The organism is Blastococcus sp. SYSU D00813, from assembly GCF_054050735.1.
This window is the reverse complement of sequence record NZ_JBJGZX010000002.1, coordinates 112,836-168,528: the sequence shown is the minus strand read 5'-3', so window position 1 is coordinate 168,528 and position 55,693 is coordinate 112,836. Positions and strand designations below refer to the sequence as shown.

Here is a 55,693-nt window from a genome sequence, read left to right as displayed (position 1 = left end):
CCCCGGCCCGCCCGCCGTCGGGGGTCAGCCCGGCCAGGGCCCGGGCGGCGACGTCGGCGACCTCCTCGGGCGTGGTGGCCGCCGAGACCTCCGCGGTCACCTGCTGGAGCACGGCCAGCCGCCGGGCGGTCGCCCGTTCCCCGGCCAGCAGCAGGACGTTGTCCACCGCCAGCGCGGCCCGGGCGGCCACCTCCTCGACCAGCAGCCGGTCGTCCTCGCCGAGGGGCTGGGTCTCCGCCCGCCGCGCCAGCCCGAGCACGGCCAGCACCCGGCCGCCGACCGACAGCGGCACGGCCATGCCCGACCCGACGGCCAGCGTCGACGCCAGCTCCGGCCGGCCCTCCGGTGGCCACGGCAGCTGGCCGGTGAGGACGCTGCGCCCGCTGCGGACGACGTCCGGCCCGAAGCCGCTCTGCGGGCTGAGCGTCGCGACGGCGGCCTCCGCCGCGCGGTCCAGGCCGGCGATGCCGGCGAAGCGGAGCTGCCCGTCGCCGTCGACCACGCGGGCGGTGCAGATGTCGGCGACCCGGCGGTCGACCAGCAGCCGGCACAGCGCCGAGAGCTGGCCGTCGACCGTGCGCTCCCGGTCCAGCACCGCACCGGCCGCCGCGAGCAGCGCCTGCCGCTCGGTCTCCCGGTGCCGGGCGCTGATGTCGGTGCAGACCCCGACGTGCCCGGCGGAGCCGAGGCCGGCGCCGATCGGCACGGCGCGCTCCAGCAGCCAGGCGTAGGTGCCGTCGGCGCGGCGCAGCCGGAACTCCACCTCCCAGCCCCGATCGTCGCCGGTGGCCTCGGCGACGACGCGCGCCAGTCGCTCCCGGTCGTCGGGGTGGACGCCGTCACGCCAGCCCTCGTCCAGCTCGGCGCCGGCGTCCCGGCCGGTGAAGGCGGTCCACCCGGCGTTGACCAGCACCCGGCGGCCCTCGCGGTCGGAGACCCAGATGAGCGCCGGGGCCAGGTCGGCGATGGCGGTGAAGCGCTCCTCGGCCTCCCGGCGGGCGCGCCCCAGGTGCACGTGCGCGCCGACGCGGGCGAGCAGCTCCTGGGCGGCGAAGGGCTTGACGAGGTAGTCGTCGGCGCCGGCGGCCAGGCCCTCGACCGCGGCCTCCTCGCCGGCGCGGGCCGAGAGCAGCAGCACCGGGACCCGGGACGTGCGCGGGTCGGCCCGCAGCTCGGCCAGCAGCTGCATGCCGTCCAGCCGCGGCATCATCACGTCGCTCACGAGCAGGTCCGGCGGGGCGGCGCGGGCGGCCTCCAGCGCCTCCTGCCCGTCGGCGACCGCGGTCACGGTGTAGCGCGGCGTCAGCAGCCGCACCAGGTAGTCGCGCATGTCGGCGTTGTCGTCGGCGACCAGGACGCGCCCGGCCGGCGTCGCCGGACCGTCCGCTGCGCCGGGCTCGTCGCCCGGCCCGGCGGGGGCCTCCGCGGGGTCGGCCGCGGGCAGCCAGCGCAGCGCCTCGCTGAGGAACGGCGCGGCGGCCCGGCTGACCGCCGGGGCGTCGGGCGTGGCCGGGGCCAGCTGGTCGGCCGGCAGGTGCGCCGTGCCGTAGGGGACGGTGACGGTGAACGTCGTCCCGACGCCGACGGCGCTGTCGGCCGCGACCGTGCCGCCGTGCAGGCCGACGAGCTCGCGCACCATCGCGAGGCCGATGCCGCTGCCCTCGCCCGAGCGCGACCGGGCGCCGGCGACCCGCGTGAAGCGCTCGAACAGGCGGGGCAGCTCGGCGGCGGGGATGCCGGTGCCGGTGTCGGCGACCGTGAGGACGGCGCCCTCGGGTCCCGGCTCCAGCCGCACGGTGATGCCGCCCTCGAACGTGTACTTCAGGGCGTTGGACAGCAGGTTGAGGACGACCTTCTCCCACATGTCCCGGTCGACGTGGACCGGCTCGGGCAGCGGGGCGCACACGACGTCGTAGGAGAGGCCGGCCCGCGCCACGGCCGAGCGGAAGACGCTGGCCAGCTCGGCGGTGGTGGCGGCGAGGTCGACCGGCTCGAACCGGGCCTCGATGCGCCCGGCCTGCAGCCGGGAGAAGTCGAGCAGGGTGTTGACCAGCTTGCCCAGCCGCAGGGCGTTGCGCTCGATGACCTCGAGCTCCTCGCGCACCCGGGACTCCGGCAGCTCGGGCGCTCCCCGCAGCTCCGCCACCGGGCCCATGATCAGCGTGAGCGGGGTGCGGAACTCGTGGCTGACGTTGCTGAAGAAGTCGGTCTTCGCGCGGTCGAGCTCGGCCAGCGCCTCGGCACGCTCCCGCTCGGCCTCGTAGCTGTCGGCGTTCAGCAGGGCGCCGGAGACCTGCTGGGCGACCAGGTCCAGGAAGCCGCTGTAGGCCTCGTCGTGCGGGCGGTGCGGGTTGAGCCCGACCACGAGGAAGCCGGCCAGGTCCTCCGGCCCCTGCCCGGACGCGGTGAGCGGGAGGACGACGGCCCGGTCCGGGGCCTGCTCCCAGGCCCCGGAGGGCAGGTCGGGGAAGCGGGCGCGCAGGCCCTCGACGTGCACCGGCCGGCCGACCCGCAGCGGGGACTGCACGGCGCGGCGGGAGTCGCCGGGCGTGAGCACCGCCGGCAGGATCCCGCCGTCGGTGTCGATGCCGGCGGCCACCGCGAGGCGGGCCGTGTCGTCGTCGTCGTAGAGGTAGACCGCGCTGAACGGCAGGTCGGCCGGGTTGCGCACCAGCTGCTCGCCCACGGCGTCGAGGACCTCGCGGCGGGTGCGGGTGGACGCCAGGGCCGCCGAGAGGTCGCGCAGCGTGGCCATGCGCCGGTCGCCGATGACCCGCTCGGTGGTCTCGGTGACGACGCAGAGCATGCCGGCGGTCCGCCCGGCGTCGTCGTCCAGCGGGCTGTAGGAGAACGTGTGGTAGGTCTCCTCCGGGTACCCGCTGCGCTCCAGGAACAGCAGCAGGTCCTCGTCCCACGTGGCCACGCCGGTCTCGAGCACCGACCGGACACGCGGTCCGATGTCCCGCCAGATCTCGGCCCACACCTCGCGGGCCGGACGGCCCAGCGCCCAGGGGTGCTTGGCCTGCAGCGTGTCGTGCCGGTAGGCGTCGTTGTAGAGGAAGGCGAGGTCCGGGCCCCAGCCGGCCCACATGGCGAAGCGCGAGGTGAGCAGGATCCGGACGGTGTTGCGCAGCGCGGCCGGCCAGGTCTCCGGCGCACCGAGCGGGGTCTGCGACCAGTCCCGCTCCGCCATCGCCGCGCCGACGTCCCCACCGCCGGCGAAGAGGCTCGCGCCCAGGGCGTCGTCCGTCACCGGGGCATCACCCTCCGGATGGTAGGACGCACGGGTCCCCCTCGCCCGAGCGCCCCCGGGTCACCCGGCGGGCTCGGCCGCGGCCGGCCCGCCGGTGGCGCGCGCCGCGCACGAGGCGGTGCCCAGCCACGCGTGTGGTGCCCCCTGGTAGCACCAGCCCAGCCGCGGCCGGCGGCCGCTGACCCACAGCGCGGGCACCCGCTCGTCGCCGGCCCGCGAGCCGAGCAGGGAGAAGCAGCCGCGGGAGCGCAGCACCCCGGGGTCGGAGACGAGCACCGCCAGGCCCTCCGCGACGGTCAGCGGGGTGCGGCCGGCCCCGGCGAGCCGGGGCGCGACGTCCCGCGGCGGGACGGCGAGGGTGTCCGGGCCGGTGTCGACGTCGAGCAGCAGGTAGGGCACCGGGGGCACGCCGAGCTCGGGCAGCGGCGCGAACCGGGCGACGTCCTCGGCGCTCATCGTGCTGAACCCGCCGCCGCCGGCGGTCTGCACCGTGGCCAGCACGTCGAGCACCGGGACGTCGGGCACGACCACCACGAAGGGCACCCGGTCGGCGGCCGGCGGCGTCCCGGTGGGCAGCACGTCCCGCAGCGGCTCGCAGCAGGCCCGGAAGCACTCCTCCGCCAGGCCCAGCATCGCCGGCAGGCCGGTGGCGACCAGCGCGTGCACCTGGCGGTCGAACTCCAGCTCGGCGGCGGCGGCGGCCGGCAGTGCGGGGAGTGCGGGCAGCGCGGACACGGGCTCTCCTCGTCCTCGGTGACTGGGCGCCGGCCCTGCGCTCCCCCGGCCGGCGCGTCCCCCTGCGGCCGAGGAGTCTGCCGCACACCGGCCCCTCGCGTCACGGCCGGCTCAGGCCCGGCGGCCCCCGACGGCGGCGAGCTCGGCGACCGGGCGTCCCGTGGCGGCGGCGACCTCCGCCTCGTCCAGCGCCCCGCAGTCCAGCCCGCGCAGCACCACCCCGGCCAGGGCGCGGGCGGTGGCGGGCTCGTCGAGCACCCCGCCGTCCACCCGGTCCAGGTAGGCGGCGAGCCGGGCGGCGGCCGCCGGCAGCGCGGCCCGGAAGAAGGCGTAGGTGGCGGTGTACCGGGTGACCAGCTGGGCCGGGTGCAGGTCCCAGCCCTGGTAGAAGCCGCGCTCCAGGGCCCGCCGCACCAGCCGGGCGTGCAGCCGCCAGGCGGCGTGCACGTCGGCGGTGGCCCCGACCGGCAGCACGTTGGTCGAGCCGTCCACCGGGTGGGCGCCGGTGCCCGCGACCGCCACCTGCACCAGCTGCTTGGCGAAGTCGGCCGCGGGGTGGTCGGAGGCCTGGTGCTCGGCGGCGATGCCGAGCGAGGCGCTGTAGTCGTAGGTGCCGTAGTGCAGGCCGATCAAGCGGGGCCCGGCGACGTGCACCATGCGGGCCAGCGCCACGGTCCCGTCGGCGGCGACCACCGCCTGCGGGGTCTCGATCTGCAGCTCCAGGTCCAGCGTCGCGCCGTGCGCGGCCTGCAGCGCGTCGAGGACCGGCAGGAAGGCCCGCACCTGCTCGACGTCGGTGACCTTCGGGAGCGTGACGACGGCGCGGCCGGGCCCGAGCGCCCCGAGGAAGAGGTCGAGGGTGCGGACGCCGCGCCGCCGGGTCGGCGCCTCCAGGGACTTCGCGCGGATCCCGACCGAGGGCGGGGCGACGCCGGCCGCGCGGTCGGCCGCCACGGCCGCGGCCGCGCGCTGCACGTCGTCGTCCTCCCGGTCCGGCGGGCCCCGGTAGCCGTCCTCGGCGTCGACCCGCAGGTCCTCGACCGGCTCGGCCGCCAGCTTGGCCCGCACGCGGGGCAGCACCTGCTCGACCAGGCCCGCGTCCAGGCCGAGGTCGGGCAGCCCGTGCTCGTCGAGCGCCGCCAGGGCCGCCGCGCCCCACTCGCCCGCCAGCCCGGGGACGACGGCGTCGGCCGGGACGTAGCAGGTGTGCACCGGCTGGCGCTCCGGCCAGTCGCCGGGGTACCGGGCCAGCCGGAGCGCGTCGGTCGGGGTGAGCCGCCGGTCGAGCTCCGCGTAGACGGTCTCGTCCAGGCTCATGGCGCAGCTCCGATCTGCCCGGCCGCGGTGCGGGGGCCCGCCGCGAGCCTGCGAGTGGTGGGGGGCACCGGGGTCCTCCCTCAGTCGACCAGCTCGTAGGCCGGCAGCGTCAGGAAGTCGGGGAACTCGTCGGCGAGGGCCACCCGCTCGAACAGCTCCCGCGCCTCGGCCAGGTGGGGCAGCTCGCCCATGCCGGCCACCTCCTCGGCGACCACCCGGCGCACCAGCTCCGCGGTGACGGTCTCCCCGTCGTCGAGCTCGACGCCGTTGTGCACCCACTGCCACACCTGCGAGCGGCTGATCTCGGCGGTGGCGGCGTCCTCCATCAGGCCGTGGATGCCGACGGCGCCGTTGCCGCCCAGCCAGGCCGCCAGGTAGCGGATCGCGACCTCGACGTTCGACCGCAGCCCGGCCGTGGTGCGCCCGCCGGGGACGCCCGCCACGTCGAGCAGCTGCGCCGACGTCACCGACACCTCCGGCCGCTGCCGGTCCAGCTGGTTGGGCCGGTCGCCGAGGACGGCGTCGAAGGCCTCCCGGCACAGCGGCACGAGGTCGGGGTGGGCGACCCAGGAGCCGTCGAAGCCGTCGCCGGCCTCCCGCGTCTTGTCCTCCCGGACCTTGGCGAACGCCCGCTCGTTGACCTCGGCGTCGCGCCGGCTGGGGATCGCCGCGGCCATCCCGCCGATCGCCATCGCCCCGCGCCGGTGGCAGACGGCGACCAGCTGGTCGGTGTACGCCCGCATCATCGGCGCGGTCATGGTCACCGCGCCGCGGTCGGGGAGCACGAAGCGCGGACCGGCGTCGCGGAAGGTCTTGATCACGCTGAACAGGTAGTCCCAGCGGCCGGCGTTGAGACCGGTGGCGTGGCTGCCGAGCGCGTGCAGCATCTCCTCCATCTCGAAGGCCGCCGGGATGGTCTCGATCAGCATCGTGGCGCGGATCGAACCCGCCGGGAGGTCCAGCACCTGCTCGGCGTGGTCGAACACCAGCGCCCACAGCGCGGCCTCGAGACGGCCCTCCATCTTGGGCAGGTACAGATACGGGCCGCTGCCGCGGTCGAGCTGCTCGCGGGCGTTGTGGAACAGGTACAGCCCGGCGTCGACGAGCGCGCCCACGGCCGGCTCGCCGTCGACCAGCAGGTGGCGCTCGGGCAGGTGCCAGCCACGGGGGCGGGGCACGATCGTCGGCAGGTCGCCGTCCTCCCGCAGGCGGTACTCCCGGCCGTCGGGGCTGGTGGAGGCCAGCGTCCGGCGGACGGCGTCGCGCAGCACCACCTGCCCGCCGACGACGTTGCGCCAGTGCGGGGTGTTGGCGTCCTCGAGGTCGGCCAGCCACACGTCGGCGCCGCAGTTGAGGGCGTTGACGGCCATCTTCGGCTCGGTGGGGCCGGTGATCTCCACCCGGCGGTCGACCAGCCCCGGCGGCGGGGGCGGCACCCGCCAGTCGCCGTCCCGGACCTCCGCCGTCCCCGGGCGGAAGTCGATGGTGCCCGCCGCGGCGATCTCGGCCCGGCGGACGGCGCGGGCGGCCAGCAGCGCGTCGCGCTGGGTGCCGAAGCGGCTCTGCAGGTCGCCGACGAAGGCCAGCGCCTCGGGGGTGAGCACCTCCCCGGCCCGGTCGACGTCCGGTCCGACCACGCGCACGTCGGTCATCAGGGCCTCCTCAGTGCTGTGGGGCTGGCATCCTCTCACCGTGGCCAGCCTCGACGAGTTCAACTCCGGGCCCGCCGACCGTGCCGTGGAGTCGTTGCGGGCCTGTAACGCCGCCGCGCGCTTCGCCGCCGAGGTCGCCGCCGGCCGGCCCTACCCCGACGTGGAGACGCTCGTCCGGCGCGCCGGCGAGGTCGCCCGCGGGCTGTCGTGGGACGAGGTGTCGATGGCGCTGGCCGCCCACCCGCGGATCGGCGACCGGGTGCCAGGCTCGTCGGCCGAGGCCGAGTCCTCCCGCCGCGAGCAGGCGGCGATGGGCGGGGCGGACGACGAGGTCCGGGCGGCGATCGTGCAGGGCAACCGGGACTACGAGGAGCGCTTCGGGCACGTGTTCCTCATCCGGGCGGCCGGGCGGTCGCCGGAGGAGATGCTCGCGGAACTGCGGCGGCGGCTGTCGGCCGACGAGGACGCCGAGCGCGCCGAGGTGACCGAGCAGCTGGCGCAGATCACCGAGCTGCGGGTGCGGGGGCTGGTGGCATGAGCGTCTCGACGCACGTGCTCGACGCGGTGGCCGGGCGGCCGGCCGCCGGGGTCGCCGTCCGGTTGTTCGTCGGCGACGACCTGCTCACGCAGGGGGTCACCGACGCCGACGGCCGCTGCCGGCTGACCGAGGAGGCGACCGCCCTCGGCCCGCACCGGCTCGTCTTCGCCACCGGCGCGTGGTTCGCCGAGCGCGGCGCGCCCGCCTTCTGGCCGGAGGTGACGCTGACCTTCACCGTCGCCGACCCGGCCGCCCACCACCACGTGCCGCTGCTGCTGTCCCCCTACGCGTACTCGACCTACCGCGGCAGCTGACGGTCCCCCTGCAGGGGCCCGCCGCGAGCCCGCGAGCGGTGGGAGCAGGAGGGTCCTTCCTGTGCAACACGGGCGCAACAGCGCCGGGAGAGGGTGCAGCCATGGCGATCCGGCTCGGGGCGAACCAGTACGGCAAGGCGGAGGTCCGCGTCGTCGCGGTCGACCGCAGCTCACCGCGGCACGAGATCGTCGACCTCAACGTCACCACCACGCTGCGCGGGGACTTCACGGCCGCGCACACCGCCGGCGACAACGCCCACGTGCTCAGCACCGACGCGCAGAAGAACACCGTGTTCGCCTTCGCCCGCGAGGGGGTGGGCTCCCCCGAGGCCTTCGCGCTGCGGCTGGCCCGCCACCTCGCCGGCGCCTACCCGTGGATCAGCGGCGCGCGCGTGGCGGTGGAGTCGTACGGGTGGGAGCGCATCCCGGTGGGCGGGGCCCCGCACGACCACGCCTTCCGGCGCCCCGGCGGGGAGGTGCGGACGGCGGTCGTCACGGTGGACGGCGACGAGACGCACGTGCTCGCCGGGCTGGCCGACCTCGTCGTCCTCAAGACGACGGGCAGCGAGTTCCGGGGCTTCCCCCGCGACCGGTACACGACGCTGGCCGAGACGACCGACCGCGTCCTGGCCACCGCGGTCACCGCCCGCTGGCGGTACACCGGCACCGACCTGGCGTGGGACGACGTGTCCACCGGCGTGCGCACGACGCTGCTGGAGACCTTCGCCGCCACCTACTCCCTGGCGCTGCAGCAGACGCTCTACGCGATGGGCGAGGCGGTGCTCGAGCGCTTCCCGGAGGTGGCGGAGGTGCGGATGTCGATGCCCAACAAGCACCACTTCCTGCAGGACCTCTCGGCGTTCGGGCTGGACAACGTCCCCGGCGAGCGGCCGGTCGTCTACCACGCCGACGACCGCCCGTACGGCCTGATCGAGGGCTCGGTGGTGCGCGACGAGGCGCCGCCGGCCGACGTCGCCTGGCTCGGCACGCCCGGGTTCTGCTGAGCCCCGGTCAGGCCGGCTCGAGCGCGACGCCCGCGGCGACGACGGTGGCGTGCACCCGCAGGTCGGCGCCGCGCTCGTCGTCGGTGCCCTGGACCCGCGGGTCGAGGTCCACCCGGCCCGGTCCCGAGCTGTGCACCCACACCCGCCAGCCGGCGGGCACCCGCACCTCGGCGCCGGACATCCAGGCGCGGACGGTCAGGTCCACACCGCCGGGCACGCGGGGCACCCCGCCCAGGTCCAGCTCCGCGCCCGCCATGACCAGGTCCAGCCGCACCCGGGAGAGCTCCGGGGAGCGCGGGCGCAGCTCGGTCCCGCCCATGAGGCGGAACCGGCGGATGCCCGCGGTGGTGTCGTCCCCCTCGTCCCTGTGCCGTGCCAGCACCCGGCCGGTCAGCACGCCGCCGGCCTGCAGGACGACGGCGCCGGCCAGCCAGGGCAGCACCCGGCGGAGGAGGAGGGGTATGGCCATCCCCACACCCTGCCCGGCCGGACTCGCCCTGCCCAGAGCCACCGGCCCCTGGCACGATCGGCGCCCGTGACCGCCGAGCGGGAGACGCTGACCTACGAGCTGTTCGGGACCGCCAGCCGCGAGCTCGCCGAGCAGGTCGCCGCCGACGGCTTCGAGCCGGACCTGATCCTGGCGATCGCCCGCGGCGGGCTCTTCCTCGGCGGGGCGCTGGGGTACGCGCTGGACGTGAAGAACCTCTTCGTGATGAACGTGGAGTTCTACACCGGCGTCGACGAGCGGCTGGACCTGCCCGTCGTCCTCCCGCCGACCCTCGACCAGGTCGACATCACCGGGGCCAACGTGCTGGTCGCCGACGACGTCGCCGACACCGGCAAGACCCTCGAGCTGGTGCGCGACTTCTGCACCGGGTACGTGGCCGAGGTGCGGACGGCGGTGGTCTACGAGAAGCCCCGGTCGGTGGTGCGCTGCGACTACGTCTGGCGGCACACCGACCGGTGGATCGACTTCCCGTGGTCGTCCCAGCCGCCGGTGCGCTCGCGCTCCACCCGGCCCGCGCACTAGCCCGTTCCCGCAGGCGCCGCGCGGTGCTACACAGCCGCGGCGTGAGCACCCCGACGCCCTCCCCGCGCCCGCCCTCCGCCGCCACCGACCCGGAGGAGGCCTGGCGGCAGCGGATGCTGTACGTGGCCGAGCAGAACCAGCAGACGCTGCGGCGGGTGGCCGCCGACGTCCGCACCGTCCGGACGATCCTGGTCGTCTACGCCTTCCTCGCCGTGCTGTCGGCCTGCGCCGCCGTCCTCCTCACCCTCCTCGCGGCCTAGGGCCTCGGCCGGGGGCCGGCTAGTACCGGAAGTGGGCCACCGAGGCCTGCAGCGAGCCGGCCATCCGGGCGACCTCGTCGATCGCCGTGCGCGCGTCGGCCATGGCGCGGGTGGTGGCGCCGCTGGCGTCGGCGACCGCGGTGATGTTCTCGGCGATCCGGCCGGCCGAGACGGCGGCCTCGCCGACGTTGCGGTTCATCTCGGTGGTCGTCGCGGTCTGCTCCTCGACCGCCGCGGCGATGGTGCCCTGGGCGTCGTTGATGACCCCGATGACCGAGGCGATCTCGCGGATGGCCACCACGGCGCCCTCGGTGTCGCCCTGGATCGCGGCCACCCGGGCGGTGATGTCCTGCGTGGCCTTGGCCGTCTCCTGGGCCAGCTCCTTGACCTCGTTGGCGACGACGGCGAAGCCCTTGCCCGCCTCGCCGGCCCGCGCCGCCTCGATGGTGGCGTTGAGGGCCAGCAGGTTGGTCTGCTCGGCGATCCCGGTGATCACCTTGACCACGTCGGCGATCTCCACCGACGACCGGCCGAGCTCGGCGACCACCGCGGTGGTCCGGTCGGCGGCCTCCACGGCCTGGCCGGCGACCCGCGCCACCTCGGCGGCGTTCTGCGCGATCTCCCGGATCGAGGCGCCCATCTGCTCGGACCCGGCCGCCACGGTCTGCACGTTGACCGACACCTGCCCGGCCGCGCCGGCCACGACCTCCGACTGCGCGGAGGACTCCACGGCCAGCCGGCCGAGGTCCTGGGCCGAGGCCGACAGCTCCTCGGTGGCCGAGGCCAGCGTGGTGGAGCTGTCGCCGATGGCGGTCACCACCGCCCGCATGCTGGCCATGGAGGCCTCCAGCGCGGTCGCCATCCGGCCGACCTCGTCGCGGCTCGTGACGCCGGCGCTGCCGCGGAGGTCCCCCTCGGCCAGCCCGGCCACCAGCGCGCCCACCCGGCGCAGCGGGCCGACGACCGAGCGCGTGACCACCCAGCCCAGCAGCGCGAGGACGACGACGCCGGCCACCGCGACCACCACGGCGATCGTGACCGCCGTCGAGCGCTGGTCCGCCGAGCGGTCGGCGGCCGCGGTCGCGAAGGCGGTGACCTCGGCGCCGAGGGTGGGCAGCTCGTCCTCGAGCGTCCCGAACGCGTCCGCGAACTGCGGGTAGGCGGCCTGCGCGGCGGCCAGGTCGCGGCCGGCGAGGGCCACGATGTCGGCCGCCGACGCGAGGTAGCCCTCGACGGCGGGGGTGACCGCGTCGAGCGCGGCGATCACGGCGGGGCTCAGGTCGTCCTCGCGCACCTCGGCGAGGACCCCGCGGAACACGTCCTCGTGCTCGGCCAGGTCGGCGACGGCCTCGGCGTACAGGGCACCCTGCCCGGCGCTCACCAGCGCCTGGAGCACGTCGCCGCGGACGGCGTCGTGCATCATGTCGGCGAGCAGCATGTCCTCGCCCGCCTCGGCGCTGGCGAGCAGCTCGTCCGCGGTCTCGCCGGTGCCGGCCAGGGCCTGCAGGGTGACCGCCGCGAAGACGGCGAGGGCTCCGGCGCCCGCGGCGACCAGGGCGGCCAGCTTCACGCCGAGGGGACGGTCGGACCAGTAGCGCGCCATGGAAGGGCTCCGAGAGGCCTGTGGTCGGTGATCGCGGTCACGACCACCGTGGCGGGTCTATCGGCGGCAGCCCGAGCGGCCTCGTTCCGAAAGTCCGAGAATCCTGCAGGACCACCGGACTTTCTCGTTCCGGTAGCCGGCCCGGACGGAGCCACCTGCCCGGTCACCCACGCGTCGAGACCGTCACGGTGAACTGCCGGCCGGCCGCGGCGACGCGGGTCGGGCCGACCAGCCGGCGCAGCGCGGCGCGGTGCGGGAGGCGGTTGTTGTAGACGGTCCACAGCTCCCCGCCGGGCCGCAGCACGCGGGCCGCAGCGGCGAACAGCCGGTCGGCCGCTGCCGTCACGACCGCGGTCCCCAGGTGGAACGGCGGGTTGCAGACGACGAGGTCCACGCTCCCGGCCGGGACGTCCGCGGCGGCGTCGTCCCGGGTGACCCGGATCCGGCCGGCCGCCCCGTTGGCCTCCGCCGTCGCCCGCGCGGACGCCACCGCGGCCGCGGACTGGTCGGTGGCGAGCACCGTCAGCCCCGGCCGGGCCGCGGCCAGCGCCACCGCGAGCACGCCCGTGCCGCAGCCGAGGTCCAGCGCCGTGCGGGCGTCCGGGGCCGCCGGGGGCAGCGCGCGCAGGAGGGCGCGGGTGCCGTCGTCCACCCGCGTGCCGGCGAACGCGGCGCCGTGGGCGCACACGGTGAGGCCCGTGGCGTCGTCCCGCCGGCAGCGGGGGAACGACGGCGCGACGTCCCGCCGCGGCCGGCGCGCGACGAGCAGCCGGGACTTCTGCCGCGCCAGCGTGGCGGAGACGTCGGTGAACCCGGTGCGCAGGACGTCGTTCATCGCGTGGGTCATGTGCTTGACCCGGCCGCCGACGAGGAGGGTGACGTCGTCCGCGGCACGGGCGGCGGCCAGCTCGGTCAGCTCGCGCAGCGCGTCGAGGGCCTTCGGGGCCTTGGCGAGCACGACGCGTGCGCCGGCGAACAGGTCGCCGTCCAGGGGGAGCGACCGGTACGTGCCGGCCAGGCCGGTCCGCGCGGCGTTGGCGGCGAGCGCGAGCTCGCCGACCAGCAGGTCCTGGTGCACCCGGACCTCCCGGGCCCCGTGCAGGGCGACGGCGCCCAGGGTGAGGGCGCCGTGGGAGTCGTCGACGACCACGACCTCACCGGGCCGTGCCGCCGCGAGCAGCGGCGCGGCCTCGTCGAGGAGCAGCCGGTCGGTGGCGTCGACGGCGACGAGTTCCGGTGCCTCGACGTCCGGCTCCCGCCGCAGCCGCGCGAACAGGTCGGCGCCGTCGGGGGCGGGGCTCACCGCCGGGGCGTCGCGGCGACGAGGTCGGCGACCACGCGCCCCAGCTGCGGCCCGACGTCCTCCTGCAGGAAGTGACCGCCCCCGGCGAGGGTCACGTGCGGCCGCACCCGGGCGCCCGGGACCAGCCGCTGGAACACCGCGTCGCCGCCGCCGGTGATCGGGTCGGAGTCGGAGAACGCGGTGAGGAACGGCTGGTCCCAGCGGGCGAGCACCTCCCACGCCGCCCGGTTCGCCGCGGCGGCCGGGTCGTCGGGGCTCGTGGGCACCAGCGCCGGGAAGACCCGCGCGCCGGCGGTGTGGCGGTCGTCGGGGAAGGGCGCGTCGTAGGCGGCGACCACCTCGGCGGGGAGGGCGGTGACCGTGCCGTTCTGGACGATGCGCCCCACCTCGAACCGCTCCGCCGTGGCGGCGAACCGCTGCCAGGCGAGGAACGCCTCGCTCATCGGGGAGTCGCCGGTGGGGAGGCCGGTGTTGGACACCACGACCCGGGCGAACCGGTCGGGGTGCTCGCCGACCAGGCGCAGCCCGATCAGGCCGCCCCAGTCCTGGGCGACCAGCGTGACGTCGGTCAGCCCGAGCCCCTCGAACAGCGCCTGGCGGACCCACTCGACGTGGGCGGCGTAGGTGTACGCGGCCGGGTCGTCGGGCTTGTCCGACCGGCCGAACCCGATGAGGTCCGGCGCGACCACGCGCAGGCCGGCGTCCACGAGCACCGGGATGACGCGGCGCCAGAGGAAGGACCACGACGGCTCGCCGTGCAGCAGGACGACGACCTCGCCGTCGGGCGGTCCGGCCTCGACGAACGCCATCCGCAGCGCCTCGCCGCCGACCGTCGGCCCGCCGCCGAAGGTGACGTGACCGACCGGGTACGGGAAGTCGGGGACGGCGGCGAAGCGCTCCTCGGGCGTGCGCAGGACCTCCACGGCTAGACGCCGGGCAGGCCGACCGGGCAGGAGACGCCGGTCGAGTGCACCGGGCAGTAGCCGTTCGGGACCTTGTGCAGGTACTGCTGGTGGTAGTCCTCGGCGTAGAAGAACTCGCCGAGCGGGGCGATCTCGGTGGTGATCTCGCCATAGCCCGCGGCGCGCAGCCGCTCCTGGTAGGCGTCGCGGGTGGCGCGCGCGGCGGCCTCCTGCTCCGGCGACGCGTAGTAGATCGCCGAGCGGTACTGGGTGCCCACGTCGTTGCCCTGGCGCATGCCCTGGGTGGGGTCGTGGTCCTCCCAGAACGCCTTGAGCAGCTGCTCGTAGCTGGTCACGGCCGGGTCGAAGACGACCAGCACGACCTCGGTGTGCCCGGTGCGCGCCGAGCACACCTCCTCGTAGGTCGGGTTGGGCGTGTACCCGCCCGCGTAGCCGGCGGCGGTGGAGTAGACGCCGGGCAGCTGCCAGAACACCTTCTCGACGCCCCAGAAGCAGCCGGCGCCGAAGACGGCGGTCTGCATGCCCTCGGGGAACGGCGGCCGGATGCGGTTGCCGTTGACCGCGTGGAACTCGGGCACGAAGGGGAGGGGGTCGGGGCGGCCGGGCAGCGCGTCCTCGCGCGCCACGGGCTCGGTCTTGTACCGCGAGAACAACGACATACCCCCAGCGTAGGACCGTCGCGCCACCCCGGACGGCGCCGCGGGCGCGGCCGTTGCAGGATCGACGGCGACTCCCCCGCCCCGCTCCCCGGAGGTCCGCCGTGCCCGTGTCCGCCCGAGAGTGGCACCTCGCCGCCACCCCGCACGGCGAGCCGACCCCGGAGGACTTCCGGCTCGTCGAGGTCGAGCACCCCGACCCGGCGGAGGGCCAGGTCGTCGTCCGGATGGTCGCGATGTCGGTCGACCCCTACATGCGCGGGCGGATGCGGCCGGAGCCCTCGTACGCCGCGCCCTGGGAGGTCGGCGAGGTGATGAAGGGCGGCGCGGTCGGCCGGGTCGTCGAGTCGCGGGCCGACGGCGTCCCGGTCGGGGCGCTCGTGCTCACCGACGCCGGCTGGCGCGACGTCGCCGTCCTGCCCGCCCGGGAGGTGCGGGTGCTGCCGGTGCTGGAGGGCGTCTCGCCGACCCACCACCTCGGCGTCCTCGGCATGCCGGGGCTGACGGCCTACGCCGGGCTGTTCCGGGTGGCCGCGTTCGAGGCCGGGGACGACGTCTTCGTCTCCGGCGCGGCGGGCGCGGTGGGCAGCCTCGTGGGGCAGTTCGCGCGGCTGCGCGGCGCGGGCTCGGTCGTGGGCAGCGCCGGCAGCCCGGAGAAGGTGGCCTGGCTCACCGGCGAGCTGGGCTTCACCGCCGCGTTCGACTACCACGACGGGCCGGTGTCCCGGCAGCTGCGGACGGCGGCACCCGACGGGATCAGCGTCTACTTCGACAACGTCGGCGGGGACCACCTGGAGGCCGCGATCGGCTCGCTGCGGGTGCACGGCCGGGCGGCGCTGTGCGGCTCGATCTCCGGCTACAACGCCACCGAGCCGCCGCCGGGACCGCGGAACATGAGCCTGATGGTGAGCAAGCGGCTGACCCTGCGGGGCTTCCTGGTCAGCGACCACGGCGACCTGCGGGCGGAGGCCACCGAGGCGATCGCGGGCTGGCTGCGGTCGGGCGAGCTGGTCGCCCGGGAGACGGTGCACGAGGGGCTGGACCGGGCGGTCGACGCCTTCCTCGACCTCCTGCGCGGGGGCAACACCGGGAAGATGGTCGTCCGGCTCGCCCCCGACCCGGACTGACGTGACCGCCGCCGTCCCCGCGCTGGAGCACGTCGGGGCGCCGGTGCCGGCCCGCGCCGTCGCCCTGTTCTGCCACGGCGGCACCGTGGAGAGCGTGCAGCCGCCGCGGGAGCGGGCGCTGTCGCTGCTGCGGATGCGGACGATCGAGGAGTTCGTCCGCCGCAGCGTGGGCCCGCGGGGGCTGGACACCTACCTGCTGCGCTACCGGGTGGCGGGGTGGAACGGGGTCGCCGCGGACGCGTTCGCCGACGTCCGGTGGGCGCTGGCGCGGATCCGGGACGAGCACGGGGACGACGTCCCGGTCGTGCTCGTCGGCCACTCGATGGGCGGCCGGGCGGTGCTGCGGGCCGGCGGCGAGCCCGGCGTCGCGGCGGTCTGCGCGCTGGCCCCGTGGACGCCGCCGGGCGAGCCGGTGGCCCACCTGCGGGGGCGGACCGCCGTCCTGCTGCACGGCCGCGGCGACCGGTGGGTGCCGGCCCGCCTCTCGGCCGACTTCGCGGTGCGGGCGCAGCGGGCCGGGGCGCGGATCGCCCGGTTCACCGTGGCCGGCGGGCACTCGATGGTGCGCCGGTCGGGGCTGTGGCACGCGTTGGTGCGCGACGTCGTCCTCGCCGGGGCGGGGTTCGCTGACTGGCGCCCGGACCTGGCCGCCGCCCTGCACGACCCCGCCGACCTCGCCGTCCCCCTGGACGCCCGCCGCCCCCGCTAGGTGGAGTCGCTCGAGTGCGGTTCCCGCACTCGAGCGACTCCGCTCAGGGCTGGGCGGGCCGCTCGTCGTCGGTCGCGGAGACACCCTGCAGGGGCGCGATCTCCATGACGTCGACCTCGCGCTGCTGCTCGCCGAGCGCCTCGGCCGGCGTCCGCTTCGGCCGGTAGACGACGGTGGAGACGAACAGGAAGCGGGCCAGGAAGGCCACGGCCAGGGTGATCCCCTGCGCGAGCACCGACGGGAACGCCAGGACCTCGACCAGGAACGCCAGCGCGGGGAGCCGCGCCAGGGTGTCGACGTTGTTGTAGAGCACCGAGTGCAGCAGCCGGGTCCACCAGCGGTGGCGGTTGTCCTTGAGGTCGTTGAAGACGAACCGCTCCTGCAGCACGAAGTTGTGCAGGATCGCGACCTCGGTGGCGACGACCGCCGCGGGCATGTAGTGCAGGCTGGTCTCGCGCAGCAGCAGCCACATGAGCAGCAGGTTCACGATGGTGCCCAGCGCGCCGACGGCCGCGAAGCGCGACATCCGGCCCATCCGCAGCGCGGCCATCTGCCAGAGGAACTGCGCGCCGTTGCGCCACGACGCCTTGCTCTCGCCGTCGTTGCGCTCGCCGAAGGCGAAGGGCACCTCGGCGACGGACAGGTCGTGCCGGGCCAGGATCTCGAGCAGGATCTTGAAGCCCCGCGGGCGGAGCCGGTCGAGCTGGACGGCCTCGCGCCGCACGCAGAAGAAGCCGGTCATCGGGTCGGTGCAGACCCGCCCGACGCGGCGCGGGAAGCAGGACCGGGCCAGCAGCGTCGAGCTGCTGGAGACGGCGCGGCGCCACGAGGACGACAGCCCCGAGGAGTCCCCGGCGCCGACGTAGCGGCTGGCCACGACCATGTCGACGGCCTCGCCGGCGGCGGTGTCGCGCAGCAGCGGCACGAGCTCCGGCGGGTGCTGCAGGTCGCCGTCCATGACGACGACGTACTCGCCGCGCGCCGCGGCGATGCCGGCGGCCACCGCGCCGGCCAGGCCGCCGTCGCGGGCGCCGGGCTCGCGGTGCAGCAGCCGCACCGGCAGCGTGCTGCTGCCCGCGACACGGCGGACGACGTCGGCGGTGTCGTCGTTGGAGTCGTCGACGAAGAGGATCTCGGCGTCGCGGCCCCGGAGCGCCTCGTCCAGCCGGCGGACCAGCTCCGCGACGTTGCCGCGCTCGTTGAACGTCGGCACCACGACGGTCGTGTCCACGCTCGGCGTCTCCAGGGATCGGTCTGCTGCACCGGCGGCGGACCGGCGACTTCCCTCCGAGGGTGTCATGCCCCGTGGACGGGGCGGGCACCCGTCGTCGCGGCCGCGTGTCCCCTGCGTCCCAGCGGCGCCACCCGGCCCCGCCGTCACCCCGGCCGGCCCGGGCGCTCGAGCAGCCAGGAGACGGCGAGCCCGGCGACCAGGCCCCAGAACGCCGAGCCGACGTTCAGCACGGTCACGTCCGCGACGGTGACCACGAAGGTGACCAGGGCGCCGAAGGGCCGCGCGCCGCCGAAGGCCGTGACGAACGACGTCTGCAGCACCCGCAGCATGGCCAGCCCGCCGAGAGCGGCCACGAACGCGGCCGGGGTGCCCAGCATGAGGCCGGTGAACAAGGGGGCGAACAGCCCGAAGGCGATCGCCAGCAGGCCGCAGAGCACGCCGGCCGTGTACTGCCGGGACCGCTCGCCGGAGGCGGCCAGCAGCGCGTTGGTCGGGCCGGTCAGGCAGGTCGAGACGGTGCCCACGGCCGCCGTCAGCACCGACCACGACCCGCAGGCGACGGTGACCGCGGTGACCGGCGGGTCGTGCCGCGCGGCCCGCAGCACGGCGACGCCCTGCCCGTTCTGGACGACGAGCACGGTGATCGCCAGCGGGACGACGAGCTCCAGCAACGCCTGGGGCGACCACGCGGGCGCGGTGAGGACCGGCGCGGCGAGCACGCCGTCCGCCGGCCCGGGGTCGAACCGGCCGGACAGCGCCACGGCGACCGCCCCGACGACCAGCGCGCCGAGGACCGGCGGCACCCGGGCGCCCAGCGCCGGCAGCGCGCTGAGCGCCAGGAAGACCACGACCATGGGCCCGGCGATCCCGGCGTCGTCCTGCAGCGCGCGGACCAGGTCGACGCCGAAGCGCAGGAACACCCCGGCGACCATCGCCATGACGATCGGCATCGGGACGACGTCCATCACCCGGCGGACCAGCCCGGACAGGCCGAGCGCGGCGATCAGCAGCCCGGTGGCCACGAAGGCACCGATCACCTCCGGCCAGGAGAGGTGGCCCAGCGCCGGGCCGACCAGCACCGTGCCCGGGATGGTCCAGAAGAAGGCGAGCGGCTGCCGGTACAGCCAGCAGGCGAGCACGGTGAGGAGGCCGTTGAGGAAGAAGGCGCCGAAGACCCAGCTGGCGATCTGCGCCTGCGTGAGACCGCCCTGCTCCCCCACGGCGAGGATGACCGCCACGGGCCCGGTCGCGGCGAACACGAACCCCACGAGGGCGTTGCCGGCGTAGAGCGGACCGGTGTCGCGCAGCACCCGCCCGGGCCCGGGCAGCGGGCGCACCGGCCGCTCGACCAGCCCGCTCCGGACGCCGTCCTCGGTCATCGCACTCCCCCGCCCTCCGGCACCCGCGCATCCTCGCCCGGGGACGGCTCCGGGTCGACGCGGAGCGCACGCGCCATCCGGCCCGATTGAGGTCCGGATCACAGAACGGCGAAAGATTCTCAGTGCCAAGATGTTACTGCGAACACACCAGCACTACCCGTACGAGGAGGACCATGACCACGACCGACGCCGTCGGCACCCGCCCGCGGGACGCCGTCGACGAGATCATCGGCCAGTGGGGACGGGTCCGCCCGGGCCTCGACGTCTCGGCGATGCAGGTGTTCGGCCGCCTGCACCGCAGCTTCCTGCTGTACCGCTCCGCGATCGGCGAGCGCTTCGCCGAGGCGGGGGCGACCGAGCCCGGGTTCGACGTCCTCGCCGCGCTGCGCCGGTCCGGCCCCGAGCAGCGGCTGTCGGCCGGGGAGCTGGCCCGGCAGACGCTGGTGACCACCGGCGGGCTGACCCTGCGGGTGAAGCGGCTGGAGAAGGACGGCCTGGTGCGCCGCGAGCGCGACCCGGAGGACCACCGCATGGTCTACGTCTCGCTCACCGACGCCGGCCGGGAGCTGGTGGACCGCACCGCCGACCTGCACTTCCACAACATGGCCCGGATGCTCGAGGGGCTGAGCACCGAGGAGCGCGACGAGCTCGCGCGGCTGCTCGGCCGGCTGTTCGACTGCCTGCAGGAGGCCACCCCGGGCCTGGACCTCACCGAGGCGGCGGCCGCCGCCGAGCGCTGACCCCCGCCGGGCGCCGACCCGGCCCGGGACGCGACGAGATCTGCACGCTCGTCACCAGCAGGCGCTGATGGCGACGGGCGTGCAGATCTCGTCGAGGGGCGGCGGCGGTCAGGAGGAGGACGCGGCGCCCTTGATGCCCTGCGCCTCGACCTCGACCTTGAGGCCCGGGTCGACGAGCGCGGCGACGCCGATCAGCGTCGAGCAGGGGAAGTCGCCGGAGAAGACCTCCGACCGGGCCCGGCCGACGGCGACCTTGTCGTCGACGTCGGTGAGGTAGACGCGCAGCACCAGGATGTCGTCGACCGACGCGCCGCAGGCCTCGGTCAGCTCGCGCACCCGGCGGAAGGTCTCCTTCGCCTGCAGGTAGGCGTCGTCCCCGCCGACCGGCCCGTCCGGCCCGGAGGCGTGCATGCCGGAGAGGAAGAAGTGGTCGCCGTGCACCCGGGCGTTGCTGAACATCCCCGGCCGCGGCGGCTCCGGCACGCTCTCCGCGCCGACCCTCATGCCCGTCCCGTCCTCTCGTTGGCCTCGCGGACGAGGCGCTCGCGCGTCTGCAGGAAGTCGTAGGTGGGGTAGAAGTCGGTCCGGAAGACGCCCCACGCGCGGCGCTCCAGCTCGACGTTCACCGCCTGCAGCAGCCGGGGCGGCAGCCGCAGCGTGACGATCTGCCCCACGCCCATCGCGACCACCCAGGACACGACCTCGCAGCCCTCGGGCGGGAACCCGTTCCACCAGTCGACCGCGTCGAGCTTGTCCCGCTGCTGCACCAGGTCCTGCGACTGGTCGTGCCGCAGGAAGACCGTCAGCAGCATGGTCTCCTCGCCGGGGGCCCCGTCGGTCGACGGGGCCCCCGGCGTGGCCCCCTGCAGGGGCCCGCCGCGAGCCTGCGAGTGGTGGGGGGCAGGGGGTCCTTGATCAGGCATTCGCGGCGGCGACCAGCTGCGCGGCCTGCGCCTGGGCGTCGGCCCGGTACATCCGGCGGATCCGGGAGACGCCGAGGTCGTGCTGGTAGAGGTGCTCGTCGACGTCGGCGTCGGACGCCAGCGCCTCGAGCACGATCCGGTCCTGCTCGAGCACCTGCCAGTGCTTGGCCTCCAGGCGGGTGCGGTAGAGGAACCGCCACACCTCGCGCTCCCAGCCCTCCACCTTGCGGGTGCGCCAGTGGAAGATCGCCGAGTTGTGCTCGTCGATCGGGGTGGCCATGCCGACGATGCCGAACGTCCCGCCGGGCCCGGCGTTCTGGGCGTAGGGGATCTCCAGGTCGACGTAGTCCATCGAGCCGCGGCAGAACTCCACCCAGTCGAAGTTCACGCCGCGCTGGTCGGTCTTCTCGAAGAAGAAGCCGCGGTCGGTCTCCCGGATGCGGAAGCGGGCCGAGGTGTCCCCGCCGAACATGGAGTGCGAGTCGCGGTGCAGGAAGGCGCCGTGCATCGGGTCGAGCACGTTGTCCATGTAGAACCGCCACGGCCCGGCCCACTCGGCGAAGTTGGGGAACCAGGAGACGGCCGGGTCCTTGAGCCGGTCGGGCAGCACGAACTCGGTGGGCACCGAGTCCTCGGTCAGCGGCACGAACGCGAAGATCGTGTCGGCGGCCTCGACGACCGGCAGCGAGACCGTGGCCTTCTTGCCCTCCAGCGCGCAGCCGGGCATGCCGGGCACGCTGACCACGGTGCCGGTGCCGTCGACCTGGACGCCGTGGTAGCGGCAGGCCACCCGGTCGCCGAGGTGCTGGCCCACCGACAGCGGTGCGCTGCGGTGCGGGCAGCGGTCCTCGAGCATCGAGACGACGCCGGACGCGTTGCGGAAGAGCAGCCAGTCGACGCCCAGCCGGGTGACCTTCTTCATCTCGCCGGCGCCGACGAACCGCGACGGCAGGATCGGGTACCAGCGGTCGCGCAGGCCGGTGGCGGCGATCTCCTCCGCCGACAGGGTGCGGCGGGTGCCGACCACCTTGGGCGTCTTCACCGGCCGCGGGCGGGCCGGGGCGGCGGGCTTGGTGCTGATGTCGGTCATCTCAGTCTCCCAGTCGGCGCATCTCGGCGCGGAGCGAGTCGGCGGTCCAGGGGCCCCCGTCGGGGGCGTTGAGGCCCAGGCCGTTGAGGCCGTCGACCAGGCCGGGCAGGTCGTGCACGCCGCGCCCGAAGACCTCCATGATCGCGCCGGAGAGCTTCAGCTCGTACGGGCTGATGGGGTGCGGGTGCGTCTGGTGCTCTTCCAGGTACTGCTCAGGCATGCGCTTCCTCCCTGGCCTGGGGCACGAGGGACGACAGCCCCTCGGCGATGGACATGAACGCGGTGACCCACTCGGCGAAGGAGCGGGGGTTGCTGCGGTGCACCGGGGCGGCGGTGCCGTCGACGATCACCATCACGCCGTTGGTCACGCCGCCGGCCACCGTCTGCGCCTGCGAGGTGTCGGTGTCCGGCCGCGGCGCGGCGACCACCACGAGGGTCGGTGTCTGCACCTGGCGGAGCAGCTCCCAGTAGGCCGGGTCGGCCTCGTCGACCTCGGGGTCGGCGGCCAGCACGCTGACCACCAGCTCGGGGCGGCGGGCGGCCAGCAGCAGCGCCCGGGGCACCGCCGTCCCGGCGGCGAGCACGTGCACCGGCCCGCCGGCGGCGTCGCGGGCGATCGCCTCGCCGGCCTGGGCGAGCCACGCCGCGTCGTCGGGGTCCCCCTCGGGCCCCCACTCGACCGCGCCGAGCGCGTGCACCTGGTCGAGGAACCAGTCGGCGGGCTCACCGCCCGAGCGCAGGCACAGGACGCCGGCGGCCAGTTCGTCGGTCATGTCAGTGGCTCCCTTCCGGGGAGGGGACGTGCACCGGCGGGGTGAAGGCGCCGGGCACCGGGTCGAGGGCCGTCACGTCGACCTCCACGACGACCGGCCCGCGGACGGCGACGGCCTCCCGCAGCACGGCCTCGAAGCGGCCCGGGCCCTGCACCAGCCAGTACGGCATCGCCATGGAGGCGGCGAGCTTGCCGAAGTCGGGGGTGAACAGGTCGACGCCGGTGACGTCGAACCCGTTCGCCTGCTGCATGTTGCGCAGGACGCCGTACCCGCCGTCGTTGAACACCAGGACGACGACCCACGCGCCGGTGCCGGCCAGCGAGGCCAGCTCCCCGAGGTGGACGGCGAGGCCGCCGTCGCCGGCCATGACGACCGTGGGCGCCTCCGGCCGGCCGAGCGCCGCGCCGATGCCCATCGCCAGACCCTGGCCGATGCCGCCGCCGAGCGGGAAGACGTTGGACCGCCGGTCGTAGAACTCCAGCAGTCGGTTGCCCCACTGGCTGGAGGGGATGGTGACGTCGCGGGCGACGACCGACTCGCGCGGCAGCACCGTGCGCAGCCCGGCGCAGATCTCCCCGTAGCCGCCGATGTAGGCCGACAGGTCCGCGCGCACCTGCTCGCGCACCGCCGTCACCCGGTCGGTCCAGCCGGGCTCGGTCGCGACCGCCGGCAGCCGCTCGAGCAGGGCGGCGAGCACCGCGCGGGCGTCGCCGACCAGGCCGACCTCGGCGGGGTACACCCGGCCGACGGCGGCGGGGTCGACGTCGACCTGCACGTGCCGCTTGGGCAGCTCGAGGGCGTAGCTCTTGGTCTCGTTCGACCGGAAGTGGCTGCCGACGGTGAGCAGCAGGTCGGCGTCGGCGATCAGCGGGGCGACCGCGGGGGTGCTGGCGAAGTTGCCGATCACCAGCGGGTCGTCCTCGGGGACGATCGCCCGCCCGGAGTTGCTGGTCAGCACGCCGGCGCCGAGGCGGTGCGCGAGCTCGGCCAGCTCCGCCGGCGCGCCGGCCGCGCCGCCGCCGACCCACAGCAGCGGGCGGTGCGCGGCGGCCAGCAGCGCGGCCGCGGCGTCGAGCGCGTCGTCGTCGGGCTGCGGCGCGGGCGCCGGCGCGGCGGTGGCGGGCTGCTGGGTGGCCGGGTCGGCGAGGTACTGCAGGTCGGAGGGCCACTCGACGCTGGCCGGGCCGCCGGGGGTGGAGAGGATCGCCGCGACCGCCTCCTCGAGCGTGGCCTCGGCGCGGTCGGCCGACGGCACGGTCGCGGCGAAGGCGGAGACCGCCTCGAGCATCTTCCGCTGGCCGGGGAACTCGTGGATGACCCCGCGCGCGGAACCGGGGGCGGCCGGGTCGTAGTGCTCGGAGTCGATCTGGCCCGTGATGTGCAGGACCCGGCTGCCCGCGGTGAGCGCCTCGATCATCGATCCGGCGGCGTTGCCGGCTCCGGTGCCGGTGCTGGTGATGGCGACGCCGATGCCGCCGGTGGCGCGGGCGTAGCCGTCGGCGGCGTTGACCACCGCGGCCTCGTGGCGCATCTCGACGAAGCGCAGCTCGCGGGCCACCGCCTCGACCAGCGGCAGGTTGTGCACGCTGATCACGCCGAAGGCGGTGTCGATGCCGTGCCGCTTCATGACGGCGACGAGGACGTCACCGCCGGTGGCCCGGCGTCCGTTGCTGGTCATGGGGTCCTCACTTCAGAGGTAGCGGGCGACGCCGCCGCCGACGTCGACGGTGGTGCCGGTGCAGTAGGAGGACAGGGGCGAGAGCAGGGTGACGATCGGGAACGCGACCTCCTCGGCGCGGCCGAACCGGCCGAGCGCGATGCCGCGGTCGGCGGCGATCTCGGCGCTCCACTCCTCGTAGCTCTGCCCCGTCCCGGAGGCCTCGTAGCGGCGCCGCCACTGGCCGGTGTCGACCAGCCCGAGGGCGACCGAGTTGACCCGGATCCCCTCCGGGCCGAGCTCGGCCGACAAGGTGCGGGTCAGGTTGAGCAGCGCCGCGCGGGCCGCCGAGGTGATCGCCAGCCGCGACTCCGGCTGCTTGGCCAGGATCGCGTTGACGTTGACCACCGAGGCGGCGTCGGAGGCGGCCAGGTGCGGCCGGGCGGCGCGGATGACGTTCCACGCGCCGAACACCTTGAGGTCGAGCTCCTCGCGGATCTGCTCGTCGGTGGTGTCGGAGATGGGCGCCATCAGCGAGCGGCCGGCGTTGCAGACGACGCCGTCCACCCCGCCGAACACCTCGACGCCCTCGGCGACCATCGCCTCGACCGAGGCGCGGTCGACGACGTCGCAGGCGACCGCGTGCACCTTGCCCGGCCCGGGCAGCGCGCCGACGCCGGCCTGGAGGCGCTCGAGGTCGCGGGCGGAGGCCACGACCGAGGCGCCCTCGCCGACGAGCATGCGCGTGGTGGCCAGGCCGACGCCGGAGCTCGCCCCGGTGACGACGACCGTGCGGCCGTTCAGCTGGAGGTCCATGTCGAGGCTCCCTACTGCACCATCGTGAAGCCGCCGTCGACCGCGACGACCTGGCCGGTGACGTAGCCGGCCCGGTCGGACAGCAGGTAGGCGACGAGGTCGGCGACGTCCTGCGGGGTCTGCTCGCGCGGGAGCACCCGGTTGTCGGCGTACAGCTGGAACCGGTGGTCGGGCACGGTCTCGGTCGCCTCGACCCGGATCAGGCCGGGGGCGACGGCGTTGACGCGGACGCCGTGCGGGCCGGCATCGCGGGCCATCGTGCGGGTCATCGCCATGACCGCGCCCTTGGAGCCGACGTAGTGCACCAGCCGCGGTGAGCCGTAGATCGCGGTGTCGGAGGCGACGTTCACGATCGCGCCGGCGCCCTTCTCCAGCATCTGTGGCACGAGCCGGGCCGCGACCTGCCAGGTGCCCAGGGCGTTGACGGTCATGATCCGGCGGAAGGCCTCGATGTCGAGCTCCCAGAACGCGTCACCGCCCACGCCGTCGGCCAGCGCGGCGTTGTTGACCAGCGCGTCGACGCCGCCGAGCGACTCGGTGCACTCGGCGAGCGCCGCCACCGAGTGCGGGTCGGCGATGTCGACGGTCAGCGCGGTCACCTCGGCGCCGCCGGCGCGCAGCTCGGCGGCGGTCTGCTCGAGCAGCTCGCCGCGGATGTCGCCGAGGACCAGCCTGTCGCCCTGCGCGGCGAGGGTCTCGGCGATCACCCGGCCCAGCCCGCGGGCCGCGCCGGTGACCACGCTGAGGCGGCTCACGGTGCGCTCTCCCAGAACTCGAGCACCGCGGCGGCCACCTCGGCGGGCTTCTCGGTCAGCGCCGCGTGCCCGGCGCCGGGGACGACGACGAACCGGGCACCGGGGATGCGCTCGGCCAGCAGCCGGGACTCCGCGACGCCGGTGACGACGTCGTGCTCCCCCACCAGCACCAGCGTGGGGACGGCGATCGCCGGCAGCAGCGCCTCCGTGTCGGTGGCGGCCATGAACTCCGCGGCGGCGGCGTAGCCGGGCAGCCGCACCGCGGCCATCTCGGCACGCACCGCCCCGGCCACCTCCGGGTCGCAGCCGGGCGCGACCAGCCGCGGCGCGCGGGCGGCGGCGAACGCGCGCGGCCCCTGCTCGGCCAGGTCGGCGGCCCGCGCCCGCATGGCGGCTGCCTTCTCCGGGCTCGTGCCCGACCCGCGGGTGGAGTCGGCGAGCACCAGCGTGCGCACCCGCTCGGGGTGCCGCGCGGCCACGAGCGTGGCGATCACGCCGCCCCACGAGGTGCCGAACAGGTCGACGCGGTCCAGCCCCAGCTCGTCGAGCAGGGCCACGAACCGGCCGGGGAGGTCGTGGGCGGCCGCCGGCTCCGGGTCGGCCGACTCCCCGTAGCCGGGGGCGTCCCACGCCAGCGCCCGGGCGCCGGCGGCGGCCAGCAGCCCGGCCACCCCCGCGCAGGAGGCCGCGCTGCCGCCGATGCCGTGCAGCAGGAGGACCGGGCGGCCGCTCCCCTCGTCGGTGACGGCGAGCCCCCCGGCCAGGCGGGTGCGGGCGGGTGCGGTCACGTCAGGCCTCGACCCCGACCCCGATGCCCGCGCCGTTGTCGGCCGAGACGGGGAGGAAGTACTCGGGCTTGGCGTCGACCAGCCCGCGCGCGCCGGCGTCGGGGATGCCGGCCATCGCCGAGCGGACCGAGGTGGTGGGCGGGCCGGCGGTGCGCCACTGGTCGGACAGCTCCGGGGTGCGCCGCCAGGTGCGGCACAGCCAGGAGTCCTCGTCGACCTGGATGACCTCGGAGGTGTACTCGCAGACCAGCTGGGCCGGGTCGGTGTAGTAGGAGAACGTGTTGTCGCCGGGCCCGTGCCGGCCCGGGCCCCACTGCGGGGTCACGCCGTGCACCTTGAGGCTGCCGATGCCGCGCATGAAGTGGTCGACCGACGCCATCTCGTAGGCGACGTGGTTGATCGACGTCCACGGCGCCTGGTTGAAGGCGATGACGTGGTGCTCGGGGTTGCACCGCAGGAACGACATCTGGTGCTCCGACCAGTCGGAGATCCGCATGCCCAGCACCTGGCAGTAGAAGGCGGTGGCCCGGTCGATGTCGACGGTGTTGAGGACGACGTGCGCGAGCTTCTTCGGCAGCGCCGCGTACCCGCCCTGGTCCTGGCGGACGACGGCGTGCACGTCGGCGGCGAGCTCGACGACGCGGCCCTCGGGGTCGACCAGGGCCAGGCCGTAGCCGCCGGCGGCGTCGTCGTAGGGGCCGGGCTCGCGCAGCAGCGGGATGCCGAGGTCGGTCAGCCGACGGGCGGCGTCGTCGATCTCGCGGCGGGTGCCGACGGCGAAGCTGACCCCGCCGAGGCTGTTCTGCTCGGTCTTCTGCAGCTCGAGCACGTGGTGCTCCTCGCCGGTGCCGCGCAGCCAGAAGCGGCCGGCGCCGTCGTCGGCGTCGCTGACCCCCAGGCCCCAGGCCTCGCTGTAGAAGTCCCGCGACGTCGCCGGGTCGGGCACCCCGAGGGTGACCGAGCGCAGGGCCATCAGCCGGACGACGGGCTGGTCGGCGTAGTGCACGCGGTGGTCGCTCATGAGGTCTCCTGGGGTGTCTTCGGGACTTTCGCGCGCGAAAGTGCGGGGGTTGGGGGACTTTCGCGCGCGAAAGGCTCCCCCCGTGCGTCAGAGGTCGAGGACGAGCTCGCGGGAGCGGCAGCGCGAGACGCAGACCATCATCGTCCCGGCCGCCTCGTGCTCCTCCGGGCTCATGAGGAAGTCGCGGTGGTCGACGTCGCCGCTGATGACGCCGGTCTCGCAGGTGCCGCAGATGCCCTCGGTGCAGGACGAGTCGACCGGCACCCCGGCGTCCTCCAGGGCCTGCAGCACCGAGACGTCGGGACCGACCGGGATCCGCTCGCCGGTGGACTGCAGGACCACCTCGAACGCCTCGTCGGTCTCGCCCTCGGGGACGACCCGCTCGGGCGCCTTGAACCGCTCGAGCCGCAGCAGCGAGGGGTCCTCCATGGCCTCGGCCACGGCGTCCATCAGCGGGGTGGGGCCGCAGCAGTAGACGAGGGTGCGCGGGTCCTGGCTGTGCAGGATCGCCTTGAGGTCGGGGTAGCGCCCGTTCTCGTCGTCGACGTGCACGTGCACCCGCTCGCGCGGCAGCGCCTCGACGTCGCGCAGGAACGCCATCGTCTGCCGGCTGCGGCCGGTGTAGAGCATCGCCCAGTCCGCGCCGCGGGCCTGCAGCTCGCGGGCCATGGTGATGATCGGGGTGATCCCGATGCCGCCGGCGATGAGGAAGTGCTTGGGCGCGTCCTCGAGGTGGAAGGCGTTGCGCGGGCCGTCGACCTGCACGTGCGCGCCGACCGAGAGGGCGTCGTGCACGCAGGCGCTGCCGCCGCGCGAGTCCGGCGTCCGCAGCACCGCGACGGTCCACCGGGTCGAGTCCGAGGGGTCCGAGCACAGCGAGTACTCGCGCACCAGCCCGTTGGGCAGGTGCAGGGCCAGGTGGGCACCCGGCTTCCAGGTGGGCAGGGCGCCGCCCGCGGGGTCGACCAGCGTCACGCTCGTGATGCCGTCGGCCTCGTAGGTCTTCTGCTGGACGCGCAGCGTGTGCCGCCCGTCCTCGCCCGCGAGGTTCCTCTCCATGCCCGGACTCCCCAGACTCGATGTGGTGCGGCAGGCCTCGGCCGCGGTGGTGCCGTGCGCGTCAGCGCTTGACGCCGTACATCTCCGACGACGGCGGGTAGGTCGGCAGCTGCGGCTTCGGGGCGCCGATGACGACGCAGAACAGCGCGTCGGTGTCGCCGACGTTCTTCAGCGAGCGCGGCACGCCGGCCGGCACGCGGATGAGGTCGCGGTAGCCCAGGACCCGGGTCGCCTTCTTGGTGCCGTCCTCGACGTCGTGGACGGAGACCTCCAGCTTGCCCTCGAGGACGTAGAAGACCTCCTCGACGTCGTGGTGGGTGTGCTCGGGGCCCACGGCGCCGACGGGCAGCTTCATGTTGGAGAACGTGAAGTGCTCGGGCTTGAGGGTGCGGCTGTCGGCCGAGTGGTCGCCGGTGGCGCCGGAGCCGATGTAGCGGATCTGCGCGCGCCGGAAGCGGTCGCCGCCCTGGGAGGCCTGGAAGCCGAGGGCGTCCCAGTCCTCGTAGCGGCTCTCGGCGCTGGCGATGCAGGAGTCGATGAGCGACTCGAGGTCGGCGCCCGTGGCCGGGGCCGTCTGCTCGGTGGTGGTCTGCTCGGTGGTCACTGCGGTTCTCCTCCGGTGTGTCGGGACGGTGCGGGTCAGTGGGCGCGACCGCGGTGGGCGATCGCCTCGATCTCGACGGTGGCCCCGTAGGGCAGGCCCGCCACCTCGACGAAGCTGCGCGCCGGCCGCGGCTCGGCGAACACCCGCTGGTAGTGGGCGTTGGCCTCGGCGCGCAGGCTGAGGTCGGTGACGAAGTACGTCGTCTTCACGACGTCGGCCAGGTCGAAGCCGACGGTCTCCAGCCGCTCGGTGAGCCGGGCGGTGGCGGCCTCGATCGCCTCGGTGCGTCCGCGGACGGCGACGCCGTCGGCGTCCACCGACAGCGCGCCGGAGACGAAGGCCAGGTCGCCCACGGCGAACGCCGGGCTGTACGGGTGCGCGCCGCTGATCTGCGTGCTCGTGCTCATCGCTCGAACCCTCCCGGGGCGCCCCACGGGATCGGGCGTCCGCTGACGTCGACGTAGACGGACTTCTGGTGCATGTACGAGCGGATCCCGTCACGGCCCTTCTCCAGGCCGATGCCGCTCTCCTTGAGCCCGGTGAACGGGGTGGAGATGCTGAACTGCTTGTAGGTGTTCACCCAGACCGTGCCGGCCTTGACCGCGCGGGCCACCCGCCAGGCGCGCGGGAAGTCGCGGGTCCAGACGCCGGCGGCCAGGCCGAAGACGGTGTCGTTGGCCTGCGCCACGAGGTCGTCCTCGTCGTCGAAGGTCAGCAGCACGGCGACCGGGCCGAAGACCTCCTCCTGGCAGATGCGGGCGTCGTTGGTGACGCCGGTGAGGATCGTCGGCAGGTAGTAGGCGCCGTCGGCCAGCTCCCCGGCCTCGGGCACGCGGCCGCCGGTGAGGACGGTGGCGCCGGCGGCGACGGCGTCGTCGACCATCCGCGCCACGCCGTCCCGGTGGGAGTGGGTGATCATCGGCGCGACGTGCGTGCGCGGGTCGTCGCCGGGACCGACGACGAGCCGCTCGGTGGCCGCGACCAGCCGGGCGGTGAACTCCTCGGCGATCTCGCGGTGCACGAAGACGCGGGAGCCGGCGATGCAGCTCTGCCCGGTGGAGCTGAAGATCCCGTAGACCACGCCGGCGACCGCCTGGTCGAGGTCGGCATCGGGGAAGACCATCGTCGGGGACTTGCCGCCCAGCTCCAGGGTGACCGGCATGACCTTGCGGGCGGCGACCTCGCCGAGGTGCTTGCCGGTCGTCGTCCCGCCGGTGAAGCTGATCTTGGAGATGCCCGGGTGGGCCACCAGGGCCTCGCCCACGGTGCGGCCGGCGCCGGGCAGGACCGAGAGCAGCCCGGCGGGCAGGCCCGCCTCCTCGGCGAGCCGGGCGAGGTGCAGCGTCACCCACGGCGCCCAGACCGGGGGCTTGGAGACGACGGCGTTGCCGGCGGCCAGCGCGGGGGCGATCTTCTGCGCGTCGCTGGCGATCGGGGAGTTCCACGGGGTGATGGCGCCGACGACGCCCATCGGCTCCCACGTGGCGAAGGTGAGGTACTCGCCGCGGGAGGGGGTGATGTCCCCGACCATGGTCTCCAGGGTCGCGGCCATGTAGCGGAAGGTGTTGGCCGCGCTGAGGGCCAGCGCCCGGGTCTCGGCGCGGGTCTTGCCGGTGTCGAGCGTCTGCAGCGCCGAGATGGTGTCGGCGTCGCGCTCGACGGCCTCGCCGATGCGGTGGAGGACGCGGGCGCGCTCGTGCGGCAGCATCGCCGTCCACCCCGACTCCTCGGCCGCCCGGAGGCCGCCGCGGACGGCGCGGTCGACGTCCTCGACCGTGGCCGCGTGCAGCGTCGCGAAGACCTTGCCGGTGGCCGGGTCGACCGACTCGATGAGCTCGCCGCTCCCCCGCTGCCAGCGGCCGGCGACCGGGATCTCGTCGCGCAGCGACGCCTGCAGGTCGTCGGCGGCCGGCGACCGCCCGGCGGGCGCGTTGGGCAGGTCCCGCTCCAGGTCCAGGTCGGTCATGGTGGTTCCTCCGGGGAGTCGGCCCCTCTGAGGGCTCATCTTCTTAGCGCTCAGAGATCTAGGGACGAGGGTAGGAGTGGCCCCCGCCACGGTCAAGAGGCAGGGGCCGACTGCCCTAGGCGATCAGCGGTGGGCGGGCGGTCAGGCCGCTGAGGGTGCGCAGGATCGAGTACGGCACGACCGCGCTGGTGCGCGGGTTGTCCGGGCTCGGGCGGTTCTGCACCTCGAAGGCGTAGGAGCCCTGCGGCCCCGACGCCTCGATGCGGTGCGTGGTGAGGTCGGCCGCGGGGTCGGCGTGCAGCTCCACGCGGACGACGTCGGGGTCCCCGACGGCCAGCGCCAGGGCGGCGGCCACGTTGAGCGACTGGGGGAACAGCCGTGCCGCCTCCGCCGGGGTGCCGGCGAAGACGAGCACGTCGCCCGTGGCGTCCCGCACCCGGGCGGCCTCGGCCTCGTCCATCCAGGGCTGCACCAGCGCGACCGGCTTCTTGGTCGTGCGCAGCACGGCCCGGTCCAGCCCGCCCACGGCGGCCGCCGAGGCGAGCAGGTCCAGCCCGCCCAGCGCCCCGTGGGTGCACCGGAGCCGGCCGGGGCCGAGCTCGCCGAGCCGGCCGGCCAGCCGCGGGTCGAGCAGGCCGGCCACCGAGCTGACCACGAGGTCGCGGCCGGCCGACAGCACCGGCTCGGCCGCCTCGACCAGCGCGGCGGGCCCGGCGCACTCGACGACGACGTCGGCGGCCTGGACCGCCTCGGCCAGCGGCAGCCGGGGGACCGGGAGCTCCTCGGCCGGCGAGCGGGTGACGACGCACGCCAGGTGCGCGCCGTCCACCGCCCCGGCGAGGAGCTCCCGGGCGACCACCCGCCCGATGGCGCCGTGGCCCAGCAGGGCCACCCGGAGCCCGGGGACGCCGGACGGACCGGCGGCCCCGTGCGCGCGGGAGGCGTTCTCGGCGCGGGTGGTCATCGGTGGGGTCAGCCCTCGGCGACGAAGGTGTCGTCGGCCGGGTCGTAGCCCTCCTCGAGCAGGCCCTGCTCGACCAGGATGTCGGTGACCTCCTGGATGCGCTCGACGTCGGTCTCGGTCAGGAACTCGGGCATCGCGATCTCCGCCGCGACCTCCGGGGAGACCTGCGCGATGGTCGGCAGCCACTCACGCCACTCGGCCTCCTTCGCCATGATGTCCTCGCCGGCGGCGTACATCGCACGGGCGAAGGCGGCGACCGTGTTCGGGTTGGACTCGATGAACTGGTCGCTGGCGATGAAGTTCGACACCGCCAGGCCGTCGTTCGGGCCCTCCTCGGCGGTCAGGTCGACGATCTCGCGCATGCCCGCGGCCAGCGCGGCCGAGGAGAACGGCTCGGGCGAGTAGCCGACGTCGATCGAGCCGGCCTGGACGCCCGAGAGCATCTCGGGGAAGGGCACCTCGACGAACGTCGGCTCGACGTCGTCCAGGCCCTCCTCGTTGAGCAGGTTCCGCAGCGTCACGTCACCGATGTTGTTGGTGGCGTTGATGCCGATCGTGGCGCCGTCCAGGTCCTCGAGGGTCTGGATGTCGGAGTCGGGGGTGACGTAGACCGACAGGCCACCGGCGCCGAGGGCGCTGGTGAGGACGACGGTCTGGATCGGCAGCCCGCTCTGCGCCGCGATCGAGGTGGAGATCGTGTTGGAGAAGCTCATGTCGAGCTCACCGGTGGCCACGTTCTGCGCGGCCTGCGGGCCGCCCTGGACCGGCTCGAGGGTGACCGTGAGGCCCTCCTCCTCGAAGAAGCCGTTCTCCTGCGCCCAGTACAGGGCGGAGTAGTCGGCCAGCGGGAGGGCGCCGACCGTGACCTCGGTGGTCTCGAGCTCGCCGTCGGCCGAGCCGCCGCCGCCCGAGCCGCTGTCGCTGCCGCCGTCGTCGTCCCCGCCGCAGGCGGCCAGACCCAGCATGGCGAACGCGGTCGCACCCGCCACGACCCCACGGAACCTCATCGAATACCTCCGAGCTCAGATGCTGAGCACTCAATCGTCTGGACGGACGTGACCGGGTGGTCACGCCGGTTGGTGCAGGTGGTGCGCCGGGTCGCCGTCCGTGTCGACCCGGGGGCCGTGCGCGTCCGGTCAGGCGGCGCCGTGCGCCGCCGCCTCCTTGCTGCGCAGCAGCCGGGTCACGTGCCCGCGGATCTCGACGAAGCGCGGGTCGGTCTTGGTGGCGATGTGGTCGCGCGGCCGGGGCAGGTCGACGTCGATGACCTCGGCGACGACGCTCGGCGGCGACGACAGCACGATGATCCGGTCGGCGAGGTACACGCTCTCGTCGATGTCGTGGGTGACCACGAGGACCGTGATGCCGAGCTCGGCCTGGATCCGCATGAGCAGGTCCTCGAGGTCGGCGCGGGTCTGCGCGTCGACCGAGGCGTAGGGCTCGTCCATCAGCAGCAGCTTCGGGTGGCTGGCCAGGGCGCGGGCGATGGCCACGCGCTGCTGCATGCCGCCGGACATCTGCCAGGGGTAGAGCTTCTCCTTGCCGGAGAGCCCGACCTCCTCGATGGCGAAGCGCACGCGCTCGGCCCGCTCCTTGGCCGGCAGGTGCTTGATCGGGAAGGCGACGTTCTTGTCCACCCGCATCCAGGGGAACAGCGAGCGGGAGTAGTCCTGGAAGACCATCGCCAGGCCCTCGGGGACGCCCTTGACCGGGGTGCCCTCGAACTCGACGCGGCCGGCGGTGGGCTCGTCGAGGCCGGAGATGATCCGCAGCAGCGTCGACTTGCCGCAGCCGGAGGGGCCGACGATGACGCTGATCTTCGAGGCCGGGACCTCGGCGCTGATGCTGCGGACGGCGAGGTTGTCGCCGTAGCTGCGGGAGACGCCGTCGAGCAGGAGCTCGGCGCTGGTGGCGGCGGAGGTCCGGGGTGCGGACGCGCTGGTCTCAGTCATTCTGCTGGGTCGCTCCTCGGTGCCAGGCGAGCACGCGTCGCTCGATTGCCAGGAAGATGGTGTTGAACAGGACGCCGAGGATCACCAGGACGATCAGGACCGCCCAGAAGCCGGCGTAGTCGAAGGTGCGCTGGGACTGGATGAGCAGGTAGCCCAGCCCGTTCTCGGACTTCTGCAGCTCCGAGATGATCATCAGGATCAGCGAGAACGACAGCGACGTCCGGATGCCGGCGAAGATCTTCGGCGAGGCGCCGGGCAGGACGATGTGGAACAGCACGTCGCGGCCCGGGATGCGGAAGACCTGCGCGGCCTGCGCCCGGGCCTGACCGATCGAGCTGACGCCGTCGATGGTGTTGAGCAGGATCGGCCAGACGACGCTGAAGGCGATCAGGAAGACCTTCGGCGAGTCGCCGGTGCCGAACAGGAAGAAGAAGACGCCGAGCAGCGCCGGGCTCGGCAGCGAGCGCCCGAGGTGGATCAGCGGCTGGAACAGCGCGGTGAGCACCGGCGAGATGCCGAGCAGCACGCCGACGACGACGCCGACGACGACCGCGATGCCCAGGCCGGCCAGCGCCCGGCCCACGCTCGGGAAGAGGTGGTCGAAGGTGGCGTCGCCGAGGAAGAACCGGGAGGCGTCGCCGGAGAGGAACTCCTCGACGAAGCGCTCGAAGGAGGTGACCGGGTCCTTGACGAAGAGGCCGGAGCGCTCCCCCTGCGAGACCAGGTACCAGGCGCCGAGGATGCCGGCCGGGACGACGAGCCGGAGGAGGACGGTGACCGGCCACGGGAAGCCCGTCCGCACCTTCCTCCGCGGCGGCGCCGGGACCGCGGCGCGCTCCTCGACGGCCTCGGACTCCGGCGCGCTGAGCGGGACGTGCACCTCCGCGCCCTGCTGGATCGTCACGACTCCCCCTCGCCGGCGCTCGGGAGCGTCGCGACCGACGCCACTGTGCCCTCGGGTGATCTCGCGAGCTCGATCACTGAGCCAGCCCCTTCTTCCAGCCGAAGACGACGTCGTCGACCTTGGCCATGAGCAGGTTCACCGCGACGCCCAGGACGCCGGCCACGAGCGTCGCCGCGTAGACGAGGTCCAGGTCGGTCGCGTTGGCGGTGTTGGTGAGGATGTAGCCGCCGATGCCGTCGCCGGCGCCGATGAGCAGCTCGGCGCTCACGGCGACCAGCAGGCCGATCGAGGCGGCGATCCGGACGCCGGTGAAGGCGAACGGCAGCGCGCTGGGGATCTTGACCTTCCGGAGGACGGCGAGGCTGCCGTTGCCGAACGTCCTCGCCGTCATCACCGCGGTCGTGTCCGTGCTCCGGACGCCGTACATGGTGTTGAGCAGGATCGGCCAGACGCACGACAGCGCCACGGTGAGCGCCAGCGGCAGCATCCCCTGGCCGATGAGCAGCACCAGGATCGGGCCGACGGCCACCGAGGGCAGCACGCGGAACGCCTCGACCGGCCACTCGAAGGCGATGAACAGGCTGCGGAAGGCGCCCATCAGCCCCCCGAGCAGGACGCCGGCACCCGTGGCGATCGCCAGGCCGAGCATCCACTCGCCGAGGGTGAACAGGACGGCGTCCCAGAACGTCTCGTCCGGTAGCAGGTCGCGGACGCCGGTGATGACACCGCTGGGCAGCGGGAGGCCGGCCACGTCGAGCAGACCGGAGCGGATCAGGCCTTCCCAGACCAGCCCGACGCCGATGACGCCCACCACACCGAGGACGGCCTGCGACCGGCCGCTGAGCGGCTCGTGCAGCAGCTTCACCCGGATCTCCCCTCCTGCGACCGTGGGCCCCGAGTGGGCCGGGCCACATCCGTCGACTGATGGTCGCCGGGGGTTCTGCGAGCCGTCAATAGATGAGCGCAAAGATTCTTGGCAATTAACCGACATGCAACAGGACGCGTCCTGCGCGTGACTCAGCGCACCGCCGGTGGCACGAAGTGCCTGTTCGAGGCGGACTCCCCGGTCCGGTCCACGAGCCCCCAGCCGCCCGCGACCACGAGCGCCGACCCCAGGGCGATCAGCGGGGCCCCGGGCACTCCGAGGGCCATGAGCAGGCCTCCGGCGAGCGCCGGCGGCAGCCAGACGAGAGCGGGGATCCGCCGTGCGGGACGTCCGCGCCGGCGGCGGGCGGCCTCCACCCAGAAGGGGACGGCGATCGGCGGGGCGACGCCCGCCAGCAGCGACAGCCAGTCGACGAGCCCGCGGTGGAAGCCCAGGACGCCGAGGCCCAGGCCCAGCACGGTGATCACGGCGGTCGCCACGCGGGGGCGCGCGCCGGTGAAGGTCTTCAGCGCCAGCCCGCCGGAGTAGGCCGCGGCGATGGCGGGTGCGACGACGGCCGTGACCACCAGCAGGTCGCCCACCGGCACCTCGCCCAGGCGCATGGCGGCGACCGCGGCGAGGGTGGCGTCGCCGCCGGTGTCCGCGGACAGGTGCAGCGCCGCGCCGACGAGCACCAGCCCGAGCGCGGGCAGCACGAGGGCGGCGACGCAGGCGAGCAACCCGGCACGGTGCGCCAGCCCGGCGGTGAAGTCCGGGGAGCGCAGCATGAAGACGGCGACGTAGCCGACGAACGCGCCGAGCAGCACGACGGCCGACGAGCCCGCCCCGGCGGCGGAGGTGACCGGCGACTGCACGCGGTCGACGCCGAGGAGCAGCAGCGGGGCGGCCACCAGCGTCAGCAGCGTCGTCCCCACCGCGACCCGGTTCCAGTAGCGGACGTCGCTGAGGGCCAGCGCCCCGACGCCGAGGCCGAGGCCGAGCACGCACGCCGCGGCGGGCACGCCGAGGACGCGTCCCAGCGACTCCCCGCCGATGCCGAGGCTGAAGCCGACCCAGCCGACCATCCCCGCGGCGACGAGCAGGCCGACCGCCGTCCGGGCCGGCGGGGCGAGGTAGCCGCGGCTCAGCTCGGCGAAGGTCTGCCCGGAGCCGATCGGCGGCCGCAGCCCCAGCCGGCCGTGCAGCGCGAGCAGCACGGCCATGAGGACGACGGCCGGCACGACCCAGGGCAGCGGCAGCGCCCCGCCGCCGTCGGCGAGCTGGGCGCCGAGCACGAGCGCGCCCGGCGAGCTGCCGATCGCCAGCCACCCGCCGACGTACCGCGTCCAGCGGACCGGCGCGTCGCCATCGGTGACCACGGACGCAACTTAGCGCTCAGGGACTTTGCGGCAAGACGCTTCTTCGGGTTCGGGGGACGGCGCGGGCCCGCGCTCGCCCCCGCCGTCCCGGCGGGTGGAGGTGGGGAGGTGCGCCACGCCCGGCCAGTACTGCCCTGCCGGCCGGGGCGAGCCACGGGTCTCGAGCATTGACCCACTGTCGGCCGCTCGGCCGGCGGAGGTGGCCGCTCCCGGCCAACGCCCTCGGCTCGACGGCACCACTGCTCGAGTGCCTCAGCTCCTCGGGGGTGCATCAGAGCGGGGCGCTCCAGGCGTCGTAGCCGTAGACCCAGTCGGCGTTGCCGGCCACGCGCAACCAGTCGTTGCCGCGGGAGCCGATCTGCACGTCGGCGGTGCGGGGGCGGCGGGCGGCCTCGTAGGCCTGCAGGGCCGCGGCGGCGTCGCCGGGCTCGTGCGCGCCCAGCGCCCGGGCGAGGACGACGGCGTCCTCGATCGCCATGCCGGCGCCCTGCGCCATGAACGGCATCATCGGGTGGCAGGCGTCGCCGAGCAGGGTCCGCGTGCCGGCCGACCAGCGCGGCAGCGGGTCGCGGACGTAGAGGGCCGACTTCAGCACCGAGTCGCAGGCGTCGAGCAGCGCGCGGGCCTCGGGGTGGAAGGCGGCGTAGGCGCGGCGCAGCTCCTCGACGTCGCCGGGCGAGGTCCACGACTCCTCGCGCCAGGAGTCCTGCGGCCGGGTGGCGAACACGAACACGTCCTCGCCGCGGTTGAGCGGGAAGGTGACGATCTGGGTCGCCGCGTCGGGGCCCCACCACTTGGTGAAGGCACCCAGGTTCGGCACGCCGGCCAGCCGGTCGGCGGGGACGACGGCGCGGTAGGCGACCACCCCGGTGAACTCCGGCTGCTCCGGGCCGAGGAGCGCCTCGCGGACGACGGAGTGGATGCCGTCGGCGCCGACCAGCACGTCGACGGTCGTGGCGCTGCCGTCGGCGAACTCGAGCGCGGTCCGGTCGCCGTCCTCCCCGACGGCCGACAGGGTGCAGCCGAGCCGCAGCACGTCGGCCGGCAGCGCCGGAACGAGCGCGTCGAGCAGGTCGGCGCGGTGGATGGTCAGCTGCGGGGAGCCGTAGCGCTCCTCGGCCGCGGCGCCCATCTCCAGTCGGGAGGTCTCCTCGCCGGTGTCCCAGGTTCGGCTGATCCGGTGCGACGGGCGGGCGGCGGTCTGCCGCAGCCGCTCGCCCACGCCGGCGCCGAGCCCGTCGAGCGCCGCGACGGCGTTGGGCGTCAGGTTGATGTCGGCACCGACCCGGCCGAGGCGGGCGGCCTGCTCGAAGACGACGACCTCCCGGCCGAGCTGCCGCAGCGCGATGGCCGCGACCATCCCGCCCACGCCGCCGCCGACGATCCCGATCCGCTGCTGCCCGCCCATGGCGTCTCCCTGCCTTCCTCCCGCGGCCCGGCCGCGCGAAGATGTGTAAGTCCCTACATTGTTAGCGCTTATATGTCTTTGCGGCAAGGGACCGGAGGAGGAGACGTGACGGAGCCCGACGAGGTCGACGCGGTGGTGGCGAGCTGGGCGGCCGCGCGCCCGGACGTCGACGCGGCGAGCATCGGCGTCTTCGGCCGGATCGCCCGCCTGGACCTGATGCGCCGGGCCGCCGTCCGCCGGCTGCACGAGCGGCACGGGCTGACCTCGGCCGCCTTCGACCTCCTGTCGCAGCTGCGCCGCGCCGGCCCGCCGCACCGGCGCACGACCGGGGAACTGGCCGAGGCGACCCTGCTGACCTCGGCCGCGACCACGCTGCGGATCGACCGGCTGGAGGCCGAGGGGCTGGTCCGCCGCGTGCGGTCGGACGAGGACCGGCGGGTGGTCTACGCCGAGCTGACTCCGGCCGGGCTGGCGCGGATCGACGCCGTGTTCGAGGAGCACATCGCCCTGGAGGACCGGCTGCTGGCGGGCCTGGACGCGGCCGGGCGCGCGCAGCTGGCGGACCTGCTGCGCTCCCTCACCCACTCCGTCGCCGGAGCCGGCACCCGGACCCCCTGACGGTGCCGGGAAGAGCCTCACGAGGCGGGTGACAGGGTGGCGGCGTGCTCGACGACGACGTCCTCGCCGCTCGCGTCCGCGGTGTGCTCGAGGTGCCGCTGCACCGCTGGCTCGGCCTGCAGCTCGCCGACCCGGCCGATCCCCGCGCGGGCGTCGTCCTCCCCGTCGGGCCGCAGGCGCTGAACAACGCGGCGGTGCTGCACGGCGGGCTGGTCTCGGCGCTGCTCGACGTCACGGCCTACCTCCGGCTGCTGCCCGAGCTGGCCGCCGGGGAGAACGCCGTCACCCACGACGCGACGTCGTCCCTGCTGCGGCCGGTGGCCGAGGGCGCGCGGGTGCACCTGCACGCCGAGGTGGTGCGGCGCGGGCGCACGCTGGTCTTCCTGCGCTCGGAGGCCCAGGTCGACGGCCGCACCGTCGCCTTCGGCCAGGTCACCAAGTCCGTCGTCCCGGCCCCCTGACGACGAGATCTGCACACTCGTGCCTTTCCGCGGCGGGAAAGCCTCGAGTGTGCAGATCTCGTCGCGCGCGGGGCAGATCAGTCGCGGGCGACCAGCACCGGCACCTCCTCGGCCGGCCGCGGCGCGGGGACGGCGACCGGGGCGGCGTCGGAGTGCTCGAGCCGCGGCAGCCAGCGCAGCCAGCTCGGCAGGTACCAGTTGCGGTCACCCAGCAGCTGCATGACCGCCGGCACCAGCACCGCCCGCACCACCGTGGCGTCGAGCAGCACCGCGATCGCCAGCCCCAGCCCGATCTGCTTCATCGACGTGAGCGACAGCGTCACGAAGGTGAGGAAGACGAACACCATGATCACCGCGGCGCTGGTGACCACCCCGGCCGAGGAGGTGATGCCGTTCGCGACCGCCGTGCGGGTGGGCAGGCCACGGTCGTGGCCCTCGCGGATCCGCCCGAGGATGAAGACGTGGTAGTCCATCGACAGGCCGAACAGGATCACGAAGAGGAACAGCGGGATCCAGTTCACGATGCCGCCGGTCCGGTCCAGGCCGATGAGGTCGGCGCCCCAGCCCTCCTGGAAGACCAGCACCATCGCGCCGTACGCGGCGGCCACGCTCAGCAGGTTGAGCACGATGGCGGTGAGCGCGATCGTCACCGAGCGGAACGAGACCAGCAGCAGCACGAAGGCCAGCACGAGGACGAAGGCGAACACCCACGGCGTCCGGTCGGCCATGAGCTCGTCGAAGGCCACCGAGTCGGCGGTGCCGCCGCTGACCACGGCCGTGACGCCGTCCACCGCGCCGAGCGTGCCGGGCACCAGGTCGTCCTCGAGGGTGGCCAGCGCGTCGCGTGAGGCCTGCTCCTCGCCGTCCCCCACGAGCGGGACGCTGACCACGGCGACGGTGCCGGCCTCGTTGGTCTCGACCTCGATCGGGTCGTTCATCTGCCCGCTGGCCAGCGCCTGCTCGCGGAGGTCGGCGATGGCCGCCTGCACCTCCGGTGCCGCGACGTCGTCCGCCTCGACGACCACCTGCGCCGGCGACGGGCCGCCGGGGAACGCCTCGCTGATGCGGTTGTAGGTCTGGATGACGGCGAGGTCCTGCGGCAGGTCGGTGACGCTCTCGTTGCGCAGGTCCATCGACAGCGCCGGGACGGCGAGGGCCACCAGTGCCGAGCCGGCGACGAGCCCGGCGACCAGTGGACGGCGCAGCACGACGCCGAGCACCGCGGGCCAGAACCGGCCGGGGCGGGCCTCCCGGCGGCGCCGGGCGAAGGGCAGCCGGCCCTTCTCCACCCGGTCGCCGAGCCAGGCCATCATCGCCGGGAGCACGGTGAGCGAGCCGGCCACCGAGATGGCGACGACGAGGATGGTCGCCGAGGCGACGCCGGTGAAGGCGGAGAACCCGGTGATGAACATGCCGGCCATCGCGACGACGACGGTGATGCCGGAGATCAGCACCGACCGGCCGGAGGTGGCGGCGGCGATGTCGAGCGCGTCGACCGGGCCGGCGCCCCTGGCTCGCTCCTCCCGCTCGCGCTTGAGGTAGAAGAGCGAGTAGTCGACGCCGACCGCCAGGCCGATGAGCAGCATCACGATCTGCGCGCTCTGGTCGACGTGCCAGATCTGGCTGGTGAGGCTGAGCAGGCCCAGCGCACCGACGAACGCCGTCAGCGCGAAGACCAGCGGCAGCACCGCCGCGACGAGTGCACCGAAGGTCAGCAGCAGGACGGCCAGCGTGATCGGGATCGACAGCAGCTCGGCGCGCTGGAAGTCGCGGTCGAGGGTGTCGCCCAGCGCGAGCTCGGCGCTGGTGTCGCCGAACTGCTCGACGCGGACGTCGCCGTGGTCGGCCGCGACCGCCGCGACCGCCGCCTGGATCGGCTCGATGCGCTCGTCGGCGGTCTCCGGGTCCCCGGCGACGTCGAGGGTGACCAGCGCCGAGCGGCCGTCCTCGGAGATCAGCGGCGCGCCGTCGAGCGGGCTCACGACGTTGGTCGCCTCGGGGGTGGCGCGCAGCGTGGCCACGAGGTCGGTGAGCGCCGCGGTCACGGCGGCCTGGGGGACGTCGGCGTCGCGCTGCACGAGGACCATCTCCGACGCCGGCTCCTCCCAGCCGTTGTCGTCGAGGATCTGCCGGGCCTGGGCGGGGGCGCCCAGGCTCTGCTCGGCCGCGGTCAGCTCGCCCTGCGGCACGAGGGTGCTGACGGCGAGGGCGGCCAGCACGAAGGCCAGCCAGCCGAGGATCGCGGCCTTGCGGTGCCGGGCGCTCCACCGCCCGACCCGCCCGGCGAGGTTGCCGCTTCGCTGCATGGCTCGTCTCCTGTCTGGGGTGCGGATGTCCGCAGCCGAATCTGCTGGTCCTGACCGCGCGGACCCATCCCGCCAGCTGGCGGAGGGGGTGTCGGGCCAGCCCGACCCCGGGTGTCCGCGGTGCGGACGAAGCCTCTCGGCGGCGCGAGGCGCGGCCCATCGGGGAGCGCCCCCATCCGTCCCGGGTTCCCGGCTCGGGGGACTCCCTGGGGCGGCGGGTCCGCGGGGCCGCCGCGCTGCGGAGGGCCGTCGTGCCACCCGGCGGCGACCGGTGCACCCCGTCCGGCCGCGCGGAACCGGCGGTGGGGGGTCCACGCGGGGGCTGTTGCGCCTCGTGGCTGCTCAAGCGGATGGAGGCGCTGCAGCTGGTCACCCCGCCGCCGCGACACCGCCGACGAGCGCAGGGTCTACGTCGAGCTCACCGAGGCCGGCCGGGCGCTGGAGCGTCCCACCTGCGACGTGTCGGCGGTGATGCTCGACGTCCTGCAGATGAGCGCCGAGGAGATCGCCGGGCTCAAGCAGCAGCTGGAGACGATCGTCGCGCGCACCAGCTGACCAGCCCGACGCCGGCTGCCGGGACAGGAACGGCGCGCCTCCCCCGTCGGGGATGCGCGCCGTTCCTGCTGTCTCAACCAGACGTGCACCCGAAGGGACTCGAACCCCTAACCTTCTGATCCGTAGTCAGATGCTCTATCCGTTGAGCTACGGGTGCGTGTGTTCAGTTGTCGTGCGCGGAGGCTCCGGGATTTGAACCCGGGATGGGGGTTAACCCAAACCGCATTAGCAGTGCGGCGCCATAGACCGGACTAGGCGAAGCCTCCCGGGGTCCGAGTCCCCCCGGAACCACCGCGGAAGAGACTACCAGCGCCCGGAGCGTCCCCCGGCCCGGGGGTCCGGACCGGGGGACGTCGCGTCAGGCGGCCAGCGGCTCGCGCAGTGCGTCCGGGAGGACGACGCGGCGACCGGGCACCAGCGTGACCACCACGGCCACCGCGGCGCCGGCGACGGCGAGCAGCAGCGCCCCCGGCACACCCGACGCGCCCTCGATGAGCGCGCCACCGAGGGCGGCGCCGATGGCGGAGGCCCCGACCGTCACCGTCGACAGCCAGGTGAACGCCTCGGTCGTCGCCTGGGCCGGCGCGATGGAGCCGACCAGCGAGTTCTGCACCGTCAGGGTCGGGGCGATCACCGAGCCGCCGAGGAACAGCAGGGCGCCCAGCACCCACGGGCTCGACACCGCGGCCAGCGGCGCCAGGCCGAGGGTCGTCCCCAGCAGCAGCCACCGGTACTGGCGGGGCAGCGAGGCGCTCAGTACGCGGGCACCGAACCAGAGCCCGCCCAGCACCGAACCCAGGGACCAGACGGCCAGCAGGACACCGGACATCCCGGGCGAGCCCGCCTCGTCGGCGAAGGCCGGCACCGCGACCTCGAGCGCACCGAACCCGACCATCAGCGCGGCGCAGCTGATGAGCACCCGCGGCATGCCCGGCGCCCGGACGGTGGAGAGCACGCCGGTCTGCACGCGCCCGGCCGCGACCCAGCCGCGCATCGCCTTCGACGTCGCGATCCCGAGGGCGCCGGCGACCGCGAGCACCCCTGCGGTGGCGACGGCGACCGCCGGGGCCACGAGGACGGCGAGGGCGGCCACGAGCGCCGGGCCGACGACGAAGACGAGCTCGGTCGTGGTGGCGTCGAGCGCGAAGGCCGCGGGCCGCACGCGCGGGTCGACCCGCGACCACAGCGCCCGCACCGTGCCGCTGACCAGCGGCGTGGCGGCGCCGGCCGCGGCCGAGGCGGCGACGATCGCGACCGTCGGCGCACCCGCGAGCACGACCGCGACGAGCGCGGCGAGCAGCAGCGGGTAGGCCGCGGCCTGGACCAGGAGCACCGGGCGCGGCGAGCGGCGGTCGGCCAGCCGGCCGAGCACCGGCGCCATCACCGCCATGGCGATGCCGAGGGTGGCCGAGGCCAGGCCCGCCACCGCGTAGGAACCGGTCTGCTCCTGCACCATGAGGAGCAGCGCCAGCGGCACCATGGCCGAGGGCAGGCGGCCGGCGAAGCCGCCGATGAGCAGGGTCGGAGCCGACGGGAGCCGCCAGACGGAGAGGTACGCGCGCACGGTGGTACTCGATTCAGCACTACGGGGAATGTGTAGGCGGTCATCAACCGTTGACCACCTACAGGCCACGTTAGCCAGCCGGAGGTAGGGAGTCAAATGAACTACGACACCTACGCGTCGAACGCCGTGGAACTGGCGATCGACCTGGCCAACGTCGACCGCGAGGGCGGCGCCTGGGCGGCCGACTTCCTGCGCGCCCACGACGAGTGGTTCTCCGACGGGTCGGCGCGCGACCTCACCGCCGACGAGGCCGCCGCCGCGGGCGAGACGGCGGACCTGGTGCGGGCCGTCGCGCTGGCCGAGACCCAGGACGAGGTGCTCACGCGGCTCAACGCCCTGCTGTCCCTGGCCAACCCACAGCCCTACGCCACCGACCACGACGGCGAGCTGCACCTGCACTACTCCCAGCCCGAGGCGCCGGTGCTCGAGCAGCTGACGACGACCGTGGCCATGGGCCTGTCGCAGGTGGTCGCCCAGCACGGCTGGCAGCGACTGGGCGTCTGCTCGGCCGAGGGCTGCGACGACGTCTACGTCGACACCTCGCGCAACGCCAGCCGGCGCTACTGCTCGAACACCTGCGCCAGCCGCTCGACCGTCGCCGCCTACCGCGCCCGCCGCAAGGCCTGATCGGAGTCGCTCGAGTGCGTTTTCCGCACTCCAGCGACTCCACTAGCGTCGCCGCGTGAGGTCACCGCGGCACTGGGACGCCCGCCTGCACGCGGCGATCGGCGCGCTCCCCGCCTCCCCCGCCGACCGGTGGCTGCGCCGGCTGTCCACGGCCGCCGACCACAGCGTGCTCTGGTTCGGCATCGGCGCGCTCATGGCCACGCGCAAGGGCGAGCTGCGGCGCGGGGCGGTGCGCGGCACCGGGTCGCTCGTCGTCACCAGCACGGTCGTCAACGCGCTGCTCAAGCAGGTGTTCGGGCGCCGCCGGCCCGACCTCTCCGTCCTCGGCGAGCACCGGCTCCTGCGGCGCAGCCTGACCACGCACTCGTTCCCCAGCGGGCACTCGGCGTCGGCGGCCGCGTTCGCCACCGGGGTCGCGATGGAGAGCCCACTGGCCGGGGTCGCCCTCGCGCCGGTGGCCGCGGCCGTCGGCTACTCACGGGTGCACGTGGGCGTGCACTACCCGGGCGACGTCGTGGCCGGCTTCGCCGTGGGGACGGCGGTGGCCGCGGCCAGCCGGCGGTGGTGGGCGGTCCGGCCGCGGACGCCCGCCCGGGTGCGCCCGGCCCTGTCCGCCCCCGCGCTGCCGGGCGGCGAGGGGCTGGCCGTGGCGGTCAACCCCCGCTCGGGCGCCGAGACCTACGACCCCTCGGCGGAGATCCGCGACCTGCTGCCGAAGGCCGAGGTGCTGGAGCTGTCGGAGGAGCACGGCGTCGCCGACCTGCTCGGTGAGGCCGCCCGGTCGGGGCGGGCGCGGGCGCTGGGCGTGGCCGGGGGCGACGGCTCGGTCGCCGCGGCCGCCGCGGTGGCGCTGGGGCACGGGCTGCCCCTGGCCGTCATCCCGGCGGGGACGCTCAACCACTTCGCGCGGGACGTCGGGGTCGAGACCGTGGCGCACGCCGCCGAGGCAGTCGTCTCCGGGTCGGCGGTGAAGGTGGACGTCGCCTCGCTCAACGGGACGCCGTTCCTCAACACCGCGAGCATCGGCAGCTACCCGGAGATGGTGCGCCGCCGCGACGAGCTGTCGGGCCGGCTGGGCAAGTGGGCGGCGATGACGGTGGCCGCGGCGCAGACCCTGCGGCACGGGACGCCGGTGTCGCTGCTGCTCGACGGCCGGCGGGTGCGGGTCTGGATCCTGTTCGTCGGCAACTGCGAGTACACCCCGCGCGGGCTGGCGCCGGCCTGGCGCCCCCGGCTGGAGGACGGCCTGCTCGACATCCAGTACCTGCGCGCCGACATCCCGTTCAGCCGCACCCGCGCGGTGCTGGGCACGCTGCTCGGGGTCTCCGACCGGGTGTCCGGCTACGCGTCGGTGCAGGCGCGCGAGGTGGCGGTGCGCTCGCTGTCGGGGCCGCAGGAGGTCGCCTACGACGGCGAGATGGGCGACGCCGACACGGAGTTCACCTTCGCCAAGGGCGGCTCGCTGACCGTCTACTGCTGCCGGACGACGTAACTCGGGCGGCCCTGCTGCGGTTTTCTCGGTGCTCTGGCGGCGCTGCAGCACCGCAGGAGCACGAGGAAGACCGCAGGAGCCTTGGCGTTGCCGGGTGTTGCTCCCCGTTGCGCGTCCTGCAGGGCCGCCGAGGCGCGAGTTCCATCCGCGATGGGCCCGATCGGGCGGTTGTCCACAGCGAGTGCTGCGACCGCGATGCGGGCCTGGCTAGTCTCCCGACTTCGTGACGACGGGGAGGTGGCGCGTGTCTGCCGGGTGGACGGCGCGGACGACGGCTGCGCTCGCGGTGGCCGCGGCGGTGCTCAGCGGGTGCTCGGACGAGCAGCCCGCCAACGACTCGCTCCCCGAGCCGAGCACCCAGGCCTCGGAGTCCGAGGACGCCCTGCCACCCCTCGGCCCGCCTGAATTCCCCGTCCCCGACGAGGCGCGGCAGAAGACACCGGAAGGCGCACTCGCATTCACTCAGTACTACATAGCGCTGATCGAGTACACCGCAGATCACACGGCGGATCCGCAACCACTACTTGAGCTGAGTAGCGGGTGCGGCACCTGCACTCGGATCGCCCAATCGTTCGCGGACGACCGAGCGGCAGGGAACGTGTATGACGACGTCACCATCCAGTTCACCGCGGCGGGGCCCGGAATCTTAACGGGCGGCCAAGCGGATGTTGGCTTCGTTCTATCGCAGAGCGCCGTTGTGGTTCGAGACGCTCAAGGATCACCGGTGGAGGATCGCTCAAGCGAAGCTACCACCGACCTGCAGTCGGGGGCCTTACTCGAATGGCGAGCCGATTGGCATGCGTGGCTGATCACGACTCTGACCATCGGTTGACATGAAGCGGATTGCCCTAGTGGGGCTATTCATCGCTGCCAGCACCGCGGTTCTGCCAACCGGCGACGCGCAAGCCTGCGTAGTGGCGGCTTGCCCTGAGCCTGAGGTCAACATTGGCTCCGGCGCTCTTACGGCGAGCTACATGGAGATGGCCTCGGGTGTCTGGACCGCCAGCAACGCGGCGGTCCCGAATCATCCTTATACCTACCGCCTCCTCACCCCCTGTGGCGCCGCACAGGAAGCCGGCGAACCATGTCAAGACTCCGACGATCGGGCCTGCGTTGCGCCGCCGGACCGCGTTGTGAGGGAACTCGTTCTGCAGCAGCGGCGCTTGGTACTGACCACCGGAGGAACCATTGATGGCTATCCCGTCGTAGGCGGCACCGCACCGGGCACACCAGTAGGGCCGTGGCTTGCTTCTCCCCGACAGTGCGTCGACGTGACGGCGCTGAACCCGGCGCCCACGCCGGAGGAGGTGTTCCGCTACTTCGAGCGGTTGCCTCTTCCCCAGCTCCCGACCCTCCAGCAGCCGCCCGGCGACGCCCTCGTCGGACTGCCCGTCATCTTCTTCACCGACGGCCCGACCACGCAGACCTACAGCCTCGACATCCGCGGCTTCACGGTCGACATCGTCGCCACCGCCGAGGCGTTCACCTGGCGCACCGGCGACGGCGCCGAGCTCACCACCACCGACCCCGGCGCCCCCTATCCCGACCAGACGGTCACCCACGACTACGCCTCGGGCACCTACACCGCCTCGCTCACCACCACGTGGAGCGGCACCTTCAGCGTCGACGGCAGCGCGAGCGTCGACGTCCCCGGCACGACGACGACCGACGGCCCGCCCGTCACCTTCACCGTCGTCGAGGCCCGCGCGGTCCTCACCGACCCGTACGACTGACCTCACCGAGGGTGAGGCCGAGCCGGGTCCGCCGCCCCACCCCGACCGCACCGCGCGCGATCGGATTGACCTCCGCCGCCTGCCTGTCAGGGTCAGCGCGCTGACCTGGAGGCCGATGCCGGAGGGGGTGCGCAGCCATCCCGGAGAACCTCGCCCTCCGCCGTGTCCTCCTCGGCCTCCTCCTCGCCGTCGCAGGCTGGCTGCTGCTCGCCGTCGTCGCCGACCGCGCGTACGCCGGCGACGACCGTCCGGCCGCCGCCGCGGACGACGACGAGCACTCAGGTCCGTCCGCGGAGCCCGGACCGGACGACCCCGACGACGACGAAGCGCCCGAGTGGGAGCAGAGGCCCGACAGCGAGGACGACGCGGCCGAGGACGACGCGGCCGAGGACGACGCCCCCGAGCAGCACCCGTCCGGTGTGCCGTACGCCGAGCCGGCCGGGACACCGGACACCCCGACGCCGAACCCACAGGCGGTCCCGCAGCCGGACCCCGAACCGGCACCCGCGCCCGAACCGGCACCTCAGCCCGCCCCCGCTCCCGCACCGGGACCCGCACCGGCGACCGCGCCGCCTCCAGCACCCGCCGCCGAGCCGGCCCCCACTCCCCAACCGGCACCGACACCCGCGGCCACACCCGCTGCGGACGCCGGCGCCCCCGCCGACGTCGCGCCCGCACCGCCCGCCACCGAGTCACCCGCTGCCGCCCCGGCCACCACCGCTCCAGCCACTGCCGAGCCGGCCCCCACCACCCCCGCCGCGATCGAACCGACGGTGACCGAACCGCCGGCGACCGGGCCCCTCACCGCCACCGGGTCCCCGCCCGAGGACCTCACCGTCGCCGAGATCGCCGCGACGGTCGCCGACGTCTCGCCGTCCCCCATGACCTGCGTGCCCCAGCCGGCCCGCGCGGGGCCGGCCGGACCCGCGCCGCCGGAACCCCGCAGCGCCCCACGCGCCCCGGCGACCGAGGCGGCGACAGTGGCACCGGTCCCCGACACACCCGCACCGGCTCCGCACCAGGCCCCGCCCGTGCCACCGCCCGCACCGGCCGCTCCGCCCGCGCCGAGCGGCCCCTGCACGTCGGCCGGCGGCAGCACCGTGCACGCCTCCGGCACGCACGCCCCCGACACCTGGTCCTCCCCCGCGGCCGTCTGTGCCGCCGGCGCGGGCACCGAGGTCGCGGCGGAGATGCGCCGCCTCGAGCGGGCCGCCGAGCGCGCGATCGACCGCGAGGGCGACCCCGGCTCGTCCCCCGGCTGACCCCGCTCGACCCGACGCGCACGCCCGCGCGAGCCCCGAGCCGCGCGCGCCCGTCCCCCTCCGCCCGCTCAGCGGTGCGCATCTCTCGCCGTCCCGACCCGGGGATCTCCCATGAGACCGCTCCAGCACCCCCTCCCGCTCCCCCTGCCCGAGCCGCGCGACGCCCACCGGCTGGTCAGGGCCGCGTTCGACCGCGGCCTCGCCCTCCTCGCGCTGCTGCTGGTCCTGCCGGTGCTCGTCGCCGTCGCGGTGGCCGTGCGGGCGACCAGCCCCGGCCCGGCGCTCCGGCGCAGCCCGCGGCTCGGCCGCGACGGGCGCGCCTTCGGCCTGCTCACCTTCCGCACGACGGTGACCGCGTCGGTCCCGTCGGACGACGGCGTGCTCGTCCCGCTGCGCCCGGAGACGGTCACCCCCGTCGGCCGGTTCCTGCGCCGGCACGCGCTGGACGAGCTGCCCCAGCTGCTCAACGTCCTCGGCGGCCAGATGTCGCTCGTGGGCCCGCGGCCGCGCGAGGTCGCGGTCGCCGGTCCGCCCGCGTCGAAGCCGGGCCTGCTCGGGACCGGGGACGACGACGCCGTCCCCCGGCGCTCCCTGCCGGCCGACCTGACCGTCCTGGGCCGGGCGCTCCGGACCGCGCTGCGCGGCGACGGCGGATGATCCGCTGAGAGGCCCGGAGGCCGCCTACCGTGTACGGAGTGCAGCACCTGTCCGCCGCCGTGGCCGCCGTCGTGCGGTCGTTGGTGGAAGAGCGTGGCTGGTCGGGTCGTCAGCTGGCCCGCGAGACCGGCATCAACCAGGCCAGCGTGGCGCGCAAGCTGCGCGAGGAGAGCCCGTTCGACCTCGACGACCTGCAGGCCATCACCCAGGCGCTGAGCGTCGACCTCGTCGACCTGATGAACGCCGCCGCGCGGCTGCTGGGCTGAGCCCGCGCGTCAGGCGACACCGCGGGACCCTGCGGGCGGGTTTCGCACGATGCCGGCGGGATCCGGGCCGCACCGTCCGGGATTCGGCTGCAGCGTGCGTGCCGGCCCCAGCGAGTCAGGCGCGCCGGCGGGCGAAGCGCCAGGCCAGGATCGCGGCCACGACGGCGGCGAACATCATCCCGACGCCGATCAGCGTCGTCTGGGTCGTCCCGAGCAGCACCAGGACGACGCCGACGACGACCACCGCGATCATCTCGACGGCCACCACGAGCAGCAGCAGCCCCAGCAGCGCCTTCCCCATGCGACCAGGGTGCCCGCTGCCGACGCCGTCCGACAGGCCACCTCACCCTCCGGGGCCAGGGCGCCGCTGGGCAGGCGGGGAGACCGCGACCTCACTACGGTCGTGATCAAGGGTGTCCCGCCCGCCGACGTGGGCATGAGGGCACCGACACGGTTCATTCGACGGAAGAGGTCTGCCCATGTTGGTCCGCCGGATCGCCCGGCCCCTGCTCGCCGCGCCCTTCATCTACGGAGGGATCAGCACGCTCCGCAAGCCGGAGGACCGCGTGCCGGGTGCCGCCCCCGTGGTGGAGAAGATCGCCCAGACCGCCGACAGCCAGCTGCCCGTCGAGGTGCCCAAGGACGTCGAGCAGTGGGTCAAGATCGACGCCGGCGTGAAGGTGGCCGCGGGCTCGCTGCTCGCGCTCGGCAAGCTGCCCCGCCTGTCCGCGCTGGTGCTCTCGGCGTCGATCGTCCCCACCACGCTGGCCGGGCACCGGTTCTGGGAGCACGACGACCCGACCGAGCAGTTCGGCCAGATCTCGAACTTCCTGAAGAACACCGGCCTGCTGGGCGGCCTGCTGCTCGCCGCCGTCGACACCGAGGGCCGCCCGTCGGTCGGCTACCGCGCCAAGCGCGCCGCCAAGCTGGCCGCCAGGGCGACCGAGGAGAACTACGAGAAGGCCGCCAAGCGCGCGAGCAAGGCGCACAGGAAGGCGGAGAAGAAGGCCAAGAAGCAGGCGACGAAGGCGAAGAGCTGACCGAGCCACTCCCGCCCGCGGCCGCGCTCCGGAGGATCGCCTTCCTCCTGGAGCGCGCCCGCGAGCCCACGCACCGGGTCGCGGCGTTCCGCACCGCCGCGGCGGTCCTCGACGGCCTGGACGACGCCGAACTCGACCGGCGGATCCGCACGCGGACGCTCACCGACCTCAAGGGCATCGGCCCCAAGACCGGCGCCGCGATCGTGCAGGCCCACGCCGGCGAGGTGCCCGAGTACCTGGCCAGGCTCGAGGAGGCCCACGCCGACCTGGTCGAGCTGGCCGACGACGTCGCGCAGTACCGCGCCCTGCTGCGCGGCGACCTGCACAGCCACTCCGACTGGTCCGACGGCGGCAGCCCGATCCGCGAGATGGCCGAGGCCGCCATGGGGATCGGGCACGAATATCTCGCGCTGACCGACCACTCGCCGCGGCTGACGGTCGCCAACGGGCTGACCGCCGCGCGGCTGGAGAAGCAGCTCGACGTGGTCGCCGCGCTCAACGAGGAGCTGGCGCCGTTCCGGATCCTCACCGGCATCGAGGTCGACATCAACCTCGACGGCAGCCTCGACCAGACAGACGAGCTGCTCGAGCGGGTGGACGTCGTGGTGGCCAGCGTGCACTCCGACCTGCGCGCCGACCGGTCGGCGATGACCGAGCGGATGCTGGCCGCCGTCGCCAACCCGCACGCCGACGTCCTCGGGCACTGCACCGGCCGGCTGGTGATCGGCCGCAGGCAGCGCAACGGCACCCAGCGGCCCCGCCCGGAGAGCCAGTTCGACGCGGAGGCGGTGTTCTCCTCCTGCGTCGAGCACGGGACGGCGGTGGAGATCAACTCCCGCCCCGAACGCCTCGACCCGCCGCTGCGGCTGCTCTCCCTCGCCGTCGAGCTCGGCTGCGAGTTCGCCATCGACACCGACGCGCACGCGCCCGGTCAGCTCGACTGGCAGTCCAACGGCTGCGAGCGCGCCGTGGAGACCGGCGTCCCGCCCGAGCGCGTGATCAACACCTGGTCGGCCGACGAGCTCCTCGACTGGACCGCCGGCTGAGCGGTCGCGCCGAGGCCCACGGGCGCGCGCGAGGGTGCACGACGGGACCGAACACGGCCAACCGAGGCCGTCGGAGGCGGCCGGCCGGGCGGCCACGGCTGTGAGTTATGAGAAGTTTGGGAGAACTCCAGATCACCGGCGACGCCCTCACGCGCCGCGACCGCGCCGCCACGCCGCGCCGCGGTCACGCACCGTGAGACTACTCGCACGTAAATGGAATCGAATGGGCTGCGTCACAAATTGACGCTCATCCGGCGCTGGCACACTCCCCGGGGCGGCGATCCTGCCGTTCTTGCACCGGGAGTTGCCCAAAAATGCTCGACAATGCGATCGGACCCGCGACCACGGTCCGCGGCGCCGGCGCGGACCGACCGTCCTCCGCCCGGCGACTGGGTGTCGGGGCCATGGTCGCGCTCCTCGCGGCCACCCTGGCGGTCCCCCTCGTGGACGACCGCGGCCTGGTGGCGACCGCCGGGATCGTCGTCGCGGTCGCCGGACTGGGGGTCCTCGTGGCCACCCGGACGCGGACGTCCGCGGGCCGGCGGCCGGTGCACACCCTGGTCCAGATCGCCCTGCACCTCTCGCCCGTGCTGCTGCTGACGACGATATTCCCGCTGGTCAGCCCCGAGATCACGGCCACCCGCGTCGGCGGGGTCAGCCTCACCTCGATCGTCCTCGCCTCGTCGATGACCGTCCCCTGGCTCAGCCAGTCGGTGTGCATGCCGCTCTACCGCGGGATCGGGGAGCACCTGCACGCCGGCGACCGGGACGCCCTGCTCGCCAGCTTCTGCCGGGTCTGGCCACTGGTGGCGGTGCGTGCCCTGTCGATCGTGGCGGTCTTCGCCATCCCGGTGCAGCTGGTCATGGACTGGTCGTTCACCGCACTGGGTGCATATCTGTGCCTGACCATTCTTCACCTGTTCTTCGTGCAATTGCTGGTCATCAGCAACACGGCCGACAGGCGGCCATTGTGGGCCGCCGCCTGGACCGCGTACGCAGCCATTCTGTTCCTCGCGCCGACGTGGTGGTTTCTGCCGCCGGTGGCCGGCAGCCTGGTCCTCCTCGTCGCCCTGCGCCGGCACCTGCGCCAGTTCGCGAACCCGCTGCACCTCGACGTCCGCGACGTCGCGTCGGACCTGCTGCGGGGGCTCCTGCTCGGCGCCGTCCTCTGGGCGGACAAGCTGCTGTTCTTCCTGACCGCCGGCCAGGACTTCGACGTGAGCACGGTCTTCCTGGCCCTGCTGCCCGCCGTCCTCGCCTACAACATGTACTTCGTCGTCCTCGCCCCGCGCTTCGACGACGACGTCCGCACCATGCGGGCGGCGATGGAGTCCGAGCCGCTGCACCGCCTGGGCGCGCACTCGAGCCGGCTCGCGACGACCGTGGCGTGGACCGTCGCCCGGACGGGGCTGGCCGGCGCCGTCATCGGCTTCGCCCTGACCGCTCTCGTCGCCGCCTGGCAGCCGGACATCGCCTGGCTCACCGCGTCCGTCTCGGTGGCCTCCTGGGGCTTCATGATGACGACGGTCGTGTCGTACAAGCTCGACTACATCGGCCAGCGGCTGCCCGCCCAGGTGTACGGCGCCCTGCACCTGGCCGCCTGCGTGCTCGCCTTCACGCTGCTGCCCGCCGGCGCGCCGGTGTACCTCGCGCTCGCGGCGTTCGAGGCCGTGCTGCTCGTGGTCGCGCTGCGCACGTGCCTGCGCCACTGGCGCGTCCCCGAGTACACGCTGTTCTGGCGCCACGCGACGTCCTGGTGAGCGGACCGACCCCCAGGCCCCCCCATCCGCGCGGAGAGAGCCGCACACCCACCCGACTCCGCTTCGCCCAGCGGACGCCGAGCACGAGAACAGGAGCAGGTCACCAGATGACCGAGAACGCCGGACGCGAGGACGTCGACGTCGCCATCGTCATGGAGTCGACCTACCCCTACCTCAAGGGCGGCGTCTCCGCGGTGGTCCACGACATCGTCGTCGGGAACCCCGACCTGACCTTCGGGATCATCCACATCACCTGGGACTCCTCCAGCCCCCAGGAGGACCTCTACGGGATGCCGGCGAACGTCCGGTGGGTCCACCCGATGTACCTGAGCATGCAGGAGCACCGGGAGGACTTCCGCGACCTGACGCCGCGCGACCTCCGGATGCGCCCGGCGGCCCGCACGCAGCTCGCGCACCGGGTCTTCGACGCCCTCGACGCGGTCGTGCAGGGCGACCCGGAGCCCGTCTGGTCCCTCTACGACGAGGGCATGAACCCGCGGACGCGGGACTACCCGCTGTGGGCCCTGCTGGGCACGCAGGAGTTCATGACCGTCATGCAGCAGCGACTGCCCGACCTCGGGCTCTCGCTGGTCGAGACGTTCTGGCTGCTGCGCGAGTTCTTCTCCCTCGCCTGCGCCGTGCTCGGCAGCGACCTGCCCCGGGCCCGGGTCTACCACGCCCACACGACCGGCTACGCGTCGCTGCTCAGCGCCGCGGCCGCCCGGCAGAACGACGGGAAGTTCCTCCTCACGGAGCACAACCTCTACGTCCGGGACACGATCAACATGCTGCTCGAGCGCGACCTGGCCCTGCCGGTGACCGCGACCGACTGGCGCACCTTCGACGTGCCGCCCACCGAGCGGGCGTGGATGACCTGGTGGATCGAGATGGGCCGCCTCTGCTACCCGAGCGCCGAGGTGATCACCTACCTCTACCCGAAGGCGATCACCGAGGCCGCCGACCTCGGGGCACCGGTCGAGAAGAGCGTGATCATCCCGAACGGGATGGTCCCCGCGTCGGTCGAGCCGGCCTACCAGCAACGGCTCGCCGCCCTCGAGGGCATCCTCACCGGCCCGCCCGACCGGATGTGGCAGCTGGCCTACATCGCCCGGGTCGTCCCCATCAAGGGGATGCTCGACCTCCTCGACACCGTGCACCTGCTCCTCCAGCGCGGGATCAGGAACTTCCACGTCGACGCGCTGGGGCCCACCACCCACGACCCGGGCTACTACCAGGCCTGCCTGGACAAGGTGGCGCTGCTCGGGCTCGGCGACCACGTCACGTTCCACGGCGTCGTCGACGTCAAGGAGCGCATCGGGCAGTACGACCTCCTGGTGCTGCCCAGCTACAACGAGGGCCAGCCCATCGTCGTCCTGGAGGCGATGACCGCCGGCATCCCCACGGTCGGCACCGAGGTGGGCGGCATGGCCCAGCTCGTGCACGACCCGCTCACCACCCCGGCCGGCCACACCTGGGGCCCGTGCGGCCTGCTCGTGGACCCGCTGCACAAGTCGCCCAACATGGCCGAGCAGCTGGCCGACGGGCTGGCCGCCGTCATGGCCGACCCGGCGCTGTACGCGGAGTTCGCCCGCAACGCGCGTGGCC

The 55,693-nt window shown here is 74.6% G+C and carries 57 protein-coding genes and 2 tRNA genes (2 of these 59 only partly in view); 21 read left to right on the top strand and 38 right to left on the bottom strand.

Annotation, left to right across the window (positions count from 1 at the left end; all coding sequences use genetic code 11):
- The 4 genes from ACI8AX_RS02235 to aceB all read right to left on the bottom strand — a co-directional run.
- On the bottom strand, nt 1-3,253 hold the 5' portion of the coding sequence (locus ACI8AX_RS02235; RefSeq protein WP_456548156.1) for a SpoIIE family protein phosphatase. 1,871 nt of this gene lie to the left of the window's left edge; 3,253 of the gene's 5,124 nt are visible here — the first part of the coding sequence; its start codon is at nt 3,251-3,253; its stop codon lies off the left edge, out of view.
- A 60-nt stretch (nt 3,254-3,313) separates the two neighbouring features.
- The gene (locus tag ACI8AX_RS02230; RefSeq protein WP_456548155.1) at nt 3,314-3,988 is read right to left on the bottom strand and encodes a DUF5701 family protein; all 675 of its coding nucleotides are present in this window, start codon (nt 3,986-3,988) and stop codon (nt 3,314-3,316) included.
- 111 nt (nt 3,989-4,099) lie between these two features.
- Nucleotides 4,100-5,305, bottom strand: a complete 1,206-nt coding sequence (locus tag ACI8AX_RS02225) for a DUF6986 family protein (protein ID WP_456548154.1) — start codon at nt 5,303-5,305, stop codon at nt 4,100-4,102.
- A gap of 80 nt (nt 5,306-5,385) precedes the next feature.
- Entirely contained in the window at nt 5,386-6,957 is a 1,572-nt protein-coding gene (gene aceB / locus ACI8AX_RS02220) for a malate synthase A (protein WP_456548153.1), read from the bottom strand.
- 40 nt (nt 6,958-6,997) lie between these two features.
- Between aceB and uraD the strand changes: the two genes are divergently transcribed.
- The 3 genes from uraD to pucL all read left to right on the top strand — a co-directional run bounded on the left by uraD (nt 6,998) and on the right by pucL (nt 8,813).
- On the top strand, nt 6,998-7,495 hold the full coding sequence (gene uraD, locus ACI8AX_RS02215) for a 2-oxo-4-hydroxy-4-carboxy-5-ureidoimidazoline decarboxylase (RefSeq protein WP_456548152.1): 498 nt from the start codon (nt 6,998-7,000) through the stop codon (nt 7,493-7,495).
- On the top strand, nt 7,492-7,809 hold the full coding sequence (gene uraH, locus ACI8AX_RS02210; RefSeq protein WP_456548151.1) for a hydroxyisourate hydrolase: 318 nt from the start codon (nt 7,492-7,494) through the stop codon (nt 7,807-7,809). Before uraD ends, uraH begins: the two co-directional genes overlap by 4 nt.
- A gap of 101 nt (nt 7,810-7,910) precedes the next feature.
- On the top strand, nt 7,911-8,813 hold the full coding sequence (gene pucL / locus ACI8AX_RS02205) for a factor-independent urate hydroxylase (protein WP_456548150.1): 903 nt from the start codon (nt 7,911-7,913) through the stop codon (nt 8,811-8,813).
- Between the two features lie 7 nt (nt 8,814-8,820).
- Here pucL and ACI8AX_RS02200 read toward each other — a convergent pair whose 3' ends face one another.
- The gene (locus tag ACI8AX_RS02200) at nt 8,821-9,282 is read right to left on the bottom strand and encodes a hypothetical protein (RefSeq protein ID WP_456548149.1); all 462 of its coding nucleotides are present in this window, start codon (nt 9,280-9,282) and stop codon (nt 8,821-8,823) included.
- 66 nt (nt 9,283-9,348) lie between these two features.
- Between ACI8AX_RS02200 and ACI8AX_RS02195 the strand changes: the two genes are divergently transcribed.
- Together ACI8AX_RS02195 and ACI8AX_RS02190 are read left to right on the top strand one after the other, a co-directional pair.
- Entirely contained in the window at nt 9,349-9,843 is a 495-nt protein-coding gene (locus tag ACI8AX_RS02195; RefSeq protein WP_456548148.1) for a phosphoribosyltransferase, read from the top strand.
- Between the two features lie 41 nt (nt 9,844-9,884).
- The gene (locus tag ACI8AX_RS02190) at nt 9,885-10,103 is read left to right on the top strand and encodes a hypothetical protein (protein WP_456548147.1); all 219 of its coding nucleotides are present in this window, start codon (nt 9,885-9,887) and stop codon (nt 10,101-10,103) included.
- 19 nt (nt 10,104-10,122) lie between these two features.
- Here the strand turns inward: ACI8AX_RS02190 and ACI8AX_RS02185 are convergent, their stop codons facing one another.
- From ACI8AX_RS02185 to msrA, 4 genes are all read right to left on the bottom strand, one after another.
- Nucleotides 10,123-11,706, bottom strand: a complete 1,584-nt coding sequence (locus tag ACI8AX_RS02185) for a methyl-accepting chemotaxis protein (RefSeq protein ID WP_456548146.1) — start codon at nt 11,704-11,706, stop codon at nt 10,123-10,125.
- A 163-nt stretch (nt 11,707-11,869) separates the two neighbouring features.
- Nucleotides 11,870-13,009 (bottom strand): class I SAM-dependent methyltransferase, encoded by a 1,140-nt coding sequence (locus tag ACI8AX_RS02180; protein ID WP_456548145.1) that lies wholly within the window; start codon nt 13,007-13,009, stop codon nt 11,870-11,872.
- The gene (locus ACI8AX_RS02175) at nt 13,006-13,932 is read right to left on the bottom strand and encodes a haloalkane dehalogenase (protein WP_456548144.1); all 927 of its coding nucleotides are present in this window, start codon (nt 13,930-13,932) and stop codon (nt 13,006-13,008) included. The genes ACI8AX_RS02180 and ACI8AX_RS02175 overlap by 4 nt, the downstream gene beginning before the upstream one ends.
- Before the next feature lie 2 nt (nt 13,933-13,934).
- Nucleotides 13,935-14,591, bottom strand: a complete 657-nt coding sequence (gene msrA, locus ACI8AX_RS02170; RefSeq protein ID WP_456548143.1) for a peptide-methionine (S)-S-oxide reductase MsrA — start codon at nt 14,589-14,591, stop codon at nt 13,935-13,937.
- A gap of 107 nt (nt 14,592-14,698) precedes the next feature.
- On the opposite strand from msrA, the gene ACI8AX_RS02165 reads away from it, so the two are divergent.
- Nucleotides 14,699-15,715 carry an NADP-dependent oxidoreductase gene (locus ACI8AX_RS02165; RefSeq protein ID WP_456548142.1) on the top strand — a complete coding sequence of 339 codons (1,017 nt, stop codon included), beginning with the start codon at nt 14,699-14,701 and terminating at the stop codon, nt 15,713-15,715.
- A 1-nt stretch (nt 15,716) separates the two neighbouring features.
- Entirely contained in the window at nt 15,717-16,424 is a 708-nt protein-coding gene (locus ACI8AX_RS02160) for an alpha/beta hydrolase (protein ID WP_456548141.1), read from the top strand.
- A 43-nt stretch (nt 16,425-16,467) separates the two neighbouring features.
- Here the strand turns inward: ACI8AX_RS02160 and ACI8AX_RS02155 are convergent, their stop codons facing one another.
- Both ACI8AX_RS02155 and ACI8AX_RS02150 read right to left on the bottom strand, forming a co-directional pair.
- Complete coding sequence (locus ACI8AX_RS02155) at nt 16,468-17,655, bottom strand: glycosyltransferase (protein ID WP_456548140.1); 1,188 nt, start codon at nt 17,653-17,655, stop codon at nt 16,468-16,470.
- 146 nt (nt 17,656-17,801) lie between these two features.
- Entirely contained in the window at nt 17,802-19,037 is a 1,236-nt protein-coding gene (locus ACI8AX_RS02150) for a benzoate/H(+) symporter BenE family transporter (protein WP_456548139.1), read from the bottom strand.
- 173 nt (nt 19,038-19,210) lie between these two features.
- Between ACI8AX_RS02150 and ACI8AX_RS02145 the strand changes: the two genes are divergently transcribed.
- A complete protein-coding gene (locus ACI8AX_RS02145) occupies nt 19,211-19,777 on the top strand; it encodes a MarR family winged helix-turn-helix transcriptional regulator (protein WP_456548138.1) in 567 nt (188 codons plus the stop codon).
- 108 nt (nt 19,778-19,885) lie between these two features.
- Here ACI8AX_RS02145 and ACI8AX_RS02140 read toward each other — a convergent pair whose 3' ends face one another.
- From ACI8AX_RS02140 to ACI8AX_RS02040, 21 genes are all read right to left on the bottom strand, one after another.
- On the bottom strand, nt 19,886-20,281 hold the full coding sequence (locus ACI8AX_RS02140) for a RidA family protein (RefSeq protein ID WP_456548137.1): 396 nt from the start codon (nt 20,279-20,281) through the stop codon (nt 19,886-19,888).
- Nucleotides 20,278-20,589 (bottom strand): hypothetical protein, encoded by a 312-nt coding sequence (locus tag ACI8AX_RS02135; protein ID WP_456548136.1) that lies wholly within the window; start codon nt 20,587-20,589, stop codon nt 20,278-20,280. The genes ACI8AX_RS02140 and ACI8AX_RS02135 overlap by 4 nt, the downstream gene beginning before the upstream one ends.
- Before the next feature lie 103 nt (nt 20,590-20,692).
- Entirely contained in the window at nt 20,693-21,790 is a 1,098-nt protein-coding gene (locus ACI8AX_RS02130; RefSeq protein WP_456548135.1) for a Rieske 2Fe-2S domain-containing protein, read from the bottom strand.
- 1 nt (nt 21,791) lies between these two features.
- Nucleotides 21,792-22,010 (bottom strand): recombinase-like helix-turn-helix domain-containing protein, encoded by a 219-nt coding sequence (locus ACI8AX_RS02125; RefSeq protein WP_409331171.1) that lies wholly within the window; start codon nt 22,008-22,010, stop codon nt 21,792-21,794.
- Entirely contained in the window at nt 22,003-22,563 is a 561-nt protein-coding gene (locus ACI8AX_RS02120) for an alpha/beta fold hydrolase (RefSeq protein ID WP_456548134.1), read from the bottom strand. The genes ACI8AX_RS02125 and ACI8AX_RS02120 overlap by 8 nt, the downstream gene beginning before the upstream one ends.
- A gap of 1 nt (nt 22,564) precedes the next feature.
- On the bottom strand, nt 22,565-24,241 hold the full coding sequence (locus tag ACI8AX_RS02115) for a thiamine pyrophosphate-binding protein (RefSeq protein ID WP_456548133.1): 1,677 nt from the start codon (nt 24,239-24,241) through the stop codon (nt 22,565-22,567).
- A 12-nt stretch (nt 24,242-24,253) separates the two neighbouring features.
- Complete coding sequence (locus ACI8AX_RS02110) at nt 24,254-25,036, bottom strand: SDR family oxidoreductase (RefSeq protein WP_456548132.1); 783 nt, start codon at nt 25,034-25,036, stop codon at nt 24,254-24,256.
- 11 nt (nt 25,037-25,047) lie between these two features.
- Nucleotides 25,048-25,791 carry an SDR family oxidoreductase gene (locus tag ACI8AX_RS02105; RefSeq protein WP_456548131.1) on the bottom strand — a complete coding sequence of 248 codons (744 nt, stop codon included), beginning with the start codon at nt 25,789-25,791 and terminating at the stop codon, nt 25,048-25,050.
- Nucleotides 25,788-26,579, bottom strand: a complete 792-nt coding sequence (locus tag ACI8AX_RS02100; RefSeq protein ID WP_456548130.1) for an alpha/beta fold hydrolase — start codon at nt 26,577-26,579, stop codon at nt 25,788-25,790. Before ACI8AX_RS02100 ends, ACI8AX_RS02105 begins: the two co-directional genes overlap by 4 nt.
- 1 nt (nt 26,580) lies before the next feature.
- Nucleotides 26,581-27,600 (bottom strand): VOC family protein, encoded by a 1,020-nt coding sequence (locus ACI8AX_RS02095; RefSeq protein ID WP_456548129.1) that lies wholly within the window; start codon nt 27,598-27,600, stop codon nt 26,581-26,583.
- Between the two features lie 87 nt (nt 27,601-27,687).
- The gene (locus ACI8AX_RS02090) at nt 27,688-28,659 is read right to left on the bottom strand and encodes a PDR/VanB family oxidoreductase (protein WP_456548128.1); all 972 of its coding nucleotides are present in this window, start codon (nt 28,657-28,659) and stop codon (nt 27,688-27,690) included.
- A 61-nt stretch (nt 28,660-28,720) separates the two neighbouring features.
- Nucleotides 28,721-29,263 carry a cupin domain-containing protein gene (locus ACI8AX_RS02085; protein ID WP_456548127.1) on the bottom strand — a complete coding sequence of 181 codons (543 nt, stop codon included), beginning with the start codon at nt 29,261-29,263 and terminating at the stop codon, nt 28,721-28,723.
- Between the two features lie 35 nt (nt 29,264-29,298).
- Entirely contained in the window at nt 29,299-29,670 is a 372-nt protein-coding gene (locus ACI8AX_RS02080; protein WP_456548126.1) for a RidA family protein, read from the bottom strand.
- A complete protein-coding gene (locus ACI8AX_RS02075; protein WP_456548125.1) occupies nt 29,667-31,229 on the bottom strand; it encodes an aldehyde dehydrogenase in 1,563 nt (520 codons plus the stop codon). The genes ACI8AX_RS02080 and ACI8AX_RS02075 overlap by 4 nt, the downstream gene beginning before the upstream one ends.
- 115 nt (nt 31,230-31,344) lie before the next feature.
- Nucleotides 31,345-32,193 (bottom strand): aspartate dehydrogenase domain-containing protein, encoded by an 849-nt coding sequence (locus tag ACI8AX_RS02070; protein ID WP_456548124.1) that lies wholly within the window; start codon nt 32,191-32,193, stop codon nt 31,345-31,347.
- Between the two features lie 8 nt (nt 32,194-32,201).
- Nucleotides 32,202-33,200 (bottom strand): ABC transporter substrate-binding protein, encoded by a 999-nt coding sequence (locus tag ACI8AX_RS02065; protein ID WP_456548123.1) that lies wholly within the window; start codon nt 33,198-33,200, stop codon nt 32,202-32,204.
- 129 nt (nt 33,201-33,329) lie between these two features.
- On the bottom strand, nt 33,330-34,145 hold the full coding sequence (locus ACI8AX_RS02060) for an ABC transporter ATP-binding protein (protein ID WP_456548122.1): 816 nt from the start codon (nt 34,143-34,145) through the stop codon (nt 33,330-33,332).
- Nucleotides 34,138-35,049 (bottom strand): ABC transporter permease, encoded by a 912-nt coding sequence (locus ACI8AX_RS02055; RefSeq protein WP_456548121.1) that lies wholly within the window; start codon nt 35,047-35,049, stop codon nt 34,138-34,140. The genes ACI8AX_RS02060 and ACI8AX_RS02055 overlap by 8 nt, the downstream gene beginning before the upstream one ends.
- Nucleotides 35,050-35,122: 73 nt before the next feature.
- A complete protein-coding gene (locus ACI8AX_RS02050; protein WP_456548120.1) occupies nt 35,123-35,914 on the bottom strand; it encodes an ABC transporter permease in 792 nt (263 codons plus the stop codon).
- Nucleotides 35,915-36,066: 152 nt separating this feature from the next.
- The gene (locus tag ACI8AX_RS02045; RefSeq protein WP_456548119.1) at nt 36,067-37,293 is read right to left on the bottom strand and encodes a hypothetical protein; all 1,227 of its coding nucleotides are present in this window, start codon (nt 37,291-37,293) and stop codon (nt 36,067-36,069) included.
- A 271-nt stretch (nt 37,294-37,564) separates the two neighbouring features.
- Complete coding sequence (locus tag ACI8AX_RS02040; protein WP_456548118.1) at nt 37,565-38,701, bottom strand: FAD-dependent monooxygenase; 1,137 nt, start codon at nt 38,699-38,701, stop codon at nt 37,565-37,567.
- Nucleotides 38,702-38,806: 105 nt separating this feature from the next.
- Here ACI8AX_RS02040 and ACI8AX_RS02035 point away from each other — a divergent pair, with 105 nt between their 5' ends.
- Nucleotides 38,807-39,319 (top strand): MarR family winged helix-turn-helix transcriptional regulator, encoded by a 513-nt coding sequence (locus ACI8AX_RS02035; RefSeq protein ID WP_456548117.1) that lies wholly within the window; start codon nt 38,807-38,809, stop codon nt 39,317-39,319.
- A gap of 44 nt (nt 39,320-39,363) precedes the next feature.
- Nucleotides 39,364-39,780, top strand: coding sequence for a PaaI family thioesterase (locus ACI8AX_RS02030; protein ID WP_456548116.1), 417 nt, complete (start codon nt 39,364-39,366; stop codon nt 39,778-39,780).
- A 77-nt stretch (nt 39,781-39,857) separates the two neighbouring features.
- Here ACI8AX_RS02030 and ACI8AX_RS02025 read toward each other — a convergent pair whose 3' ends face one another.
- The 4 genes from ACI8AX_RS02025 to ACI8AX_RS02010 all read right to left on the bottom strand — a co-directional run bounded on the left by ACI8AX_RS02025 (nt 39,858) and on the right by ACI8AX_RS02010 (nt 44,205).
- On the bottom strand, nt 39,858-42,086 hold the full coding sequence (locus tag ACI8AX_RS02025; protein ID WP_456548115.1) for an MMPL family transporter: 2,229 nt from the start codon (nt 42,084-42,086) through the stop codon (nt 39,858-39,860).
- Nucleotides 42,087-42,725: 639 nt separating this feature from the next.
- A tRNA-Arg gene (locus tag ACI8AX_RS02020) sits at nt 42,726-42,798 on the bottom strand.
- 20 nt (nt 42,799-42,818) lie between these two features.
- Nucleotides 42,819-42,907: transfer RNA gene (locus tag ACI8AX_RS02015), tRNA-Ser, on the bottom strand.
- Nucleotides 42,908-42,999: 92 nt separating this feature from the next.
- On the bottom strand, nt 43,000-44,205 hold the full coding sequence (locus tag ACI8AX_RS02010) for an MFS transporter (RefSeq protein ID WP_456548114.1): 1,206 nt from the start codon (nt 44,203-44,205) through the stop codon (nt 43,000-43,002).
- A gap of 96 nt (nt 44,206-44,301) precedes the next feature.
- On the opposite strand from ACI8AX_RS02010, the gene ACI8AX_RS02005 reads away from it, so the two are divergent.
- The 4 genes from ACI8AX_RS02005 to ACI8AX_RS01990 all read left to right on the top strand — a co-directional run bounded on the left by ACI8AX_RS02005 (nt 44,302) and on the right by ACI8AX_RS01990 (nt 48,057).
- Nucleotides 44,302-44,832: a CGNR zinc finger domain-containing protein gene (locus ACI8AX_RS02005; protein ID WP_456548113.1), complete on the top strand. Its 531-nt coding sequence runs from the start codon at nt 44,302-44,304 to the stop codon at nt 44,830-44,832.
- Nucleotides 44,833-44,887: 55 nt separating this feature from the next.
- Nucleotides 44,888-46,324 carry a phosphatase PAP2 family protein gene (locus tag ACI8AX_RS02000; protein WP_456548112.1) on the top strand — a complete coding sequence of 479 codons (1,437 nt, stop codon included), beginning with the start codon at nt 44,888-44,890 and terminating at the stop codon, nt 46,322-46,324.
- 244 nt (nt 46,325-46,568) lie between these two features.
- Nucleotides 46,569-47,156 (top strand): DUF6318 family protein, encoded by a 588-nt coding sequence (locus ACI8AX_RS01995; RefSeq protein WP_456548111.1) that lies wholly within the window; start codon nt 46,569-46,571, stop codon nt 47,154-47,156.
- A gap of 439 nt (nt 47,157-47,595) precedes the next feature.
- Nucleotides 47,596-48,057: a hypothetical protein gene (locus ACI8AX_RS01990; protein WP_456548110.1), complete on the top strand. Its 462-nt coding sequence runs from the start codon at nt 47,596-47,598 to the stop codon at nt 48,055-48,057.
- Nucleotides 48,058-48,149: 92 nt separating this feature from the next.
- Here the strand turns inward: ACI8AX_RS01990 and ACI8AX_RS01985 are convergent, their stop codons facing one another.
- The gene (locus tag ACI8AX_RS01985; protein ID WP_456548109.1) at nt 48,150-48,335 is read right to left on the bottom strand and encodes a hypothetical protein; all 186 of its coding nucleotides are present in this window, start codon (nt 48,333-48,335) and stop codon (nt 48,150-48,152) included.
- Nucleotides 48,336-49,088: 753 nt separating this feature from the next.
- On the opposite strand from ACI8AX_RS01985, the gene ACI8AX_RS01980 reads away from it, so the two are divergent.
- The 3 genes from ACI8AX_RS01980 to ACI8AX_RS01970 all read left to right on the top strand — a co-directional run bounded on the left by ACI8AX_RS01980 (nt 49,089) and on the right by ACI8AX_RS01970 (nt 50,242).
- A complete protein-coding gene (locus ACI8AX_RS01980) occupies nt 49,089-49,319 on the top strand; it encodes a hypothetical protein (RefSeq protein WP_456548108.1) in 231 nt (76 codons plus the stop codon).
- Between the two features lie 111 nt (nt 49,320-49,430).
- Complete coding sequence (locus ACI8AX_RS01975; protein ID WP_456548107.1) at nt 49,431-49,976, top strand: sugar transferase; 546 nt, start codon at nt 49,431-49,433, stop codon at nt 49,974-49,976.
- 38 nt (nt 49,977-50,014) lie between these two features.
- On the top strand, nt 50,015-50,242 hold the full coding sequence (locus ACI8AX_RS01970) for a helix-turn-helix domain-containing protein (protein WP_456548106.1): 228 nt from the start codon (nt 50,015-50,017) through the stop codon (nt 50,240-50,242).
- A gap of 115 nt (nt 50,243-50,357) precedes the next feature.
- On the opposite strand, the gene ACI8AX_RS01965 is transcribed toward ACI8AX_RS01970, so the two are convergent.
- Nucleotides 50,358-50,543 (bottom strand): MYXO-CTERM sorting domain-containing protein, encoded by a 186-nt coding sequence (locus ACI8AX_RS01965; RefSeq protein WP_456548105.1) that lies wholly within the window; start codon nt 50,541-50,543, stop codon nt 50,358-50,360.
- Between the two features lie 178 nt (nt 50,544-50,721).
- On the opposite strand from ACI8AX_RS01965, the gene ACI8AX_RS01960 reads away from it, so the two are divergent.
- From ACI8AX_RS01960 to pelF, 4 genes are all read left to right on the top strand, one after another.
- On the top strand, nt 50,722-51,282 hold the full coding sequence (locus ACI8AX_RS01960; RefSeq protein WP_456548104.1) for a DoxX family protein: 561 nt from the start codon (nt 50,722-50,724) through the stop codon (nt 51,280-51,282).
- On the top strand, nt 51,279-52,328 hold the full coding sequence (locus ACI8AX_RS01955; RefSeq protein WP_456548233.1) for a PHP domain-containing protein: 1,050 nt from the start codon (nt 51,279-51,281) through the stop codon (nt 52,326-52,328). Before ACI8AX_RS01960 ends, ACI8AX_RS01955 begins: the two co-directional genes overlap by 4 nt.
- 404 nt (nt 52,329-52,732) lie before the next feature.
- Complete coding sequence (locus tag ACI8AX_RS01950) at nt 52,733-54,088, top strand: hypothetical protein (RefSeq protein WP_456548103.1); 1,356 nt, start codon at nt 52,733-52,735, stop codon at nt 54,086-54,088.
- 107 nt (nt 54,089-54,195) lie between these two features.
- On the top strand, nt 54,196-55,693 hold the 5' portion of the coding sequence (gene pelF, locus ACI8AX_RS01945; protein ID WP_456548102.1) for a GT4 family glycosyltransferase PelF. The gene runs 227 nt beyond the window's last position; only the first 1,498 of its 1,725 coding nucleotides appear in the window; the start codon lies at nt 54,196-54,198; its stop codon lies beyond the right edge, outside the window.

Bases quoted from the DNA above. Each gene is read 5' to 3' on its own strand.
- ACI8AX_RS01950 (WP_456548103.1), top strand. From the start codon at position 52,733: ATGGTCGCGCTCCTCGCGGCCACCCTGGCGGTCCCCCTCGTGGACGAC.
- ACI8AX_RS02150 (WP_456548139.1), bottom strand. From the start codon at position 19,037: ATGACCGAGGACGGCGTCCGGAGCGGGCTGGTCGAGCGGCCGGTGCGC.
- ACI8AX_RS02120 (WP_456548134.1), bottom strand. From the start codon at position 22,563: ATGACCGACGAACTGGCCGCCGGCGTCCTGTGCCTGCGCTCGGGCGGT.
- ACI8AX_RS02115 (WP_456548133.1), bottom strand. From the start codon at position 24,241: ATGACCAGCAACGGACGCCGGGCCACCGGCGGTGACGTCCTCGTCGCC.
- uraH (WP_456548151.1), top strand. From the start codon at position 7,492: ATGAGCGTCTCGACGCACGTGCTCGACGCGGTGGCCGGGCGGCCGGCC.
- ACI8AX_RS02140 (WP_456548137.1), bottom strand. From the start codon at position 20,281: ATGAGGGTCGGCGCGGAGAGCGTGCCGGAGCCGCCGCGGCCGGGGATG.
- ACI8AX_RS02095 (WP_456548129.1), bottom strand. From the start codon at position 27,600: ATGAGCGACCACCGCGTGCACTACGCCGACCAGCCCGTCGTCCGGCTG.
- ACI8AX_RS02110 (WP_456548132.1), bottom strand. From the start codon at position 25,036: ATGGACCTCCAGCTGAACGGCCGCACGGTCGTCGTCACCGGGGCGAGC.
- ACI8AX_RS02125 (WP_409331171.1), bottom strand. From the start codon at position 22,010: ATGCCTGAGCAGTACCTGGAAGAGCACCAGACGCACCCGCACCCCATC.
- ACI8AX_RS02005 (WP_456548113.1), top strand. From the start codon at position 44,302: ATGAACTACGACACCTACGCGTCGAACGCCGTGGAACTGGCGATCGAC.
- ACI8AX_RS02135 (WP_456548136.1), bottom strand. From the start codon at position 20,589: ATGCTGCTGACGGTCTTCCTGCGGCACGACCAGTCGCAGGACCTGGTG.
- ACI8AX_RS02225 (WP_456548154.1), bottom strand. From the start codon at position 5,305: ATGAGCCTGGACGAGACCGTCTACGCGGAGCTCGACCGGCGGCTCACC.
- ACI8AX_RS01975 (WP_456548107.1), top strand. From the start codon at position 49,431: ATGAGACCGCTCCAGCACCCCCTCCCGCTCCCCCTGCCCGAGCCGCGC.
- ACI8AX_RS02200 (WP_456548149.1), bottom strand. From the start codon at position 9,282: ATGGCCATACCCCTCCTCCTCCGCCGGGTGCTGCCCTGGCTGGCCGGC.
- ACI8AX_RS02090 (WP_456548128.1), bottom strand. From the start codon at position 28,659: ATGGAGAGGAACCTCGCGGGCGAGGACGGGCGGCACACGCTGCGCGTC.
- ACI8AX_RS02185 (WP_456548146.1), bottom strand. From the start codon at position 11,706: ATGGCGCGCTACTGGTCCGACCGTCCCCTCGGCGTGAAGCTGGCCGCC.
- msrA (WP_456548143.1), bottom strand. From the start codon at position 14,591: ATGTCGTTGTTCTCGCGGTACAAGACCGAGCCCGTGGCGCGCGAGGAC.
- ACI8AX_RS02130 (WP_456548135.1), bottom strand. From the start codon at position 21,790: ATGACCGACATCAGCACCAAGCCCGCCGCCCCGGCCCGCCCGCGGCCG.
- ACI8AX_RS02145 (WP_456548138.1), top strand. From the start codon at position 19,211: ATGACCACGACCGACGCCGTCGGCACCCGCCCGCGGGACGCCGTCGAC.
- ACI8AX_RS02070 (WP_456548124.1), bottom strand. From the start codon at position 32,193: ATGACCACCCGCGCCGAGAACGCCTCCCGCGCGCACGGGGCCGCCGGT.
- ACI8AX_RS01960 (WP_456548104.1), top strand. From the start codon at position 50,722: ATGTTGGTCCGCCGGATCGCCCGGCCCCTGCTCGCCGCGCCCTTCATC.
- ACI8AX_RS01965 (WP_456548105.1), bottom strand. From the start codon at position 50,543: ATGGGGAAGGCGCTGCTGGGGCTGCTGCTGCTCGTGGTGGCCGTCGAG.
- aceB (WP_456548153.1), bottom strand. From the start codon at position 6,957: ATGACCGACGTGCGCGTGGTCGGACCGGACGTCGACCGGGCCGGGGAG.
- ACI8AX_RS02040 (WP_456548118.1), bottom strand. From the start codon at position 38,701: ATGGGCGGGCAGCAGCGGATCGGGATCGTCGGCGGCGGCGTGGGCGGG.
- pucL (WP_456548150.1), top strand. From the start codon at position 7,911: ATGGCGATCCGGCTCGGGGCGAACCAGTACGGCAAGGCGGAGGTCCGC.
- ACI8AX_RS02025 (WP_456548115.1), bottom strand. From the start codon at position 42,086: ATGCAGCGAAGCGGCAACCTCGCCGGGCGGGTCGGGCGGTGGAGCGCC.
- ACI8AX_RS02075 (WP_456548125.1), bottom strand. From the start codon at position 31,229: ATGACCGACCTGGACCTGGAGCGGGACCTGCCCAACGCGCCCGCCGGG.
- ACI8AX_RS02080 (WP_456548126.1), bottom strand. From the start codon at position 29,670: ATGAGCACGAGCACGCAGATCAGCGGCGCGCACCCGTACAGCCCGGCG.
- ACI8AX_RS02065 (WP_456548123.1), bottom strand. From the start codon at position 33,200: ATGAGGTTCCGTGGGGTCGTGGCGGGTGCGACCGCGTTCGCCATGCTG.
- ACI8AX_RS02060 (WP_456548122.1), bottom strand. From the start codon at position 34,145: ATGACTGAGACCAGCGCGTCCGCACCCCGGACCTCCGCCGCCACCAGC.